At 63.4% G+C, this 55,401-nt stretch carries 57 protein-coding genes and 4 pseudogenes (2 of these 61 running past the window's edge); 37 read left to right on the top strand and 24 right to left on the bottom strand.

The genetic code is table 11. The features are described from left to right. Both H0S73_RS23150 and H0S73_RS23145 read right to left on the bottom strand, forming a co-directional pair. Window positions 1–244, bottom strand: partial view of a hypothetical protein gene (locus H0S73_RS23150; protein WP_181054579.1) — the 5' portion only. The gene continues 170 nt to the left of window position 1, outside the view; only the first 244 of its 414 coding nucleotides appear in the window; the start codon lies at window positions 242–244; the stop codon falls past the left edge of the window. Further along, on the bottom strand, window positions 241–729 hold the full coding sequence (locus H0S73_RS23145; RefSeq protein WP_181054578.1) for a YsnF/AvaK domain-containing protein: 489 nt from the start codon (window positions 727–729) through the stop codon (window positions 241–243). The genes H0S73_RS23150 and H0S73_RS23145 overlap by 4 nt, the downstream gene beginning before the upstream one ends. Window positions 730–906: 177 nt before the next feature. Here H0S73_RS23145 and H0S73_RS23140 point away from each other — a divergent pair, with 177 nt between their 5' ends. From H0S73_RS23140 to H0S73_RS23110, 8 genes are all read left to right on the top strand, one after another. Next, window positions 907–1,266, top strand: a complete 360-nt coding sequence (locus H0S73_RS23140; RefSeq protein ID WP_181054577.1) for a PepSY domain-containing protein — start codon at window positions 907–909, stop codon at window positions 1,264–1,266. An 80-nt stretch (window positions 1,267–1,346) separates the two neighbouring features. Then, window positions 1,347–2,387, top strand: coding sequence for a YsnF/AvaK domain-containing protein (locus H0S73_RS23135; protein WP_246389374.1), 1,041 nt, complete (start codon window positions 1,347–1,349; stop codon window positions 2,385–2,387). A gap of 47 nt (window positions 2,388–2,434) precedes the next feature. Continuing rightward, complete coding sequence (locus H0S73_RS25940) at window positions 2,435–2,551, top strand: YidB family protein (RefSeq protein ID WP_343058489.1); 117 nt, start codon at window positions 2,435–2,437, stop codon at window positions 2,549–2,551. Between the two features lie 106 nt (window positions 2,552–2,657). Further along, window positions 2,658–2,954, top strand: coding sequence for a hypothetical protein (locus H0S73_RS23130; RefSeq protein WP_181054576.1), 297 nt, complete (start codon window positions 2,658–2,660; stop codon window positions 2,952–2,954). Window positions 2,955–3,544: 590 nt separating this feature from the next. Continuing rightward, window positions 3,545–4,033, top strand: a complete 489-nt coding sequence (locus H0S73_RS23125; RefSeq protein WP_181054575.1) for an Hsp20 family protein — start codon at window positions 3,545–3,547, stop codon at window positions 4,031–4,033. Window positions 4,034–4,106: 73 nt separating this feature from the next. After that, window positions 4,107–4,373 (top strand): hypothetical protein, encoded by a 267-nt coding sequence (locus H0S73_RS23120; protein WP_181054574.1) that lies wholly within the window; start codon window positions 4,107–4,109, stop codon window positions 4,371–4,373. Between the two features lie 749 nt (window positions 4,374–5,122). Further along, window positions 5,123–6,028 (top strand): DnaJ C-terminal domain-containing protein, encoded by a 906-nt coding sequence (locus tag H0S73_RS23115; RefSeq protein WP_181054573.1) that lies wholly within the window; start codon window positions 5,123–5,125, stop codon window positions 6,026–6,028. Next, window positions 6,029–6,313, top strand: a complete 285-nt coding sequence (locus H0S73_RS23110; protein WP_181054572.1) for a MerR family transcriptional regulator — start codon at window positions 6,029–6,031, stop codon at window positions 6,311–6,313. It begins immediately after the preceding gene. A gap of 75 nt (window positions 6,314–6,388) precedes the next feature. Here H0S73_RS23110 and H0S73_RS23105 read toward each other — a convergent pair. The 8 genes and pseudogenes from H0S73_RS23105 to H0S73_RS23070 all read right to left on the bottom strand — a co-directional run. After that, a pseudogene (locus tag H0S73_RS23105) lies at window positions 6,389–6,517 on the bottom strand (class I fructose-bisphosphate aldolase); the annotation flags it as partial. 305 nt (window positions 6,518–6,822) lie between these two features. Continuing rightward, window positions 6,823–7,848: pseudogene (locus tag H0S73_RS23100) on the bottom strand (class I fructose-bisphosphate aldolase). Window positions 7,849–7,967: 119 nt separating this feature from the next. After that, a complete protein-coding gene (locus H0S73_RS23095) occupies window positions 7,968–10,163 on the bottom strand; it encodes an amylo-alpha-1,6-glucosidase (protein ID WP_181054571.1) in 2,196 nt (731 codons plus the stop codon). A 44-nt stretch (window positions 10,164–10,207) separates the two neighbouring features. Beyond that, window positions 10,208–11,302 (bottom strand): glycosyltransferase family 4 protein, encoded by a 1,095-nt coding sequence (locus tag H0S73_RS23090; protein WP_181054570.1) that lies wholly within the window; start codon window positions 11,300–11,302, stop codon window positions 10,208–10,210. A gap of 169 nt (window positions 11,303–11,471) precedes the next feature. Beyond that, window positions 11,472–11,819, bottom strand: a complete 348-nt coding sequence (locus tag H0S73_RS23085; RefSeq protein WP_181054569.1) for a hypothetical protein — start codon at window positions 11,817–11,819, stop codon at window positions 11,472–11,474. An 18-nt stretch (window positions 11,820–11,837) separates the two neighbouring features. Further along, entirely contained in the window at window positions 11,838–12,593 is a 756-nt protein-coding gene (locus tag H0S73_RS23080) for a Bax inhibitor-1/YccA family protein (protein ID WP_181054568.1), read from the bottom strand. Between the two features lie 529 nt (window positions 12,594–13,122). Beyond that, window positions 13,123–13,500 (bottom strand): hypothetical protein, encoded by a 378-nt coding sequence (locus H0S73_RS23075; RefSeq protein ID WP_181054567.1) that lies wholly within the window; start codon window positions 13,498–13,500, stop codon window positions 13,123–13,125. A gap of 206 nt (window positions 13,501–13,706) precedes the next feature. Beyond that, window positions 13,707–14,405 (bottom strand): annotated as a pseudogene (locus H0S73_RS23070) (SDR family oxidoreductase). A 356-nt stretch (window positions 14,406–14,761) separates the two neighbouring features. Between H0S73_RS23070 and H0S73_RS23065 the strand changes: the two are divergent. Continuing rightward, the gene (locus tag H0S73_RS23065; RefSeq protein ID WP_181054566.1) at window positions 14,762–15,277 is read left to right on the top strand and encodes a hypothetical protein; all 516 of its coding nucleotides are present in this window, start codon (window positions 14,762–14,764) and stop codon (window positions 15,275–15,277) included. Window positions 15,278–16,129: 852 nt separating this feature from the next. Here H0S73_RS23065 and clpB read toward each other — a convergent pair. Beyond that, window positions 16,130–18,736 (bottom strand): ATP-dependent chaperone ClpB, encoded by a 2,607-nt coding sequence (clpB, locus tag H0S73_RS23060; RefSeq protein WP_181054565.1) that lies wholly within the window; start codon window positions 18,734–18,736, stop codon window positions 16,130–16,132. Window positions 18,737–19,073: 337 nt separating this feature from the next. Here clpB and H0S73_RS23055 point away from each other — a divergent pair, with 337 nt between their 5' ends. From H0S73_RS23055 to groL, 6 genes are all read left to right on the top strand, one after another. Further along, a complete protein-coding gene (locus H0S73_RS23055; protein ID WP_246389372.1) occupies window positions 19,074–19,475 on the top strand; it encodes an Hsp20/alpha crystallin family protein in 402 nt (133 codons plus the stop codon). 10 nt (window positions 19,476–19,485) lie between these two features. Beyond that, complete coding sequence (lon, locus tag H0S73_RS23050) at window positions 19,486–21,915, top strand: endopeptidase La (protein ID WP_181054564.1); 2,430 nt, start codon at window positions 19,486–19,488, stop codon at window positions 21,913–21,915. 25 nt (window positions 21,916–21,940) lie between these two features. Beyond that, entirely contained in the window at window positions 21,941–22,576 is a 636-nt protein-coding gene (locus H0S73_RS23045; protein WP_181054563.1) for a MarC family protein, read from the top strand. A gap of 87 nt (window positions 22,577–22,663) precedes the next feature. After that, window positions 22,664–23,119 carry a thioredoxin TrxC gene (gene trxC / locus H0S73_RS23040; RefSeq protein WP_181054562.1) on the top strand — a complete coding sequence of 152 codons (456 nt, stop codon included), beginning with the start codon at window positions 22,664–22,666 and terminating at the stop codon, window positions 23,117–23,119. Between the two features lie 142 nt (window positions 23,120–23,261). Then, entirely contained in the window at window positions 23,262–23,576 is a 315-nt protein-coding gene (locus H0S73_RS23035; protein WP_181054561.1) for a co-chaperone GroES, read from the top strand. Window positions 23,577–23,620: 44 nt separating this feature from the next. Further along, on the top strand, window positions 23,621–25,258 hold the full coding sequence (gene groL, locus H0S73_RS23030) for a chaperonin GroEL (protein ID WP_181054560.1): 1,638 nt from the start codon (window positions 23,621–23,623) through the stop codon (window positions 25,256–25,258). A gap of 168 nt (window positions 25,259–25,426) precedes the next feature. Here groL and H0S73_RS23025 read toward each other — a convergent pair whose 3' ends face one another. Continuing rightward, a complete protein-coding gene (locus H0S73_RS23025) occupies window positions 25,427–25,651 on the bottom strand; it encodes a hypothetical protein (protein WP_343058480.1) in 225 nt (74 codons plus the stop codon). Window positions 25,652–26,190: 539 nt separating this feature from the next. Between H0S73_RS23025 and H0S73_RS23020 the strand changes: the two genes are divergently transcribed. The 9 genes and pseudogenes from H0S73_RS23020 to H0S73_RS26415 all read left to right on the top strand — a co-directional run bounded on the left by H0S73_RS23020 (window position 26,191) and on the right by H0S73_RS26415 (window position 30,611). Next, the gene (locus H0S73_RS23020) at window positions 26,191–26,694 is read left to right on the top strand and encodes an Hsp20 family protein (protein ID WP_181054559.1); all 504 of its coding nucleotides are present in this window, start codon (window positions 26,191–26,193) and stop codon (window positions 26,692–26,694) included. 92 nt (window positions 26,695–26,786) lie between these two features. Beyond that, the gene (locus tag H0S73_RS23015; protein ID WP_181054541.1) at window positions 26,787–27,299 is read left to right on the top strand and encodes an Hsp20/alpha crystallin family protein; all 513 of its coding nucleotides are present in this window, start codon (window positions 26,787–26,789) and stop codon (window positions 27,297–27,299) included. Between the two features lie 73 nt (window positions 27,300–27,372). Continuing rightward, window positions 27,373–27,759, top strand: coding sequence for a hypothetical protein (locus H0S73_RS23010; protein ID WP_181054558.1), 387 nt, complete (start codon window positions 27,373–27,375; stop codon window positions 27,757–27,759). 22 nt (window positions 27,760–27,781) lie between these two features. After that, window positions 27,782–28,081 (top strand): annotated as a pseudogene (locus H0S73_RS23005) (NADH dehydrogenase ubiquinone Fe-S protein 4); the annotation flags it as partial. A 110-nt stretch (window positions 28,082–28,191) separates the two neighbouring features. Then, a complete protein-coding gene (locus tag H0S73_RS23000) occupies window positions 28,192–28,512 on the top strand; it encodes a hypothetical protein (RefSeq protein WP_181054716.1) in 321 nt (106 codons plus the stop codon). A gap of 9 nt (window positions 28,513–28,521) precedes the next feature. Beyond that, window positions 28,522–28,866, top strand: a complete 345-nt coding sequence (gene rpoZ, locus H0S73_RS22995) for a DNA-directed RNA polymerase subunit omega (protein ID WP_181054557.1) — start codon at window positions 28,522–28,524, stop codon at window positions 28,864–28,866. Window positions 28,867–28,891: 25 nt separating this feature from the next. Beyond that, a complete protein-coding gene (locus tag H0S73_RS22990) occupies window positions 28,892–29,257 on the top strand; it encodes an SPW repeat protein (protein WP_181054556.1) in 366 nt (121 codons plus the stop codon). Between the two features lie 538 nt (window positions 29,258–29,795). Continuing rightward, entirely contained in the window at window positions 29,796–30,185 is a 390-nt protein-coding gene (locus H0S73_RS22985; RefSeq protein ID WP_181054555.1) for an SPW repeat domain-containing protein, read from the top strand. After that, window positions 30,186–30,611: a DUF2267 domain-containing protein gene (locus tag H0S73_RS26415; protein ID WP_181054554.1), complete on the top strand. Its 426-nt coding sequence runs from the start codon at window positions 30,186–30,188 to the stop codon at window positions 30,609–30,611. It begins immediately after the preceding gene. An 88-nt stretch (window positions 30,612–30,699) separates the two neighbouring features. Here the strand turns inward: H0S73_RS26415 and H0S73_RS22975 are convergent, their stop codons facing one another. The 5 genes from H0S73_RS22975 to H0S73_RS22955 all read right to left on the bottom strand — a co-directional run bounded on the left by H0S73_RS22975 (window position 30,700) and on the right by H0S73_RS22955 (window position 35,275). Beyond that, window positions 30,700–31,512 carry a universal stress protein gene (locus H0S73_RS22975; protein ID WP_181054553.1) on the bottom strand — a complete coding sequence of 271 codons (813 nt, stop codon included), beginning with the start codon at window positions 31,510–31,512 and terminating at the stop codon, window positions 30,700–30,702. 390 nt (window positions 31,513–31,902) lie between these two features. Then, window positions 31,903–32,544 (bottom strand): RNA polymerase sigma factor, encoded by a 642-nt coding sequence (locus H0S73_RS22970; protein ID WP_181054552.1) that lies wholly within the window; start codon window positions 32,542–32,544, stop codon window positions 31,903–31,905. Window positions 32,545–32,809: 265 nt separating this feature from the next. Beyond that, window positions 32,810–32,953, bottom strand: coding sequence for a hypothetical protein (locus H0S73_RS22965; protein ID WP_181054551.1), 144 nt, complete (start codon window positions 32,951–32,953; stop codon window positions 32,810–32,812). A 319-nt stretch (window positions 32,954–33,272) separates the two neighbouring features. Beyond that, the gene (locus H0S73_RS22960) at window positions 33,273–34,262 is read right to left on the bottom strand and encodes an alpha/beta hydrolase (RefSeq protein WP_181054550.1); all 990 of its coding nucleotides are present in this window, start codon (window positions 34,260–34,262) and stop codon (window positions 33,273–33,275) included. A gap of 116 nt (window positions 34,263–34,378) precedes the next feature. Further along, window positions 34,379–35,275: an MBL fold metallo-hydrolase gene (locus H0S73_RS22955; RefSeq protein WP_181054549.1), complete on the bottom strand. Its 897-nt coding sequence runs from the start codon at window positions 35,273–35,275 to the stop codon at window positions 34,379–34,381. A 103-nt stretch (window positions 35,276–35,378) separates the two neighbouring features. Here H0S73_RS22955 and H0S73_RS22950 point away from each other — a divergent pair, with 103 nt between their 5' ends. Next, entirely contained in the window at window positions 35,379–36,341 is a 963-nt protein-coding gene (locus tag H0S73_RS22950) for a LysR family transcriptional regulator (protein WP_181054548.1), read from the top strand. A 436-nt stretch (window positions 36,342–36,777) separates the two neighbouring features. On the opposite strand, the gene H0S73_RS22945 is transcribed toward H0S73_RS22950, so the two are convergent. Next, window positions 36,778–38,445, bottom strand: coding sequence for an FAD-dependent monooxygenase (locus H0S73_RS22945; protein ID WP_181054547.1), 1,668 nt, complete (start codon window positions 38,443–38,445; stop codon window positions 36,778–36,780). Between the two features lie 566 nt (window positions 38,446–39,011). Beyond that, on the bottom strand, window positions 39,012–39,293 hold the full coding sequence (locus tag H0S73_RS22940; RefSeq protein WP_181054546.1) for a hypothetical protein: 282 nt from the start codon (window positions 39,291–39,293) through the stop codon (window positions 39,012–39,014). 188 nt (window positions 39,294–39,481) lie between these two features. Here H0S73_RS22940 and H0S73_RS26410 point away from each other — a divergent pair, with 188 nt between their 5' ends. Next, window positions 39,482–39,940: a trypsin-like serine protease gene (locus H0S73_RS26410; protein ID WP_425488240.1), complete on the top strand. Its 459-nt coding sequence runs from the start codon at window positions 39,482–39,484 to the stop codon at window positions 39,938–39,940. A 576-nt stretch (window positions 39,941–40,516) separates the two neighbouring features. Here H0S73_RS26410 and H0S73_RS22930 read toward each other — a convergent pair. Both H0S73_RS22930 and H0S73_RS22925 read right to left on the bottom strand, forming a co-directional pair. Then, the gene (locus H0S73_RS22930) at window positions 40,517–40,747 is read right to left on the bottom strand and encodes a hypothetical protein (RefSeq protein ID WP_181054544.1); all 231 of its coding nucleotides are present in this window, start codon (window positions 40,745–40,747) and stop codon (window positions 40,517–40,519) included. Window positions 40,748–40,780: 33 nt separating this feature from the next. Continuing rightward, entirely contained in the window at window positions 40,781–41,023 is a 243-nt protein-coding gene (locus H0S73_RS22925) for a hypothetical protein (RefSeq protein ID WP_181054543.1), read from the bottom strand. A gap of 210 nt (window positions 41,024–41,233) precedes the next feature. On the opposite strand from H0S73_RS22925, the gene H0S73_RS22920 reads away from it, so the two are divergent. The 11 genes from H0S73_RS22920 to H0S73_RS22865 all read left to right on the top strand — a co-directional run bounded on the left by H0S73_RS22920 (window position 41,234) and on the right by H0S73_RS22865 (window position 53,021). Beyond that, a complete protein-coding gene (locus H0S73_RS22920) occupies window positions 41,234–41,737 on the top strand; it encodes an Hsp20 family protein (RefSeq protein WP_181054542.1) in 504 nt (167 codons plus the stop codon). 92 nt (window positions 41,738–41,829) lie between these two features. Continuing rightward, window positions 41,830–42,342 (top strand): Hsp20/alpha crystallin family protein, encoded by a 513-nt coding sequence (locus H0S73_RS22915; RefSeq protein WP_181054541.1) that lies wholly within the window; start codon window positions 41,830–41,832, stop codon window positions 42,340–42,342. 76 nt (window positions 42,343–42,418) lie between these two features. Further along, on the top strand, window positions 42,419–43,024 hold the full coding sequence (locus H0S73_RS22910) for a hypothetical protein (RefSeq protein ID WP_181054540.1): 606 nt from the start codon (window positions 42,419–42,421) through the stop codon (window positions 43,022–43,024). A gap of 342 nt (window positions 43,025–43,366) precedes the next feature. After that, window positions 43,367–43,735 (top strand): SPW repeat protein, encoded by a 369-nt coding sequence (locus H0S73_RS22900; RefSeq protein WP_181054538.1) that lies wholly within the window; start codon window positions 43,367–43,369, stop codon window positions 43,733–43,735. Between the two features lie 61 nt (window positions 43,736–43,796). Further along, window positions 43,797–45,641: an ATP-dependent zinc metalloprotease FtsH gene (ftsH, locus tag H0S73_RS22895; RefSeq protein ID WP_181054537.1), complete on the top strand. Its 1,845-nt coding sequence runs from the start codon at window positions 43,797–43,799 to the stop codon at window positions 45,639–45,641. Between the two features lie 6 nt (window positions 45,642–45,647). Continuing rightward, entirely contained in the window at window positions 45,648–46,358 is a 711-nt protein-coding gene (locus tag H0S73_RS22890; RefSeq protein WP_181054536.1) for a Crp/Fnr family transcriptional regulator, read from the top strand. Window positions 46,359–46,693: 335 nt separating this feature from the next. Continuing rightward, window positions 46,694–46,936, top strand: coding sequence for a DUF6894 family protein (locus H0S73_RS22885; protein ID WP_181054535.1), 243 nt, complete (start codon window positions 46,694–46,696; stop codon window positions 46,934–46,936). A gap of 433 nt (window positions 46,937–47,369) precedes the next feature. Then, window positions 47,370–48,875, top strand: a complete 1,506-nt coding sequence (locus tag H0S73_RS22880; protein WP_181054534.1) for an ATPase domain-containing protein — start codon at window positions 47,370–47,372, stop codon at window positions 48,873–48,875. Window positions 48,876–48,918: 43 nt separating this feature from the next. Further along, window positions 48,919–49,998: a sensor histidine kinase gene (locus H0S73_RS22875; RefSeq protein WP_343058476.1), complete on the top strand. Its 1,080-nt coding sequence runs from the start codon at window positions 48,919–48,921 to the stop codon at window positions 49,996–49,998. 133 nt (window positions 49,999–50,131) lie between these two features. Then, the gene (gene glgX, locus H0S73_RS22870) at window positions 50,132–52,393 is read left to right on the top strand and encodes a glycogen debranching protein GlgX (RefSeq protein ID WP_181054532.1); all 2,262 of its coding nucleotides are present in this window, start codon (window positions 50,132–50,134) and stop codon (window positions 52,391–52,393) included. A 178-nt stretch (window positions 52,394–52,571) separates the two neighbouring features. Then, window positions 52,572–53,021: an Hsp20 family protein gene (locus H0S73_RS22865; RefSeq protein WP_343058475.1), complete on the top strand. Its 450-nt coding sequence runs from the start codon at window positions 52,572–52,574 to the stop codon at window positions 53,019–53,021. 236 nt (window positions 53,022–53,257) lie between these two features. Here the strand turns inward: H0S73_RS22865 and H0S73_RS22860 are convergent, their stop codons facing one another. The 3 genes from H0S73_RS22860 to H0S73_RS22850 all read right to left on the bottom strand — a co-directional run. After that, window positions 53,258–54,106 carry an IS3 family transposase gene (locus H0S73_RS22860; RefSeq protein WP_343058488.1) on the bottom strand — a complete coding sequence of 283 codons (849 nt, stop codon included), beginning with the start codon at window positions 54,104–54,106 and terminating at the stop codon, window positions 53,258–53,260. Continuing rightward, complete coding sequence (locus H0S73_RS22855) at window positions 54,055–54,405, bottom strand: transposase (protein ID WP_181054531.1); 351 nt, start codon at window positions 54,403–54,405, stop codon at window positions 54,055–54,057. Before H0S73_RS22855 ends, H0S73_RS22860 begins: the two co-directional genes overlap by 52 nt. Window positions 54,406–54,588: 183 nt before the next feature. Then, window positions 54,589–55,401, bottom strand: partial view of a YihY/virulence factor BrkB family protein gene (locus H0S73_RS22850; RefSeq protein ID WP_181054530.1) — the 3' portion only. The gene runs 366 nt beyond the window's last position; only the last 813 of its 1,179 coding nucleotides appear in the window; its start codon lies off the right edge, out of view; it ends in the stop codon at window positions 54,589–54,591.

Raw genomic sequence — 55,401 nt, 5'->3', positions numbered from 1 at the left:
AAGGCAGGAACAGGTGGCGCAAGGACGCCCATAGCTTGGCGCTTGCCTCAGGAAAAGGCAGCGGGCGCACACTCTCGGAGGGTTGCAGGCTGCGCTCGCCATTCCCTTCTGTGAGGCGGACGCGGTCTTGCGCGATGCCGTCGGCCGCAAGGCGGCCGGCGGCCTCCTCGGCATCGGCGCGGCGGCGGAAAAAGGCCGTGACGGGTCTTCGAGTGGAGGGTCCTGTCACGGGACCGGAGCTCATGACCTCGCTTCCTTGTCGGGGTCTGACGCATCGGGGGCGAGCCGCTCCACGACTGCGCGCTGCTTGCGCAGGGTGACCGGCACCTCGACGGTCTCAGCGGCAACACGGCGCCGGATGTGCAACTCCTCCTTAAGCACGAGGCGCTTCTCGACCACGAGCACCTCCTCCAGCACCGGGACGATGGTCACGTCGCCCTCTGTTCGGACCTCTGGGGCCATCTCGACCGTCCTGCCGATGGGCACCCGAGTGACCTCCACGTCCTCGCGCTGCACGTCCGCGTGAGCGAGTTCCTCAACGGTGTCGGTGATCGTCCGCACGCGCACACGTCCGGGGACGACCTGCCGCTTGCTGATGGTGGCGGTCTCCTCAACCAGCGGGATGACGTCCTCGGCTACGGTGCGTGCGCTGCCCTTCAGAACATCATCAAGGACAGGCATCGGCTCGTGGTCATCCGTCGTGTTCGGGTTCGGGACTGGGTCAGCCATCGATCCTCTCAGGGTAAGCGACAACCAACGGATGCCCGGAATGGGAGTTCCCGGCGCCAAAGAGGCTCATGAAGCGGCTCCCCGCAGGAACAGCTTCCGTCCGCAAGCCTAGCGTTAGGAACCGTTGCTGTGGTCGCACATTGAGCTCCTACGTGTTTGACACATAGGAGAAGCACCTTGAGACGCCTCGGCTTCGCAACACTCGCCGTTCTGTCCACCCTCGCCACGGCTGCCGTTGCCCAATCGACGAATACCCAAGGCACCGGATCCTCAACCGCACAACCGACAAACAGCGGTGCGTCCAATCCGGCCGTCACCCACAAGCCTGCGGACAGCCCGCAGTCCACCGGCACGGTCGAGCCTGGCTCCAACAGCTTCACGGAAGAACAGGCGCGCTCCCGTATCGAGGCGCAGGGCTTCAGGAACGTCGCGGAGCTGCGCAAGGACGATCAGGGCATCTGGCGCGGCAAGGCGGAGCGGGACGGCAAGTCCGTCAGCGTAGCCGTCGACTACAAGGGCACCGTACAGGCCCAGTAAGCCGGACGTGACTTCTACAACTCATCTAACAACCGGGACGCTGCCGAACGGTGGCCCCCAACCGAGGAAGTGAACCGATCATGACCAGCAAGACCATCACGGCGTTCTTCGACAATTACGAGGATGCGTCCGAGGCTGTTCGCCGACTGGAATCCGCCGGGATCCCGCATCGCGACATCAGCCTTGTCGCCAGCAACGAGGGCGACCGCTACTCGTCGCACGCCACTCGCACCTTCGACGGCACGAACCATCATGACGACGTCAGCGACGGCGCCGGCACAGGTGCTACGGTCGGCACACTGGCGGGCGGCGGCGCAGGCCTTCTGGCCGGCCTCGGCATGCTGGCGATCCCGGGTCTCGGCCCCGTTGTCGCGGCAGGGTGGCTGGTGTCCACGCTTGTGGGCGCCGGCGCCGGTGCAGCCGTGGGCGGCATCGCGGGAGCTTTGGTCGATGCGGGTGTGGATGAGAACGATGCGCATGCCTACGCCGAGGGCATCCGCCGGGGTGGCGCCCTGGTGACTGTCCGTGCCTCTGAGGCCGACGTGGACCGGATCGTCGACATCCTCGATGATGAGGGTACCGTGGACTTCGACGAGCGCGAGAACACCTGGCGGTCCGAAGGCTGGACGGGCGCCAGCACCACGACCGGCAGCAGCACCGGAGCCGGCCTGACGGGTCGCGCCTCCACCACCTCCGATCGTGCGGACGAGGTTATCCCCGTTGCCGAGGAGGAACTGCATGTCGGCAAGCGCGAGGTGAACCGCGGCCGCGTGCGCCTGCATTCGCGTGTGGTCGAGCGTCCGGTGCAGGAGCAAGTTACCCTGCGCGAGGAGCGCGTTGCTGTGGAGCGCCGTCCGGTGTCCGGCACCACGCAGGCTGGCACTCTTGCCGGTGATCCGTTCCAGGAACGCACCATCGAGGTCGAGGAGCGGGCTGAAGAGGCGGTTGTCTCGAAGGAAGCGCGCGTGGTCGAAGAAGTGGTGGTCCGCAAAGAAGCCGAGCAGCGGACCGAGACCATCTCCGACACTGTCCGTAAGACCGAGGTCGATGTGGAGGATGAGCGTGGCAACACTGTCTCGCGCACTGGAACCACGGGCAACCCGAGCGATCGAGATCGCTGACAACATGAGGAAGCCCGGCTCAGCCGGGCTTCCCTCCCCGTTCCGGGCTGCCGCGCCAGCAACTCCTATCCGAACTGTCGGAGGAACTGCCCGACGCGGTCGACCAGTTTACGCCCCACGGTCGCCTACCGACGGAGCAGGAGGTCTCCGGCCACTGGGTCTGAGCGGCCAGATCAGCCGCAAGGGCTGAAGTATCCAAGCCCTTGCGGTCAGAGGAACGCGGGCTTGCGGCCAACGTTGATCCGTAGCCCCTGTGGCCGAGAGAGGAACATGATGCTCAACAGGCTCTACGCTTCGATGATCGTGACGCTGGCTGGAGTAAGCGCTGCCCTCGCCCAGGCCACACCGCCTGCCACGTCCGGCTCGCCCGGCGCGCCCGCAACAACCGGTGGCGGCGGCGTCTCCTGGTTGTGGATTATCATCGGCTTGGCGATCATTGCCGGTCTCGTCTGGTATTTCATGCGCGGGCGGTCACGGACCACTACGACAGCCGCGACCGGTACCTCAGCCACCTCTGGGACGGCCACGGGCCGCACCAACGTGTACGACAACGACAGGCGCAAGTAGACGGCACCCCGGCCTCACCTCGCGTCCTCCGCTACTACTGTCGAGGACGTGAGATTGGAATGTTGGTTTCTGGATGGCCATGCCCCTGATCCAGCGCCATCGCAAGGATGCGGTTCTTTGCGCTGGAGATCCTGTAGCGGTGGCTTGCCCTTTGAAGCATGGTAGCGACCCCGGGCTGGCCCTGCCGCTCCAGCTCGGCGGCAACCGATGCTAGTTCGGACGCAAGGATCTCGTCTTTGCGGGCGAATTCCTCCAAGGCGTGCTTGGGGGACAGACCATCCTGACCGCTACCTGATGCTCCTCGAGCGCGATTCCCAGATATATGCGCGCACCGACCAAACTCCCCCAGAAGGCCCGGCCAACCTGGGACGATCCAGCCCCAGCCGCATCGCGGTCGAGCCGCGAAACATGTCTGAGGGCTCGCAGGATTTAGGACGGCTGACCGCGCTGTGTTGGCGGGCTCGACGGGCTTGACGACGTAAAATCCCATTCCCAAATCGTTGGTCGCCAAGGCTCAGATGAGCTTGGCACACGGGCGCCGGCGGTGTCTGGCGCTCTCGGATCCATGTTGCTCTCAAGAGGATGTGGCTATGAGAACCTTCGACATTTCCCCCCTGTACCGTTCCACGGTCGGCTTCGACCGCCTGTTCGACATGCTCGACCAGACCGCCCGGGTCGAGCCCATGACCAACTGGCCGCCTTACAACATCGAGAAGGCTGGTGATGACCATTACCGGATCATCATGGCGGTAGCAGGCTTCTCCCCTGACGAGATCGAGCTCACCCAGCACGAGAGCACTCTGTTGGTGACCGGACACAAGGGTGCCGAGGACGACAAGCAGTACCTGCATCGCGGCATCGCCACCCGCGCCTTCAAGCAGACGTTCAACCTCGCCGACCACGTGAAGGTGACGGGGGCGAGCCTAGTGAACGGGCTGCTCACGGTCGATCTCGTGCGCGAGGTGCCCGAGGCCCTGAAGCCCCGCCGGATCGAGATCGCCACAAACACTCAGCCTGTGATGGCGCAAGACAACGCAAAGCAAATCGAGCACGAACCGCAGAAGACCAAGGCCGCGTAAGCGAGCCAGCCGCACATAGCCTCGGGCGCCCCCTGCCCGAGGCCGGACCGTTTGCAGAACTCAGGAGGGATCAATGCAACAAACGTTCAGAGACGACATCGCGAGCGAGCTGACGTGTCCCCATCACAGGCCCAGTCACTCTTTCACGCATCCGCACCAGGTGCTCGGGCATGCCCTCCTGTCGCGAGGCGAGAAGCGGGCCTTGCTTGCCGAATGGGCGTCGGATGCCTGTTCGGTCGAAGGCCGACCCGGATGGCGGCAGATCCCCGGGTCAGGCGCCGTTGTCGTGATCGACGACATCCTCGATGCCCTCCGGGCGCTGGACTACAGCCACAGTTGACGGGGTATGAGATGAGAGCCGAGGCCTCCGTCCCTCCGTCCAAGGTGCCATCATCTGGTTGCCTTAGCTCTATGCCAACGCTCGTCGCCGCGAAGTCCGTGACCTGCCCGACCTAGATCGCGACCTGGTGCCCCCCGCGTCAGTGTTCGCGTCACCCGACGATGTGGTGCGTCATCCCCGTGAACGATGGTGGGCCCCGGTCATCTTCGAGTATGTCGGAGGCGCCGATGAGAAGCCCGCAGCAGCTCGGTCACTTCGGCACTTGGCGACGGACACCCTGTCAGGCGGTGTGGTCTGGCTCCATGACTGGGTGGAGGACGATCTTGCGTCTCCCTGGAGCTACTGGATTGGTGGCGTCCCCACGACCAAACATCGGACGTCTGCAACGGGTCTTGGTCGTGTAAAAACGCTTTGGCAGGAGACGGATTGCGAGTGCCCACACGCTACAGCCCGTCAAAATCATCAACAAGCGCGAGCTGGCTGCTGATCGACAGCATGAGGCTCCTATCGCCTCTGAGGCGCTCATTGGACAGCCTGCCTGACCCGACACCGAGTCACCCCGACTGCAAACTGACGCTTCGCGGACGAAGGAAGCGACAGAGCACGAGCAGGAATCCGCTTGGAAGATGGATGGTCAGGCTTCTTCGCGTGGACGGATCCGGACCGGCGCATCCGCGTTTTGCACCTGCGTCAGGTACGCGTGGCGCGTTTGCTAGGACATGTAACGCTCGGTTGAATGGAGGGAGGTCGTGGCCGAGTCCCCTTACGAATTGCTTGGCGTGAAGCCCAATGCGTCTGCAGAAGAGATCCAAAAGGCCTACCGGAAACTGGCCAAAAAGTACCACCCGGATCTGAACCCCGGAGACCGGACGGCCGAGGACCGCTTCAAGGCAGTTTCAGCCGCCTACGACCTGCTCAGCGACCCTGAAAAGCGCGCTCGTTTCGACCGGGGTGAGATCGACGCGTCGGGCGCCGAGCGGCCACGGCGGCGGTACTACCGCGACTTCGCGGCGGAGGACGCGGGGCCGTCCTACACCTCCGACGCCGGCTTCGCGGATTTCATGGATCAGGACATCCTGTCGGAACTGCTTCGCCGCGGCGCACGAACCCGCTTCGCGAGGCCAGGGCAGGACATTCGCTTTCGCTTGGCCATCGACTTCCTCGAAGCGGTGAACGGCGCGCGCAAGACCGTAGTCCTACCCGATGGCCAGTCACTCGACATCGTCATTCCGGCCGGCGTTCGCGACGGCCAGGTGGTGCGCCTCGCCGGCAAGGGAGAGCCGGGCATTGGTGGCGGTCCGCCCGGCGACGCCTTGATCGAGATGCATGTCGGTCCGCACCGGCTCTTCACGCGCCAGGACGACGACATCCGCCTCGAAGTGCCGGTTTCCCTCCGCGAAGCCGTCCTCGGAGGCCGCATTCAAATCCCGACGCCGACCGGGCCCGTCATGGTCACCGTTCCGAAAGGCAGCAACACGGGCCGCATCCTGCGGCTGAAGGGCAAGGGCGTGCCACGGCCCGACGGGACGCGAGGCGACCTACACGCCATCCTGAAGGTCGTCCTGCCCGACCGTCCGGATCCGGAGCTTGAAGCGTTTGCGGAGCGGTGGGCTGCCGGATCGTCCTACAATCCGCGGGATCACATGGAGGCGTAGATGCTGACCCTAGATGAGTTCCAGCTGCGCCTGGACGTCGACGCCAGAACCGTTCAGGTGTGGGTCGACGAAGGGTGGCTCCTGCCTCAGCGGGGGCAAGGAGGCTTGGCTTTTTCCGAGCTGGACGTGGCGCGGGCCCGGCTCATCCGAGACCTCAAAGACGGGATCGGGGTCAACCACGAAGGCATAGGGATCGTTCTGAACCTCATCGACCAGGTTCATGGCCTGCGCAGCATTCTGCGGGAGCTCCTCCTTGCTGGAACCGCCCGACCACCTGGGGCATAGGCCCGGCACTTGGTAAGCGAAGGGACCGGTCTGCCCGAGGGGGATCGCCTCCGACTTCACGCTTCTCCGGCGGCCCGGCGAAGCTAGACCGTTCGCCCGAGCATGATGGGCGACCGCACGCTGGTCCGCGGCAATGTTCTCCGTCTTGCCGGACCAAACCTTCCGGGGAGCGGCCTCTAGGCCGCGGCCAGAGGAGAAGGTCAATCATGTGGACCTTGAGCAGTGTGTCGCCGGCATCACCGAGCGGCTGGCGGGAAGTCTCGTCCTTCCGGAGCAACGTCGGCATTGCACCGCCGCCATGCTCATGAGGGACGGCGTTCTGAAATCGCGGTGAGCTTCATGCCGCCTCCTTCCGGTCCTTGAGTTTGATGTTCTGACAAGTCTTCTCCCGCTGCTCGTTGCAGGGCTGGAGGTAGAACTTGCCGCAGTATTTGCACTGGACTGGGCGCTGCTCCATGATCATGCGGCCTCCTTGCCTGTGAACTCAATGCTCGCCCAACGGCCCGAGATCACGCTGCCGTTTCCTCCAGCTCGCGCCTCCACTGGCCTGCCGCAGCCAGACTGTTCATCCGGGCGCGGTGGGAGAAGGCGCGCTGGGCCGCCTCGACGTTCTCGGCCCTGCCAGACCAAGCCTTCTGGGGCGCGGCTTGGAGTGCGCGGCCGTAGGAGAAGGTCAGCCGCCACGGCGCCCCGCCGATCCGGTTCATGGCGTCGAGGTGGGCGGTCGCCTCCTCGTCCGACTGGCCGCCTGAGAGGAAGGCGATGCCCGGCACGGCGGCGGGCACGCAGCGCCTGAGCACCATGAGGGTTTTTTCGGCTACCTCATCCACGGAAGCCTTCCGCGGCGACTCCTTGCCGGCGATCACCATGTTGGGCTTCAGCACCATGCCTTCGAGCACGACCCGCTGCTCGTACAGCTCCTGAAACACGGTTTTCAGCACGAACTCCGTCACGGTGGCGCAGCGGTCGATGTCGTGCGCCCCGTCCATCAGGACCTCAGGCTCGACGATCGGCACCACGTCCTGCTCCTGGCAGCGCGCCGCGTAGCGCGCCAGGGCATGGGCGTTGGCCCTCACGGCCGTCCAACTCGGGGCCCCCTCGCCGACGTCGATCACAGCTCGCCATTTTGCAAACCGGGCGCCGAGCCCGGCATATTCCTTGAGGCGCTCGCGCAAGCCGTCGAGGCCCTCCGTGATCGTCTCGCCGGGACAGAAGGGCAGCGGCTTGGCGCCGAGATCGACCTTGATGCCGGGAATCGCGCCCGCCTGCTCGATCAGCTTCACCAGCGGCGTCCCGTCGTTCGCGGCCTACCGGATCGTCTCGTCGTAGAGGATGACGCCTGAGATGTAGCTCTTCATCGCATCCGACGAGCGGAAGAGCAGTTCGCGGTAGTCGCGCCGGTTGTCGGGGGTCGACTCGACACCGATGGCATCGAAACGCTTCTTGATCGTCCCCGAGCTTTCGTCCGCTGCCAGGATGCCCTTTCCGGGCCGCACCATGGCCGCGGCAGTTTGTGTCAAATGATCAAGATTCATTCGTTTTCTCCCTTAATGAACGACCTTACCGATGAGGTTCCGAAGGCTCTGAACGGGCGGGATCACTGTCTTTTTGGAGCTGTTGCCTACGGGACCTCGCTTTAGTCACCGCGTCGGTCTCAGGCGGCAATCTCGACCCGCACGTCACCGGTCCTACTGAGAACATGCGTCGCCACCTCGCCTCCGGCGCGCCGCACCGCGAGGTCGAGGCGGCATCCGTCGACTGCAACGTTGCGCAAGACGAGCTCATCGAGGAAGTCCGGTAGGACCGGCCGGTCGAGCCGGACCGTCCTCGCCTGCGGGTCGAAGCCGAGGCCGAGGCACGCCTGGACCAAGCTTAAGGGCGTTGCGGCCGCCCACGCCTGGGGCGCGCAGGCGACGGGGTAGAACGTCGGTCCCTGGCCGCGCCGGCGCGGGAACCCGCAGAAGAGTTCGGGCAGTCGCCGGAGCTCGATGTAGACGGAGGCGTGGAACAGGCCGTCGAAGATCCGGGCCGCCTCCCGCTTGAAGCCGTAGCGGGCGAGCCCCAGCCCGATCAGCGCGTTGTCATGCGGCCAGACCGAGCCGTTATGGTACGACATCGGGTTGTACCGCGGCTCCGTCGACGCGACCGTCCTTACGCCCCACCCCGAAAACGAGGACGCCTCCATGAGCGTTTCTGCAATCCGTGCTGCCCGCTCGGGCGGCGCAATGCCGGCGAAGAGTGCGTGTCCTGCATTGGACGACCGGACACGGCAGGGCCGCTTGCCACCATCCAGCGCCAGTGCGTAGGTGCCGAGATCCTCACACCAGAACGCCTGGTCGAACCGCCGCTTCATCTGCTCGGCTTCCGCCTCAAGCAAAGCCGCCCGCTCCGGCATGCCCAAGCCGGATGCGACGAGCGCGGCGGCGCGCTTGGCGGCGTAAACGTATGCTTGGACCTCACACAGTGCGATCGGACCCTGGGCCATGCTGCCGTCAGCGTGGAACATGGAGTCGTGGCTGTCCTTCCAGCCCTGGTTGATGAGCCCTTCTTGCGTCCGGCGCCCGTATTCGACGAAGCCGTCGCCGTCGCGATCACCGTAAACGTCGATCCAGCGCAGGGCGGCCTCGATATTGGGCCAGAGCCGCTCCAGGGTGGCAACGTCCCTCGTCCGCTCCAGGTAGGCGCCGCCCAGCATGATGAAGAGCGGCGTCGAGTCGACGCTGCCGTAGTAGCGCCGGAACGGCACCTCGCCGAGTTCGGCCATCTCGCCGTATCGCACCTCATGCAAGATCTTGCCGGGCTCGGCATCCGCCGCCGGGTCTTCGGAAGTCGCCTGGTTGGCGGCCAGGAAGCGGAGGACGCCGCGGGCCAGCGCAGGATCCATCCACAGCGTCTGGTAGGCCGTGATCAGAGCGTCGCGCCCGAAGGCGGCGCTGAACCATGGCGTGCCGGCATAAGGGTAAGGTCCCTCGGGCGTATCCGTCACCAACATATACAGGTCGGAAACGGAGCGTCGTATGGCTTCGTTAAAGATCTCGTTCGAAGTCGCGATGGAGGCGGCACGCGATGAGGACTGGCGCAACGCGCGTCGCGCCTCGACCATCGACGACAGATAATGCTCGCGCGGGCGCCGCAGGGGCACGGCGTCGTCGCATCGGACCTCGACGAAGATTACTGATCGCTGCCGAGGTGCGACCTCGATGTCGAACACGGCGCGTCCCGACTCCAGGCGTTCAGGAGCCGGATCGAAGCGAAGACGTGTTGTTCTGGTCTGGTCATCGAGGCCGCTGTAAGTGAGCGTGACGCACCCAGAGCCGACGTCCGCCGGATGGAATGTTCCCCGGCGCATACGGCGCGTGCCGCGGACTTCGAAGAGGTCCGCGAAGTCAGCCTCGAAACGCAGTTCCAGCGTGAGGCGCTGTGGCCGGTCGCCAAAATTGCGCACAAGCAAGCGCTCGAAACAGGTCGACTTCCAAAGGAACTTGGACCGCCTGACATGGATCACGTCGTGTTCCAAGAGGAGCCGGCCCGTCCCGTCATGCAAATCCGGGTTGGTGAGATCGCAGGTGAGCACGGCGTTGTCGTCGCGCAGCGTCGACGACAGGAGGATCGGCTGGGCCCCGTTGATCCGCAGATCCAGATGCGAAAGGTGACGGGTGTCGCGGTGGAACAGCCCGTCCGGGCTCCCCTCCCCGGACAACACGTCGCCGTTCCGGTCGAACACCCCGAAGGTATCCCCGTGCTTCAGGGTCCGCGGGCGCCGCTCCTGCAGCGAGGATTGCGACGCAACGGCGAATTGGCCCAAGCGGACGTCGGTTGGGTCATCAGGCACATCGACATGCAGGTTCATGTCGTCGTCCTCCACCAAGAAAGTGAACCAAAGCAACGCTGATCTTACGCGACCGCATGCAAGCCGGACCCGGTTCCGTTGGCACGGCGCAGGTGGGCCGCATCGCGGCGCACGCCAGGCAGGCTTCTGTAGATGTCGAGGTAGTCGGCCGCCATCCGTTCGACCGTGAAGCGCCGTTCGAAGCAGCGTCGCACCTCGGCCCTCTCCAAGACCTTGAGCGTGTGGACGGCGCCTACAGCTTCCTCGACGGTGTCGACGATGAAGCCGGAGCGCCCCTGCTCGATCACCTCTGGCACCGATCCACACCTGAACGCAATCACGGGGGTGCCGCAGGCCATCGCCTCGATCATCACGAGACCAAAGGGCTCGGGCCAGTCGACCGGGAAAAGCAGGGCGGCGGCATTGCCGAGGAAATCGGCTTTCTCGCTCTCGTTGATTTCGCCGATGAACTCCACGTTCGGATGGGCGTCGACCATGGGCTTGATGACCTCGTCCCAATAGGCCTTATCAGCGTTGTCGATTTTCGCCGCCATCCGGAGGGGCATTCCGGCCTCGGCGGCAATCGTGATCGCCCGGTCGGGGCGCTTCTCCGGCGAGATCCGCCCCAGGAAGGCGAGATAGCCACCGGTGCCTCGGGGCCGGAAGGGCAAAAGATCCCGGGGGAGGCCGTGGTAGACGGTCCCGACCCAGTTGGCCTGCCCGATCGGCTTGCGCTGATCGTCCGAGATGGAGACGAGCGGAATGTCCGGGAACATCCTGTAGAACGGGGCGAGGTCGACGAGGTCGAGCCGTCCATGGGTGGTCGTGACGGTCCTGTCCGCGAACTCGCGAATGAGCGGGAAGTGCAGCAGGTCGATGTGGAAGTGGATGACATCGAATTCATCCGCCCTCTGCCTCACCTCCTCCAGCATCATGATGTGATACGGCAACGGATCCTTGACCGATGGATTGAGGCGCAGCGCCAGATCGCAGCAGCGGACAAGCTTGGCTTTGGTAATCGAATCGCCTGAAGCAAACAGGGTAACATCGTGCCCCTGACGGACCAGCTCTTCGGTGAGATAGGAGACGATCCGTTCGGTTCCCCCATAGAGCTTCGGCGGAACCCGTTCATACAATGGAGCCACTTGGGCAATCTTCATCGGCAAGACCTCCTCTGAGAGCGAAGAATCGACAATGAGATACGCGCGGCCGGGGAAAGTCGGCCCACACGGCACAGAGCGGTTTCGAGATAGGAAACGCGCTCAAGCTTGCAAGGGCCGGGACGGCAGTGAAGACATTGCCGGCCCGGCAGGTTTTTCATCCGGTGGCTTATGCAGCCTCGTCCCGGAGGTCCGTCGCGCAGGCGGTTGCCTTGAACGAGGGTCCTGGAACGACGGCGAGCGGCGGGCGGTCCTCCGACGTGCCAGCGGTCGCGGCTCGCCGCGCTGCATCGATCTGGCCGTAGACGCGGAGCCACTCGAAACCGGGCTTGTAACGCAGATCCATGAGCGGGCGCAGTTCAGGCTGGGCCAGGTCCATCACGGTCGCGTCGCGCCAGCGCCTTTTCGTCGGCTGTCTGCGGCAGAATGGCCAAAGCCGCCTTACCTCCTCCTCGACCTGCAGCACGATTCTGCCACCCATGGTGCGACGAAGGTCGAAACGTCCGGTGAGGGACATCGCTTCCTCTCCTTTCCGTTATTCGTCCCGCTGGCCCAAGAGGGACAGCAGAAGCTGGAAGAGGTTGAGGAAGTCGAGGTAAAGGCTCAGCGCTCCGAACACCTTGCTCGTCAACGCGGCGTCGCCATGGGCGAGGCCAGCGACATACTCCTCCTTGATCCGCTGCGTGTCCCAGGCGGTCAGTCCCGCGAACACGAGCACGCCGATCACCGTGATCGTGAACTGCAGGGCGGAGCTTGCCAGGAACAGGTTGACCAACGAGGCCAGGATCAGCCCGACCAAGCCCATGAGGAGGAAGGAGCCCCATCCGGAGAGGTTGCTGCGGGTGGTGTAGCCCCACAGGCTCAAGGCGCCGAACGCCGCCGCCGTGATGAAGAAGACGCGTGTGATGCTCTCGCCGGTATAGGCCTGGAGCAAAGCCGCAAGGCCGACACCCTGGAGGGCCGTGATGCCCCAGTAGATCCCTTGGAGCCCTGCCGGAGACAGGCTCCGTGCGCCGAACGATGCGATCATGACCAGACCCAAGGGAGCGAGCAAGGCGACCCAACCGAGCGGGGTCAACTCGCGCGGGCCGGAGTAGAAGAGATCGCCCAAGGGCGTGTTCGCCACAGCGTAAGCGACGGCGCCACTCAGGGTGAGCCCGAGCATCAGGTAGTTGTAGACGCCGATCATATGCGCCCGCAGGCCGGCGTCGAACTCAACCCGCGACCGCGTGAAAGTGCCTGACCCAAATCCGTATGGCGCCAGGCGAGAATTGTCACTCCACCAAGACATGACAAACCTCTTCTAACTGTTGCCGATTAGGTTCAGCGATGACTTGAGGGGCCCCTCACCGTCTCGTCCGGAAACCTTGCGGTCCTAGCAAGGACAAGACGGTACGGACTGCCTCCTCAGAGTACATCGGCCAACCTGATAGAACAGGCTTGGCGCTCTAGATTTGGGAGCGCCAACCGAAGCTATCAAGACTTCAATCCCCCTCAGGTTCCAAGCGCATCGGCAGCTCCGTGTTTGCCCCCTTGCTCGCAGAAACGCGACTCTCGCACGCCGTTTGAGCGGCTCCGGGAACGGGAGCTTGCCCGTAGGCGATCCGGTCCTGTGCGGGGCAGGCGCCGTCGCCTGCTGGAGAGCTGAAAGCTTTCAGAAGACGGGCTGACGGCTCCAGACAGCCGTGCGTGCGACCGTCACCTGGGCGGCCGAGTCCGCACGGCACGAGCCCGATCCGTTGGAGCTAAAGCCCGCCGGCCTGCTTGAGGCTGCGCCGTCCGGACGCTCTTGCGCCTCGCCACGCAGGGATTGATGCGCGTCACCATTCAAGCGACGTCCAGATCGAGAAGTGGCGATACGTTCTCTCCGTGATATCGAAGTAATCCCGGATGTCCTGTGCATCCTTCGGATCCGGAACGGTCCTGACAAACTCTGCGAAAGCATCGCGCAGGGCATCAGCGGATGGATGTCCCGCTCCTATCCCATATGCGCAGAGATCGAGAGCCAGCCCTACCTGTTCGGCTCGTTGCGGGGAAAGCTTTTCAAGGGCCGGCGTGACGAACCGGTGCGGGCGTACTTTCCACTGTTCGGCCAGTTGCTCTTTGACGATCTGTCCGTCCCGTCTCCATCGGACGCATCCGAGTCGCTCCAGAGCCGCAATGAATCGATCACTTGCCGTGGCGGTATGTGCCGTCATGTGAGGTGTCTCCATTCGAGCGGTTCGTGAGTTGCTGTTGGAAACCTTTGGCCGCGGATCCTCGCGTTCCTGATCGTGAAGCACCAGGAAACAGCCATGAGGATAATCGACCGATCCAGCTAATGCCGGACAGACCGCAAAGTTCTGTCCGGCAAACCGGATCAGCTATGCGATGCAGAAGGCCTTGCGCTCGCCGGGCCCAGGGCTCATCCGTTGTCCTCGAAGCCAGGATAGAGAGTCATCCCACCGTCGACAAAGAGGGTGGTGCTGGTCTCATAGTCGCTTTCATCCGTCGCCAGCCACAGCACGGCTTTGGCAACCTCCTCCGGCTCACCAATGCGGCCATAGGGGCTGAGCCGCAGCAGCTTTTGCAGCGCCTCCTCCGTTTCCCAGGCAGGCCGATTGATCGGGGTGCGGATTGCGCCTGGTGCGATGCCGTTCACCCGGATCCCCTCTCGCGCCGTCTCCTGCGCAAGGCTCTTCATCATGAGCATCACCCCACCTTTCGAGGCTGCGTCGTTGGCGTGGCCGGCCCAGGGGATGACCTAGTGGACAGACGACATGCAGATAATCTTGCCACGCGCCCTGGATAAGTCAGGGCGTTTCTCCTGGGAGAGGAACTGCCGCACCGCAGCCCTGCAGCACAGGAATTGCCCCGTCAGATTCACATCGATCACCTTGCGCCAATCGACGAGGGCCATCTCGGCGAAGGGGGCGTCTCTCTGCAGCTCGGCGTTGGCCACGAGGATATCGAGGCGGCCGAAGCGCTGGATCACCCTGTCAAACGTTTGCTGGACGGCATCTTCGTCGGACACGTCGGCTTCTAAAGCGACGGCGTCGCCGCCGTGGGACAGCACTTCGTCCGCAAGCCGCTCGGCGGCTTCACGTTCTGAGCGGTAGTTGATGGCTACCCTGGCCCCCGCGCGGCCAGCGCCTTGACAACGCTGGCGTCGATCCCGGACGATCCTTCTGTGACAAGCGCATACTGGCCTGCCAAACTCATCAAGCCTTCCTTTCTGCTGCGATCACGATCTCGCCCCTTGTTCACGACCGAGTTTCCGCCGCACAGATAGAGAGGCCCTTCAATCGGAACAGGGCGCAAGAGACAGAAGCGTGACGGCTGCTTGGTTCGGTTCCGCTGTGCAACTAAATCCCGTCGCCAGATGTTCAATATGGTCTGTATCCAGTCGCTTCCGCCAGGCGCAAACTGGGGTCCCGCGCTTTGCTCTGGCGATCGCAATCGATGGGAATGAGGCAAGCCATGGTCGACAGCTCTCAGCAGAACTCTGCTACAATTCTGCAAGATGCCTACCGTCTGCTGTCACTTGTCGCGGGCGACCCAGTCATTCTTGCCATGGGCACTCCCCAAGACCCCTTGATGAGACTCCGCGGCGAGTTCCTGATGGGCGAAGTTGCTCGTCTCCTGGTCAGCACGGCGGCTATGAGCCGGATCCGAAATGAGCAGCTGAAAAAGCGGCGGGATGAACCCGCACAACCCGGACTTCACTCAGGAGATGAAGACGAGTGCGGGACGCTCTGGCCAGATATTATGGAGCAGGTTGAGATTCCCCTCACCTTCCAAGAAGCCTGTGACAGGATCATTCACGCCAATGAAATTGTGCCCGAGGCAGCCGGAGGCCCAACCGAAACGCCCATTTCATCCAATATAATCCTGAAAGGCCGCTTGGAAGGCAGGCCATGGGCTGCCCATATCGACGTCGTCGCATATGTGCGAGCCTGTGCGAAGAGCATCGAAGAACCGAATGATCTCGATTGAATGCCCGCGAGCGGGCATTCAATCGATCAGTGACCTGATGATACTCAATCGAGACTGACCTCTGCGTCGTCTAACCCATCAGCAACCGGTACATATATCCGGGATGATCTCTTTCGGGTCTCGGTTCAAGAGCCGCTCATATTTCTTCGAAATGTCAGCCCGTTGCCGAAGGCTAGGTTTTTGGACTTGCTCCCTGTTCACCTGGTTCAAATCCTGTCGATCCATGGCGGTTTCTGCTTGGGAAACAAGCGTTTGCTCCTGCCGCGCGAGGACTGGCTGAATAGCTCCAACGATCAGGAGCAACGCTGCAAGGAGATGCCATCGCATAGGAGTTCTCCTATGATATGAAATAGCCTCGAAGTCATGTTTACATTCATCGTCGATGACTGAACCATGCCGGGTCGTCATCCAGGATGGGCTTTAGCGGCCCCGGGGCGCTCACCCATGAGCCGCATGCCAACCTGCACTTTCCGTCGATGACACGGGCATGCCTGCCAACGGGCATGACGGGTTGTAGGAATGCTCCTGCTGCCATAACGCCTGAGAGAGAGACGCCGAATAATCTTTGGCGGCCGGTGGCGCGGCAGCCCGCTTGCGGAACCACGTTGACCTGTTTCGTCCGACCTCACCGCACGATGTGCCTGCGGGTATCGGAGAGATGTCAGGAAGCTCAAAGCCAGTGGGAGCGACAACACCGTCAACCCTCCGGAGATGACGCTTCCCAGCACGAACGGTGTCAGCATCCTACGCATCCCGGACCTCTCCATCTGTGTGGCCGGTCCAAGCCGGCCACACGCTGAGCAGGATATGGACGAGTTGTTACGCCACACTCGTAGTTTGCCCGTCCAAACCCTACGCCGCAGCCCGCTCCGTCTGTCCGTGAGAGACGTTGCCGATTACAAGGCCGGTAGGACCAACCCTGACCGGCACGGTCTCGCCGTCCTTGACCTCGCCTGCGAGAATGGCTTCGGCCAGCGGATCCTGAACGTTCTTCTGGATCACGCGCTTCAGGGGCCGCGCGCCATAGGCCGGATCGTAGCCCTTGTCGGCCAGCCACTCGCGGGCATCGCTGTCGAGCTCGATGGTGATCTTGCGATCGGCGAGCAGCTTCTGCAGGCGGCGCATCTGGATGTCGACGATGGCGCCCATCTCCGAACGCTTCAGCCGGTGGAACAGGATGATCTCGTCCACGCGGTTGAGGAATTCGGGACGGAAGTGCGAGCGCACCACGCCCATGACCTCGTCGCGCACGGCATCGGTATCCTGACCCTCGGGCTGGTTCACCAGATATTCGGCGCCCAGGTTCGAGGTCATGATGATGAGCGTGTTGCGGAAGTCCACGGTGCAGCCCTGGCCGTCCGTGAGGCGTCCGTCGTCGAGCACCTGCAGCAGGACGTTGAACACGTCCGGATGCGCCTTCTCGATCTCGTCGAACAGCACGACCTGATAGGGTCTGCGGCGCACGGCTTCGGTGAGAGCACCGCCCTCTTCGTAGCCCACATAGCCGGGAGGCGCGCCGATGAGGCGGGCGACCGAGTGCTTCTCCATGTATTCCGACATGTCGATGCGCACGAGCGCGGTCTCATCGTCGAACAGGAACGCCGCGAGCGCTTTCGTCAGCTCGGTCTTGCCGACGCCCGTGGGGCCGAGGAACATGAACGAGCCGATCGGCCGGTTCGGATCCTGCAGGCCCGCGCGGGCACGGCGCACGGCGGTCGACACGGCTTCCACCGCTTCGCGCTGGCCGACGACGCGCTTCGCCAGATCCTGCTCCATGTGCAGGAGCTTCTCGCGCTCGCCTTCGAGCATCTTGTCGACGGGCACGCCGGTCCAGCGCGACACCACCTGCGCCACGTGATCGGGCGTCACGGCCTCTTCCATCAGGCCGCCGCCATCGGCTTTCGCCTCCACGTCGGCGAGCTGCTTCTCGAGCCCGGGAATGACCCCGTAGGAGAGCTCGCCGGCCTTCGCCCAGTCGCCGTTGCGCTGTGCGGACGCCAGCTGGTTGCGCGCCTCCTCGAGCTTCTTCTTCAGGTCGGCCGCGGTGCCGAGCTTGTCCTTCTCGGCCTTCCAGCGCGCCGTGATGGCGGCCGACTGCTCCTCGAGCTCCGCCAGCTCCTTGGTGAGGCGCTCCAGGCGGTCCTTGGAGGCGGTGTCCGTCTCCTTCTTCAATGCCTCCTGCTCGATCTTGAGACGCACGATCTCGCGGTCGATGTTGTCGAGCTCTTCCGGCTTCGAATCGACCTGCATGCGCAGGCGCGAGGAGGCTTCGTCGACGAGGTCGATGGCCTTGTCGGGCAGGAAGCGGTCGGTGATGTAGCGGTTCGAGAGCGTGGCTGCCGCCACGAGCGCGCTGTCGGTGATGCGCACCCCGTGATGCTGCTCGTACTTCTCCTTCAGGCCGCGCAGGATCGATACGGTGTCCTCCACCGTGGGCTCGCTCACGAAGACCGGCTGGAACCGGCGGGCGAGCGCCGCGTCCTTCTCCACGTGCTTGCGGTACTCGTCGAGCGTGGTCGCGCCGACGCAGGGCAGCTCGCCGCGCGCGAGCGCGGGCTTCAGGAGGTTCGACGCGTCCATGGCCCCGTCGGCCTTGCCGGCGCCGACCAGCGTGTGCATCTCGTCGATGAACAGGATGATGCCGCCTTCGGCGGAGGTCACCTCCTGCAGCACGGCCTTCAGCCGCTCCTCGAACTCGCCACGATATTTCGCGCCGGCGATCAGCGCGCCCATGTCGAGGGCCAGCAGCTGCTTGTCCTTCAGGGATTCCGGCACGTCGCCGTTGACGATGCGCAGGGCGAGGCCCTCGACGATGGCGGTCTTGCCGACGCCGGGCTCGCCGATCAGCACCGGGTTGTTCTTGGTGCGGCGCGAGAGAACCTGGATCGTGCGGCGGATTTCCTCGTCGCGGCCGATCACCGGATCGAGCTTGCCGTCGCGGGCGGCCTCGGTGAGATCGCGCGCATATTTCTTCAGCGCATCATAGGCGTTTTCCGCCGTCGCGTTGTCGGCGGTGCGGCCCTTGCGCAGGGCGTTGATGGCGGTGTTCAGGCCCTGGGCGGTCACGCCGGCCTGGGCCAGAATCCTGCCCGCTTCCGTGTCCTTTTCGACGGCGAGCGCCAGCAGCATCCGCTCGACGGTGACGTAGGAATCGCCCGCCTTCTCGGCGGCTTTCTCGGCGGTGTCGAAGAAGCGCATGAGCTCGCGGTTGGCCTGCGGCTGCGAGGCCGAGCCGGACACCTTCGGCTGCTTGGCGAGCCATTGCTCGACCGCCGCATGCGCGTCGCGGGAGCGGCCGCCGGCGCGGTCGATGAGACCGGCGCAGAGGCCTTCCGGATCGTCGAGCAGAACCTTCAGAACGTGGCCGGGAGCGAGCTGCGGGTGGCCTTCCCGCATGGCTAGATTTTGCGCCGCCTGCACGAAGCCGCGCGCGCGCTCGGTGTATTTCTCGAAATTCATCGTTGTCTCCATCAGACCTTACGCCCTCTCTGAGGCGCGCTAGAACCGAGGAAGATGTCCTTCGGCCGACCTGGCGGACGAAGGACGCCGGCGCTTGCAGGAGCCGCCGGCGCCTACGATCTGGTTTCAGGGTCAATTTTTTGCAAGACCGGCTTCGCGATTTCCATTGGGAATTTTTCGGTCGTTTCCAACACCGGCCAAGATTGGTTCGGGATTAAGAAACCAGACCGGGTCATATGCATTATAGCAACGCCCAAGCGGAGCGGGCCGTCTGCGGCATCTCTTGAAATCGTTCAGGCATAGGGACAGCTAGCTGTTTCAGTGGAGGCGGACGACGATGCGTGACCCGGCGAACTGGATGCTTTCCGAAGCCATTGACGCTTTGGCGCGAGCCGAGCGGATGCAAAGGCAACTGTTTCAGCTCCAACGCTCGCAAGCCCGGGCGCCGGCGTGGGAGCCTCCCCTCGACATGATCGAGACCGATCATGAGGTCCTTATCCTGATCGCCCTGCCAGGCGTCGAGCCCGATCAGGTCGAGGCGATCGTCCGCGACGGCACCCTGATGGTGGCTGGCCGGCGCGTGTTGCCCCCCGAGCTGCGGACGGCACGCATCCATCGTCTGGAATTGCCGCAGGGCCAGTTCGAGCGACATGTCCCGTTGCCGCCCGGGCGCTACAGGGCCGTGCACCGGTTCGCGCGGAACGGGTGTATCGTCTTCAGTCTCGAGAAAGACGTGTAGGGGTTGCGCCATGATCCTGTTCGGAGTCGCCGACGGTCCCAACCAGCCAAACAACCATTCACCGGAGCCTCGGGAGGAGTTTACGCCGGTTCCGCTGCCGCCGGACGCCACTATCATCGTACCGGTGCGCAACACTGTTCTATTTCCGGGCATGATCGCGCCGATCGTCATCGGTCGGCCAGCCTCGATCGCGGCCGCCCAGCAGGCCGTGCGGGAGGAGAGGCCCATCGGCATCCTGATGCAGCGGGACGCCCAGGTTGCGGAGCCCGGCCCCGCTGAGATGCACGCTGTCGGGACTCTCGCTAACATCGTCCGCTACATGACGGCTCCGGACGGAACGCACCATATCATTTGCCAAGGCGTCCAGCGGATCCGGATCCTCGACTTCGTGAATGAGAAGCCGTTTCTGGCCGCACGTGTGCTCCACTTGCCGGAGCCTGAAGCCCAGAGTCCCGAGATCGAGGCCCGCTTTCTCCATCTGCAGAGCCAGGCGATCGAGGCGCTCCAGCTCCTCCCGCAGGCGCCGCAGGAGCTGATCGCGGCCGTGCAGGGGGCGACTTCGCCCGCCCAGCTCGCCGACCTTGCGGCGACTTACATGGACATCAAGCCCGAGGAAAAGCAGGAGATCCTGGAGACGCTCGACCTCCTGCCCCGGATGGACAAGGTCTCGCGCCTGCTGGCCCAGCGGATCGAGGTCCTGCGCCTGACCCAGGAGATCGGCCGCCAGACCAAGGCCGCCCTAGACGAGCGCCAGCGCGAGGCCGTGCTGCGCGAGCAGATGGCGGCGATCCAGCGCCAGCTCGGCGAAGGAGACGGGCGAGCCCAGGAAGTTCAGGAACTCACCGAGAAGATCGCCACGGCAAACATGCCGCCGGAGGTTGAGGAGCAGGCCCGCAAGGAGCTGCGGCGCTATGAGCGCATGCCCGAAGGCGCGACCGAGGCCGGAATGCTCCGGACCTATCTCGACTGGCTCGTCGAGCTGCCCTGGAGCCTGCCTGAGGAGCAACCCATCGATATCGCGGAGGCCCGCCGCATCCTCGACGAGGACCACTTCGGGCTCGAGAAGATCAAACAGCGCATCGTCGAATATCTCGCCGTGCGCAAGCTCGCTCCCAACGGCAAGGCCCCGATCCTGTGCTTCGCCGGCCCCCCTGGCCTCGGCAAGACGTCGCTCGGGCAGTCGATCGCCGGCGCCATGGGGCGGCCCTTCGTTCGGGTGAGCCTCGGCGGCGTCCACGACGAGGCGGAGATCCGCGGCCACAGGCGGACCTATGTGGGCGCCCTGCCCGGCAACATCATCCAGGCGGTCAGGAAGGCCGGCGCGCGCAACTGCGTGATGATGCTGGACGAGATCGACAAGATGGGACGCGGCATCCAGGGCGACCCTTCGGCTGCGATGCTGGAGGTGCTCGACCCCGAGCAGAACGCCACCTTCCGCGACAACTACCTGGCCGTTCCCTTCGACCTCTCGCGCGTGGTGTTCATCGCCACCGCCAACATGCTCGACACCATCCCAGGGCCGTTGCGCGATCGGATGGAGATCATCACCCTCGCCGGCTACACCGAGGACGAGAAGCTGCAGATCGCCCGGCGCTACCTGGTCAAGCGCCAGTTGGAAGCGAACGGGCTCCGGCCGGAGCAGGCCGAGATCAGCGACGAGGCCCTGAGCGGGATCATCCGGGATTACACCCGCGAGGCCGGCGTCCGGAGCCTGGAGCGCGAGATCGGCAGGGCGCTGCGTCACGCCGCTGTCCGGATCGCGGAGGGCAGCGCGGAGCATGTGAGCATCGGAGCCGAGGACCTCACCGCGATCCTGGGCCCGGCACGGTTCGAGGACGAGATCGCCATGCGCACCAGCGTGCCGGGCGTGGCCACCGGATTGGCTTGGACGCCGGTGGGCGGCGACATCCTGTTCATCGAAGCCACCCGGACGCCCGGCAAGGGCGGGCTGATCCTGACGGGGCAGCTCGGCGACGTCATGCGCGAGAGCGCACAGACGGCCCTGAGCCTCGTCAAGTCCAAGGCCGCAACGTTCGGGATCCGGTCGGAGGTCTTCGAGAGGAGCGACATCCACATTCACGTTCCCGCCGGCGCCACGCCCAAGGACGGGCCAAGCGCGGGCGTGGCCATGTTCACCGCCCTTGTCTCGCTGCTCTCCGACCGGACGGTTCGAAGCGATACGGCGATGACGGGCGAGATCAGCCTGAGGGGGCTCGTGCTGCCGGTAGGCGGTATCAAGGAGAAGGTCACAGCCGCGGCGCGGGCCGGCCTGACCCGGGTGATGCTCCCGGCGCGCAACCGCCGCGACTTCGACGATATTCCCGAAGAGGTGCGTGCCCGTCTTGAGTTCGTATGGCTCGAACGGGTCGACGACGCCCTGCTGGCGGCGCTGGAAGGCGAACCGCTGCGGGCGGTGGACGGTGGAACGCAAGCGGCCTGATGCCCTGTCACCAAGTTGGTCTCAGATGCTGGACACTGCCGTATCCGCGTTCGTGCTGCTGTTCGTCACGATCGGTCCCATAGAAACGGCGGCCGTATTCGGGGTGCTGACCGCCGGGATCCACCGGCCAGAACGGCGGCGGCTGGCATGGCAGGCGGTGGTGATCGCCGGGCTGGTGCTGCTGCTCTTTGCGCTCCTGGGGACCCAACTGCTCGATTTTCTGCATGTCTCTCTGGCGGCGTTCCGGATTGCCGGCGGGGTCCTGCTCCTGCTTCTGGCAGTCGATCTCGTGTTCGCGCACCCGACAGGCCTGTCGTCCATCACGGCGAGCGAGGAGCATGAAGCTCAACGCCCCGGAGACATCGCCGTGTTCCCGCTCGCCATCCCGCTGATCGCCGGTCCCGGCAGCATGACCGCGGTCGTGCTGCTGATGGGACAGGCCGGGACGGATCTCGCCCGGGCTACGATCCTGGCCATGTTGGCGGCCTGCCTTGGAGCCACCTATCTCGCGCTTATTCTCGTGGAGCCGCTCGGGCGTCTGCTCGGGGTGACAGGCACCAACGTCGTCGCGCGCATATCAGGGGTTCTGTTGGCGGCCGTCGCGGTGCAGTTCGTCCTCGACGGCCTGCGGGAGGCTAACCTGTTCGCTGCGCCTCCATAGGAGCCCCAATGCTCTGTCGACGTCTCCTTCGAGGGCGCAGGGTTGCACTTAACTATTCGCGCGTGAACACGAGTTGGAGTTTGTACCATGTCCGATACGTTCCACATCGTCTGTCCCACCTGTGACAGCGTCAACCGCCTGCCGCGGTCGAAGCCGGCGCAGGCGGCCAAATGCGGCCGCTGCGGCGCCGGTCTGTTCTCGGGGAAGCCTATTGGACTCGGCGGCGAACGGTTTAAGCGCCATGTCACCCGCAACGACATACCCGTCGTGGTCGATTTCTGGGCGCCTTGGTGCGGCCCCTGCCGCGCCATGGCCCCCATCTTTGAGCGGGCGGCGCAGGAGCTCGAGCCGGCAGCCCGGTTCGTCAAGGTCAACGTCGACAACGAGCCGGGTCTCTCGGCAGAGTTCGGTATCCAGGGCATTCCCGCACTGTTCGTGTTCAGAAACGGACAGGTCGCATCCCGACAGGCCGGAATGATGGATCCGGCCTCGCTGCGCCGGTGGATCGCAAGCGCGATCGAGCTCCAGCCTGGCAAGCGATAAGACCGAAGCTCCCGCCGGTCCGCGGCCGGCGGCTGCTCCCTTGACGGGATTTGGAGCATTCCTATCTCGAAGCTGCTTGGCACCCGTGACCCATGAGTGCCAAGCTAGGCTTTATTCGTGAATGAGATAGGAGGGTCTTTCGATGAAGTTCCGTCCCTTGCACGACCGCATCGTCGTCCGCCGGATCGAACCTGAGGAGCGGACGAAAGGCGGCATCATCATCCCAGACACCGCAAAGGAGAAGCCGCAGCAGGGTGAGGTCATCGCCGTTGGCCCCGGGGCCCGCGACGAGACCGGCAAGTTGGTCGCTCTCGACGTGAAGGCGGGCGATCGTGTTCTCTTCGGCAAATGGTCCGGCACGGAAGTGCGCATCGATGGCGAGGATCTCCTGATCATGAAGGAATCCGACGTCAGGGGCATTCTCGAGCAGGATGCCGTCGCCAAGAACGCCGCCTAACGGCTGGGAGTTGCTGACATCCGCCACAATAGGAGATGAATTCAATGGCTGCCAAAGACGTTAAGTTTTCTTCCGAAGCCCGCGAGAAGATGCTGCGCGGCGTCGATATTCTGGCCGATGCCGTGAAGGTCACGCTGGGTCCCAAGGGCCGCAACGTGGTGATCGAGAAGTCCTTCGGCGCGCCGCGCATCACGAAGGACGGCGTCACCGTCGCCAAGGAGATCGAGCTCTCCGACAAGTTCGAGAACATGGGCGCGCAGATGGTGCGCGAAGTGGCCTCGAAGACCAACGACATCGCCGGTGACGGCACCACCACGGCGACCGTTCTGGCGCAGGCCATCGTCCGCGAGGGCGCCAAGGCGGTGGCGGCCGGCATGAACCCGATGGACCTCAAGCGCGGCATCGACTTGGCCGTCGCCGAGGCCGTGAAGGACATCCAGTCCCGCGCCAAGAAGATCAAGTCCTCCGACGAGATCGCCCAGATCGGCACGATTTCCGCCAATGGCGACAACGAGATCGGCCGCATGCTGGCGGAGGCGATGCAGAAGGTTGGCAATGAAGGCGTGATCACGGTCGAGGAGGCCAAGACCGCCGAGACCGAGCTCGACGTCGTGGAAGGTATGCAGTTCGACCGCGGCTACCTCTCGCCGTACTTCGTTACCAACGCCGAGAAGATGATCGCGGAGCTCGAGGATCCCTACATCCTCATCCACGAGAAGAAGCTCTCCTCCCTGCAAGCCATGCTGCCGATCCTCGAGGCCGTGGTGCAGACCGGCAAGCCGCTCCTCATCATCGCGGAAGACATCGAGGGCGAGGCTCTCGCCACTCTCGTGGTCAACAAGCTGCGTGGCGGCCTGAAGGTCGCCGCCGTGAAGGCTCCGGGCTTCGGCGACCGCCGCAAGGCCATGCTCGAGGACATCGCCATCCTAACCGGTGGCACCGCCGTGTCCGAGGATCTCGGCATCAAGCTCGAGAACGTGACGCTCAACATGCTCGGCCGGGCCCGCCGCGTCCGCATCGAGAAGGAAAACACCACAATCGTCGACGGTGCCGGATCGAAGAAGGACATCGAGGCCCGCGTTTCGCAGATCAAGGCGCAGATCGAGGAGACCACCTCGGACTACGACCGCGAGAAGCTCCAGGAGCGTCTGGCCAAGCTCGCCGGCGGCGTCGCGGTGATCCGCGTCGGCGGCGCGACCGAGGTCGAGGTGAAGGAGAAGAAGGACCGCGTCGACGACGCCAGGCACGCGACGAAAGCCGCCGTGGAAGAGGGCATCGTTCCCGGCGGCGGCACGGCTCTGCTGCGTGCCAAGGCTGCCGTTCGGAAGCTGTCCTCTGACAATCCTGACGTGAGGGCGGGCATCAACATCGTGCTGCGCGCCCTTGAGGCTCCGATCCGCCAGATCGCCGAGAACGCCGGTGTCGAAGGCTCGATCGTTGTCGGCAAGATCACCGACAACGCGAGCTCGGACACCTTCGGCTTTGATGCGCAGACGGAAGAGTATCGCGATCTCGTCCAGGCTGGCATCATCGATCCCGCGAAGGTCGTCCGCACCGCACTCCAGGACGCTGCTTCGGTCGCCGGTCTCTTGATCACCACCGAGGCTATGGTCGCCGAACTGCCGAAGAAGGAATCCGCTCCGGCGATGCCGGGCGGTGGCATGGGCGGTATGGACTTCTAAACACTTGGATGTCCGGAGGCCCCCGCACGCTGGGGGCCTCCACGCTTGCGAGCCATGAGTTGAATCTTGATGCTCTCCTTGTGGTGAGCCAAGGCTTGGCTATACACACGGATGAAACGGCCAAAGAGGCCGGGACGAATTTCCGAGAACTCGCATTTTAAAAAGTCCTTACTGTCGTGTGAGGATGTCGAGGATGCGTTCCCGCTGAGCGTGAAAGTAGTCGAGGACCTGCTCCAGACCGTGAAGCACGGCCTGGGCCGTTTCGGTATCTGCCCCCTGCTCGGTCATCTGCTCGATCCGTGCGATCTGCCTGGTGACGAGCCGCTGGGTCTCGGTGATATTCCGCTCCAGTTGGGCGAGTTCTGGGTGCAGCTCGAACATGGCTTCGGGCACATCTCAAATCTCGTCGGCTATAAAAAGTTATGGGATCTCGCGCGGGTTCCCAACTGACACTGAATTTCCGATAAGCGCCTGTGTGGACGGCGCCTGGATGGCAAGGGGCTTCTGTTGTTTTGACGCTAGGGTCGGGTGTATCGGGGGCCATAGGCCCTCTGACGACGTCGGGCCGCGCCTGCGATGGATTTGCTTCCCAAATATCGTCAAGCTGCCAACAATAAGAGCGTGGCGTCATAGCTGAAGTTGGTCGCATGCTTGATCATGTGAGGCAAAGGATTAGCCAAAGTTCATAGCCGCGTTCTCGGCGGCGGTCCGTTCCGGCTTTGAGAGCGGGCTAGGAGCCTATGTGCTGGGCTTCGTCTTCAATCCTATGGAAGGTCTCATTTCTTTGCCCTCGCTTCCGCTCGTGGATCTTGACGGGCGGGAAGAGCGTTCCTACCTCGAGGAACGCCAAGGCTCATCAGGAGCTTGGCACCTTCGGCGCCGGCGGGCCGCCGGCGCTCTTGTGGTTACGTTGCTCAACGGAGGATGTAGCTATGAGGACAACGTTCGACCTTTCTCCTCTCTATCGCTCGTCGGTCGGCTACGACCGGCTGCTCGACATGCTCGATCAGGTCAACCGGGTCGAGCCCATGACCAACTGGCCGCCCTACAACATCGAGAAGACGGGCGACGACCAGTACCGCATCACCATGGCGGTCGCGGGCTTCTCACCCGACGAGATCGAGCTCGTTCAGCAGGAAAACACGCTCTCCGTGAACGGCCAGAAGCATCCTGAGCCGGAAGGCGTGCAGGTTCTCCATCGCGGCATCGCCACCCGCGCGTTCAAGCAGACCTTCAACCTGGCCGACCATGTGAAGGTCACGGGCGCGAGCCTCGAGAACGGCCTGCTGACGATCGAGCTGAAGCGCGAGGTTCCTGAGGAGCTCAAGCCCCACCGGATCGAGATCGTCTCCGGCACGGGCGCCAAGGCGCTGTCTCAGGACAACCAGCCGCAGCAGATCGAGCACGAGCCGAGCAAGCCAAGCAAGGCAGCTTAAGGCAGGCGCTTCACGACGGAGCGGAGCGGTGCCGGGACACCGGCACCGGACCCTTGCGCTCGCCTGAAACGGACCGATGAAAGGAGAAGACCATGAACATGCGTGATCTGATCCCGTGGGGCCGCACCGAACGGTCGATGGTCCCCGGCACGATGCGCGGTGAGGAGATGAGCCCCTTCATGACCCTTCACCGCGAGATGAACCGGCTGTTCGACGACGTGTTCAGCCGGTTCGAGGGCGGCATGCCGTCGCTTCTCGGGCGCATGCCGGCCTGGCCCAGCCTCGAGGCGACCGAGACCGACAAGGAGGTCCGGATCTCGGCCGAGCTGCCGGGCATGGACGAGAAGGACATCGAGGTCCTGGTCGACGATGATGTCCTGACCATCCGCGGCGAGAAGAAGGCCGAGACCGAGGACAAGGAGCGCCGCTTCAGCGAGCGCTACTACGGCCGCTTCGAGCGTGTCGTTCCCCTGCCCTTCGCGGTTGAGGAGGACAAGGTCGAGGCGTCGTTCAACAACGGCGTGCTCACCGTCACCCTGCCCAAGTCCGACAAGGCGCAGGAGAAGACCAAGCGCATCACCGTCAACGGGAAAGGCAAGAAGTAGTCGCATGGCACAGCACCCGGGCAGGCCGCACCGGCTGCCCGGGTGCCCGCCTTCGCTCACGTGAGGAGGGAATATGATGGAAACGATTGAAGCCAAACTCGATAGCAGTCCGGTTCCTGTTCCCCAGGTTAAGTCGCCCGGCGTCTCTGAGCGTTCGTTCGTGGATGCCCTAGTCGACCCGGTGAACATCTTCGCGAGCCCGCGGGAGGTCGTGGAGCATCCCTGGTTCAGCGACGAGGAGAAGCGCACCATCCTGCTGTCCTGGGCCCGTGACGAGCTCGTGATCGAGCAGGTCGCGAGCCGGATCATGCCTGACTTGCAGGTGAAATCCCGCATCGATGCCGTAATCGAGGCGCTTGCAAACTTCGATCCGGCAGCGGCAGGCGAGTATCACAGTGCGGCCCAATCCATTCGAAGCGACAAGAGCCGTCAGCCGGTCCGGCGGAGGATATCGCACTAGGAGGGAGGTGAAGGAGGGTACCATGCGTGAGCATGTTGTCGGACTTGGACACAATCGTCCGCCGGTCCTGCGCCTGACACGCGGACAGCCTTGGCCGGAAGATGCGCAGGCAACGATCTCCCGCCGGACCCGCTCGGTCACGACCTCTGGACGGGCCGGAACGGATCAGTGGATCCTGCGCTTCGAGCGGCGCCGGCCGCAGACCATTGAACCGCTCATGGGCTGGACGGCGGATGATGACACCCTGACCCAGGTCGAGCTCAAGTTCGCCTCGAAGGACGAAGCGATCGCCTACGCGGAACGAGAGGGTTTGGCCTATAGTGTCCAAGGGGAGCCGGTCGCCGCACCCGGGTGGAGCGCAAAGAGGCTCGCAAGCGGGCCGAGCAGCGCGAAGCGGCCGAACTCTATATGGCCGCCGCGGCACTGGGGTGGATGGACGCCCAGTATGGCGTCGCCGCCGTCGGGCGCAGACCGGACCTGGATCAAGCGCTCGTCGACCCGGCAAGCGTCTTTGCCTCGCCGGACGAGGTCGTTCACGATCCTAGTCTGTCCCCCGACGACAAGCGCGAGATCCTGCGCCGCTGGGCCTGGGACGAATGGCTGCAGGAGGTAGCGGCCGACGAGTCTCCCGCACCTGGCAAGCCGTCCCGCTACGACGAGGTGAAGGCTGCGCTCTTGATGCTTGATCGGCTCGCGAGCACGCAGCTGGTGTTCGCCGGGAACACCTCACCCTTCAACAAGTCAGCAGCATAGGAGGAATCCATGGCCCGTATTACGACGGTAGACTGCGAACGTGTGGTTCCGAACCGCTTCGAGCTGGTTCTTCTTGCGTCTTATCGAGCGCACGAGCTGTGGAATGGGGCCGAGCCGAAGGTCGCCGCTCTGGGCGAAAAGCCGACCGTGCTCGCATTGCGCGAGATCGCCGCGGAACGGATCGATCCTGCCAGTCTCCGGCAGCAACTCGTCAACCGCTTCATGCAGGCGGACATAGACCCGATCGAGTTTCACAAGCCGTCCATTCCGGAGCTTGCCCCAGCTTCTCCCTCCGGCGGGACCCCTGACGAACCGCTGGAAGGGAGCGCACCTGCACCGGTGCACTGTCAATGACTATGACAAAACGATGGAGGTCAACATGAAACTGAACCACTGGAATGAACTGACGATCCCCAACGTCATCAACGCTCTGTTGGGAGCTTTCCTTGCCGTGTCGCCATGGTTGCTCGGATTCTCGACTGCCGAGACGGCGACTTGGAGCGCGGGTCTGGTCGGCGCCCTCGCCTGCCTGATCGCCCTTGCAGATCTTGTACGCCCGCAGCAATGGCAGACCTGGGCCAGCCTTGTGGTGGGTCTCTGGGCAGCAGTAGCCCCCTGGGCGCTGGGCTTTGCTGGTGAGACGAACGCGGCATGGTGCCACCTCGCGGTGGGATTGACGACCGTCGTGGTGGCTGCCTTTGCGCTGTTTTGGATTTATAGCAACCCGGGAAAGCTCGCCCATTAAGGGCAGAGGAAAGAGCCTCTGAACCTGAAGTGGCATTCCAACCACGCAATGGAGGAATGATGATGAAACGACTCTTCAGAGCCGCTGCTCTCGCTCTATCGCTCGTTGCGGCTCTCGCAACGCCCACGGCGGCTTCAGCGCATTGGCGTCATACACCCTGGGGCTATCATGCGAGCTGGCATCCTGGTGCGGCAGCAGCTTTCGGCGCACTGACGGGGGTTGCTCTTGGAAGCGCCCTCGCGGCTAGCGCACGCCCCTACTACGCCGCAGTACCCGGACCGACCTACGTTGCAGGACCTTATCCGGTCTACCACCGGCCTGTCGTGGGGCGGAGATGCGTCACCGAACGCTGGAGTGAATGGGTACCCGGTTGGGGACGGGAGGTACATCGGCGCACCGTGTGCCACTAACCTGTAGTTCGTCCGAGGCAAGCGTCTGACGCACTCACCGACATTGGTGTAGGACGCAGGCGCTTGCCCTCGGATGCCGGCAAACTTTCGAAACGACTCGATCCCACTCTGGATCTTGGGAGGTAAGCATGGCTTCCATACACACGAAGAGCACAGGAAGAAACGTCAAGGGGGACTGGACGATTGTCGAGGCCGTCGATACCACCGTGGCCGCAATACTGATCCTGTCTCCTTGGCTGTTCCGCTACTCGGACACGGCGGCCGCAACGTTGAGTGCCGTCTTGGTCGGGGCCCTCGTTATCATAGCGACATTCATCCGCGACTCTGTGGCGTGGGCTTGGCATAGTCTTGCGACCCTCGTGCTTGGACTATGTGCCATCATCGCTCCTTGGGCACTTGAGTTCAGCATCATACCGAATGCGGTCGGGACGCATGTTTTGGCCGGGATGGCCATAGTGGCAATGGCGGCGATCAATCTCTGGATCCGGCATTTCGATCCGCCTGCAAGGGCAGCATGAATGGCAAAGCTGGTTCGCCTCGTGCTCCGCAGCACAAGGCGAACCCATTGCGAGTTCCGACGCGAAACCCAAGTGGCAGATCACGATAAACTGGCAAGCGAAGGAGGCAACCAGCGAGGAGGCGCCCACGACAGTGAGGTGGCCGGCCCGGACACACAGCGTTGCTCTCGTGCGTTGCGAGCCGTACTTCACGCGCTGCGCGACCGATCGACAGTTGATCAGGCCACGCATCCAGCGTCTCAACTCCCAGTGCTCATTCCCAGTCTCCACTACGAGGGCTATCTCCCGGCTGGCAATCCGGAGCCGCTTCGATCCCAAGCGGAATTTTTGGAACACGCCTCAAGGTGGGCTGGGATCATGCGCCGACACTGGCGTCCGTCATGCGGCATGTGCCGAATTTCGCGTGCTCCAGAGGCACTTGGATAAAGGTGAAATCGTCACGGCGAAACAAGTCGTGCCGGTGGAGATCAGCGAGTTCTTTGATGTGCCGCCATCTAGGCCCTGGCCCGCCAAATTAGTGCGACATCAGCACCGGCAGTGTCATCGCGTCGAGAATGCCGCGTGTGGCGCCTCCGAGGACAAATTCGCGGAGCCGTGAGTGCCCGTAGCCGCCCATCACCAGTAGATCGGCTTGGGCGTCAAAGGCATGAGACAACATCGTGCTTGCAATTTCCCCTGCGCTGGGAAGGCTGCGGAACGCGGAGGAGATGCCGTGGCGCGCCAAGTGTCGGACGATCCTGTCACCGGAGCGGTCGATCTCAACGCCGGCCTCGGCGACAGTGACGACTTCCGCCCGCTTGGCTCGCGCCAAGAACGGCATCGCATCGTTGAGAGCCCTGGCGGCCGTCGCGCTTCCGTCCCACGCGATCAGCACAGTCTCAAGTCTAAACGGAGCGATCGGCACGTACGGCACGATCAGCAGCGGCCGGCCGGTTTCGAACAGAGCCGTTTCGATCATAATCTCCCGGTCGTCGGGAGCATCAGGGTTCGGTTGCTCGAGGACTGTCAAATCGAAGTGCCGCGCCAGAGGACCAATCGCCCGGCCTGGCAGTCCGGCTGAAACCTCGACGGGCTCGGTCTCGACACTGATACCTTTGGCTGTTGCGGCAAATCGGTCAAGGATCCGTCGGGCCTCCGCTCGGGCGTCATCGAGCGCAGATGCCACCAGGGGAAGGGAGGCTTCCGGCCAGGCGACGCTGGCGGTGGGATCGTGCACGATCGTTGTCGCCGTGAGGTGCGCCTCGAACATTGAAGCCAGCGAGACCGCATATGGGCCAGCTGTTTTGGAGCTTTCGTCAAGCACAACGACGATACTCTTGATAGGCATCGAAAACTATCCTTCTGTCAGCGGTCTGAAATCGGACGCTGAGAACCGCTCGGCCCCTGCGACCGTTTCATCGCACGAATGCTCTGCGCGAGCTCCTGCGTTTGCGGCTCACCCTGCGCCTGTTTGGCCAAAGCGGCGGCCTGCACCAGGGCCTCGTTCCAGACAGCCCGTGCGGCGTCATGTCGGTCCAGAAGCTCCCGGATGTCGACCGGCGGGCCGGGACGGACCGGGATCCAACCGGGCGGGTCACTTGCCGGAAACGACTGAGGCTTGCTTCATCCACCAGGTCGACTGCCGCCGGTTCACGTTTGTCCTCTTGCATACCACTCTCCATTCCAATCTTCAGAGGAACTGCCTGTAGCTCCCCTGACGCGAGGAAAGTCCTCAGGTCTATTCGCGACGCGCTCCTGATGCTTCCTGCCCATCAAGGAGCGTCTGCCGGGCCTCTAAGAGGAGTTCTCGCGCCCCGGAAACCGAGGAGCTTGTCGCGAAGGCCGCCTGTTGGAGCGAGATGCCATGGCGGTCATGCATGAGCAGGATGCGGCGGCCCCGCTCAGGCAACGCGCCGGGCTGCCTCTCGACGGCAGGGGCGATCTCCTCCGGCGTGGATTTCGGATCGGGAATGGCCTCCTCCCAAGTTTCGAAATCCGCGGGCTGCCGCCATCCTGTCGCGGATGCCATGTCAGCAGCAGGGGCATCTAAGGATACAGGGGCCAACTCCCCGATCTGCCTCTCCTCGCCCACAAGCAAGTCGGCCGTCCGGTATAAGAGACCGAGGAGCCACGCCTCGAGGTCTAAATTGACGGGCTTATGCCGGCGCTCGTCCCACGCCTTGATCATCGTTTCCGCCATAAGATCTTCTGCGCTGAGGGATCCGGAGCCGAGATCGCCAACGCAGACGCGGTATGTGATCTCGTGCTGAGCAGCTGCTCGAAGCTCCTCAAGGTATGGCTCGACCAGGCTCCGGAACATATCCTTGTCGCCGGCGAGTGTCCGTTGCCATTGGTTGCTCAGGCCCTTGAGGTCAGACATTGGCAACTCCCTGCATACTTCCCTTCTGCACAGAGGATCCTCATGCCCCGATGCACGATCTCTTCGCTCGTCCCGCCACCGGGAGCTCACCAGGCGCGGGACCGATAATCCAAGGGTGATCTATACGGACACGCGGCGGCCGGCCTCCAACACCTCACCGGTCGACACACCCGAAGGGTCGTCTCCACTCGGACGGTCGGACGGGTCAGAGGCGTTGCCCGTTCCGGAATGGAGGCGCCCGATCGGGCGCCTCCATCGCGACGCCTCACTTCTTCATGTTGGGCTGATTGCTCGCGTCGGATGTCCGCTCACCGTGACTGTCCTTCCGGAACGTCAGCTTACCGGACACCCGCCTGAGCGTGTCAGCGATATCGTATTTGAGCTTGTTGGCCATTTCAGACATGTTCATGACAAACCCCATCAGGTTCGGCACGAAGTCGGTGCCAGCCTTACAACGCAGACCTTGGCTGCCGGATCCAAGTACTTCGCTCCTTCCTTCCAGAGCGCGTTTACGGGGCTTGGGGAAGAGGGCGCAAGCGGAAGGTTTTGACCCGCTGCACGAGCATCCCACAAACGTCCACCTAATTCAGAATTCGACTGGGCGGCGGCTTTGTCGCGTTCCACGCCACCGAAGACCTAGAGACATTGCCGATCCAAGGGTGTTTCTGACGACTGATGCTGGCCGACGGGCAACCGACTTGCCAGAACTTCCACACCGACGGCGCCTTTTAGGAGGCTCGATCGCCCCAGTCGTCATCCCGCCAGTTGGCGAAAGCGCGCTGCAGTTCGGCGGCAATCTCTCCGATCAGGATCGTCGTCTCAGGCATGATTCCACCCATCGTGAGAAAGCCGTGGATCTGGCCGGGAAAGTGCCGTCGCCGGACAGGCACCCCCGCCGCTTCCAACCGATCCGCATATGCGATGCCCTCGTCGCGGAGAGGATCATGGCCGCAGGTCACAACCAGCGCCGGAGGGAGATCAGCGTGGCTGGCGGCGCGCAGCGGCGAAGCGCGCCAGTCGGTCGCCAGGGCGGGATTGGGCAGATACTGGCCGGCGAACCATTCGAGCGCCGCGACGTTCAGTGTGGGACCCGTCTCAAATTCCGCTCTTGAAGCAGTCCGAGCGGCGAAATCCGTCGCCGGATAGATCAGGATCTGCCCGCAGGGCTGCGGCCGGCCCTCGTCGCGCAGGATCAGCGCCAGGACCGCCGCAATATTTGCCCCAGCACTGTCGCCTCCCACGGCGATCCGACGCGGGTCGATCAGAAGCTCATCCGCCGCCGCAGTCACGTGGTGATAAGCGACTTGGGCATCCTCAATGGCAGCGGGAAAGGGCCGCTCGGGCGCCAGGGCATAGTCCACGGCAACCACCGCGCAGCGCCCGGCATTGGCAATGCTACGGCAGGCATTGTCATGAGTCTCCAGATCTCCGGACACCCATCCGCCGGAGTGGAAGAATAGGAATACGGGCAGCACCTCTCGATCGGTCGTGCCCCAGGGCCGATAGAGCCGCATCGCCGGCCGGTCGGGGGTCGCCGGCAGATCTTGGACCCGCGCGACCTCCGGCGGCGCGGGGGCGAAGGCCCGGCGGCCATCGCGGAACGCGCGTCGAGCGTCCTCGGGCGTACCGGTCTCGGGCCCCGGGACCGGAGACGCGAGCAGCCCGTCGACCAAACGTTGCGCCGCAGGGTCGAGGGCCGATTTGAGCTTGCGGACCATTTACTCTCCCCTCATATAGCTCGGGCGTGCTTCCACGGGATCACGCAGTCCTCGTTGACCACTGGCCGACCGGATGTAAGGATGGTGCCGCCGTTTCGGCCATAGGCGCAAACGACTTACAGGTGCCATTCGCAAGCTCCTCGTTCGTGGATCCAGGTGAATTGCTCGCCGGAGCGGCGGACTCTGCCGACCGACGAGCCGCCAAGATGCGAGCCGAAGAACAGTACATTTCGGTCGGCGGCATAACTAAGAGCCCAAAGCCGGGATGTCCGAGCAAGCTCGGCGGTCTCGCAAAACACCGAGTTCCATTCCGGCCGCAAAACCTGCACCTGATTGTGAAGCACATCGCCCCCGAAGAAGGCCTCCTCCCCACCGCTCCTGATGGAAATGGAGAGATGGCCCGGACTATGTCCGGGCGTAGCATGGAAGGTCACGCTATCGATCGGCTCAAAGGGTCCCGGATCGATCTCATCCACGAGGCCTGCAGTGATGACCGGCGCGATGCTATCACCGAACACGCCAGCTGCCGGTCCTTTTTCGAACCGCGCCTGTCGCGCAGTTGTGCCTTCGACTCGGCCCCAAACATAGCGAGCCCTGGGAAATGTCGGCACCCAACGTCCACCCTCTTCCCTGGTATTCCAGCCCACGTGGTCGGTATGGAGATGGGTGCAGAAGACGTAATCCACCTCCTCTGGCGCCGCACCCGCTGCGACCAGCCGCTCCAAGTAATCTGTCATTAGGTTCGCGAACGCTGGAAAAGCACGCTGGCGGCCGTTGCCGATGCCTGTATCGATCAAGATTCGGCAGGTGCTGTCTTGCACCAGCCAGCTCTGGACTGGGACGCTGAGACGGTCCCGACGGGCGGCGCGCGTCGGCCTGATTACGGGCTCCGCCTCGGCACCGAGCACGCCATCGTCCCATGCGGGGATCAGGGCTGCAGGCGCGAACTCGAGAGTAATTTCCGGAATGCGGGTCACCCGCCAAGATCCGATCCTGTAGGTTTCTTCCTGCATAGCGAGCCTCACTGGATCACGGCGCTCCTCAGGAGCGCAGACCATTGCCTCTTCGTGCCATGCATATTATGAATGAATCTGCGCGATCAAATCGATATGATTTATGAGCTCTATCGATCACTTCAATCTCCGCTCCTTCGACCTCAACCTGCTCATCGCCTTCGATGCGTTGATGCAGGAACGCAGCGTCACGCTCGCCGCCCGGCGGCTGAAAGTCCGGCAACCGGCCATGAGCCACACGCTCGCCACGCTGCGGGTCATCTTCAACGATGAGCTTTTGGTGCGGGTGAAGCAGACGATGGAGCCGACCCAGCGGGCCCTTGAGCTTCACAAGCCGATCCGCGACCTGCTCGCGCAGGCGCAGGACGTGCTGCGTGGCAGCCGCCCCTTCAGTCCCGCAACGGATGAACGGGTCTTCCGTGTCGGCCTGACTAACGGGCTTGAGGTCCTTCTGCTCCCCGAACTGGCGGCCCGGTTCCGGCAGCACGCCCCTCGGGTTTCCGTACTCGCACGGGCCGTCGAGCCTTCTGACGCGACGGAACTGATCGATTCCGGCGATCTCGACCTCGCGATAGGGTGCTACGACGCGCCCGTGTCCTGGCAAAGGCGCGAGCTGCTCTTCGAAGAGACGCTCACCTGCTGCTTCAACCCCGCGCTGCTGCACTGTCGTGTACCGATTGATGGGCAGACCTATATCGAGACGCCGCACGCCGTTGTCTCACTTAACGGCGAACTCTGGGGTTGCATGAAGCCGGCGCTGGAAGAGATCGATGCCCGTCTAAACATCGTTGCGTCGGGGCCGAATTTCTTGGCGACCTTGATGATCGCGCGTGAAGGGCCGCTGCTCACAACGCTGCCCAGCCGGATCGCGTCGTTTTATGCGCCAATCTTCGGCTTGGCAACCAGTCCGGTACCACTCCCTTTCAGACCCAATCCAATCGCGATGGTTTGGCCGACGCGCGCCGACCATGAGCCTGGAAGCGTTTGGCTGCGGAGTGAGATCCGTCAAGCCGGGTTCGTCAAGTACAGGCCAGGAGCGCCGTCTGCAGCGATTGCCGCCGAATGATCTCGCCTGTTCCCGGCTTGAACATATTAGCGATATCCTCTCTGAGATTGTTGGCCATCCCCGATATGTTCAAATTGACATCACACGGATCATCCACTTGGGGCAGGCCACCCCTTGACTCTGCAATCTCAAGCAAGACCAAATAAAGAACGTATCGACCCTCTCTAGGAGGCCAAGAAGAAGCTCATTGGCCAAGTCTGCAATATCGACTTTGCGCAGGTAGATCGCAAAGGTCAAAGTCCGATGCCAGCGCCAGGTTAGCGATGACATTTGGAGCTGCCGAGTTGAATTCACGATATGAACGACAATGCGCTAGCCGGGCTATTCCCATACAGGTTGCTGTGCGCACCAGAAGTCCAGCTATTACGCGGCGATAAGGTCGACAGTCTCGTCGATTCCGAAATCTCGTGGCCTTCAGAAGCGATGATGATTACGATCAGCAGCCTGAGGGGTCGAGCCCGTCGGCCGTAGGACACGGAAGGGCAGAGCCGGAGGGGAAAGCCTCCCCTCCATGATCTAACCTTTCGTGTTGCCGCAAACCCAGCTGGGCAGTCTCCTGCACCCGTTCGGGTTCGCCGAACCATCGCAATGCGGCCTCAGCTACTCCTTCGGCGTCAGAAGCAGTCTCGCCAGCCCACGCGACGAAGCCATCGGGGCGCACGAGCAATGCTCTCAAGCCAAGCCCATGTGTGACGGTACTTGAGACATAAGCGATTCGATTGCTCCAGCGGCTCCCGAGCACTTGCAGCGGCGTTTCACTGTCGAAGTCCAGCAGCAGGCCTTTTCCCAATCTCAAATGTTCGCCGAGCCTAGTGCCGTCGACTAACTCGAAGTCGGGAGCGCTACGGCCTACCAGCGGATGGCTGCCGCCCAGATCGTATTTGAGAGATACACCCCACACGCGCTCAGCGAAGTAGGTCGCGCCGTCGCGCGTCTCGATAAGATCACGAATGATGGATTCGAGCGCGCGTGTACTCCGGGTAGGCCGCATGAGCGCGACTTGGGCACGCGACCAATCGAGAACTTGCGCTCCTACTGGATGCCGTTCGCTCAGATAGGTATCGAGCAACCCGGCCGGCGCGTCACCGCGGATCGTCGAAGCCAGCTTCCAACCCAGGTTCATTGCGTCGCCGAGCCCGAGGTTGAGACCCTGACCGCCCAAGGGAGAATGGATGTGGGCTGCGTCTCCCGCGAGCAAGACCCGCCCTCTTCGGTACGCCATCGCCTGGTAGGCGCGGTCAGTCCAAGTAGTGGCGAGATGGAGGGCTGTAAGGATGACGTCCGTGCCAGCGACGCGGCGCAACACTGTCTGCACATGTTCCAGCGTAATCGGCCGGGACCGGTGGAACGCACCTCCGTCGAAATCGACCATCGCGATCGTTCCTGGCCTGGCGTAAGTGTACATTCCTGTTGGCGTATAGGTGCGTCCGGAGCGGAGCTTATTCGGGTTGGCTATTTCGACTTCAACGGAATAGCCGGTGAACTCGGGCTCGGTGCCGACGAAATCGAATTCTCCTAGCTTCCGCACCGTGCTGCGGCCTCCGTCGCAGCCGACGAGCCAGCGTCCGCGAAAGGTCTCGCCGCATGTACGAATGGTTACGTCCTCATCCGACTGGTCAAACTCCGTGACGCCTAGGCCGCGCCTAATCTCAACTCCCATCGCGCTTGCACGAGCGGCTAGGACCGACTCAACGGACTCCATGTCGACCGCCATGCTGGTGCCAGCCGGACTTGGTAGGCGATATTGCCACCGCGAGGTGTCGATGTTGCCATGATAGAACTCGATGCCGGCGAAGTGTCCCGCTGACCGGCGCGGCTGCTGCATCCAATGCGCTGTGGCCTTAGTGGCCCCCGAGAGATCCTTCGCGCGCTGCGCCGCAGCGATGTCCTCCAGCAATCCACGGCGGTAGAAGGCCTCGATGGTGGGGGCTGAAAGGCCGCGCATCCCGAAGGGAAGCCGCTTCAAAGGCGAGTGCGGATCCTTGCCTTGCTCCAGCACCAGCACCGAAAGGTTGGCGAGCCGCATCTCACAGGCGAGAAAGAGGCCTACAGGGCCAGCGCCAGCAATTACGACATCATACGGCTTCGAGTGTCGGATGTGCATGATCTACTCCTGTGTCGATGTTCGACCGGAGCGTTCCTCACCTTTGAGAACCACACGGACGAACAATTTGGACGCTCGAGGAGCATCCGATGTTCGTCGTGGGGGTCCCATGCACGAAGCCAAAGACCAGAGCTTTCGTTACCGAAAGGACTTGGGCTTACCAAACCAAGTCTGCCTTTTCCGACACGGCAACGATAGCATCGGGTAGATTTCTCTGCAACGGACATTGCGCCCTGGGCCGAACTGCTCCCGCAGAGGCGGGCGCTCCAGAATGGCCTCTTCATCCATGCCATCGGGAGGCAGATCCGCCGCTTGAGCGGACAGTGCATTCAACAGAGTTGACTGGCCGAGCACCAACACTAAAAGGCTCGCCCTTGCTACTTTGTTTAATTCGATCTTTCGCGTCTGGGCTCCTAGGTCCGACGGAACGCAGCCTCCCAGCCAAGGTTCCCTTTCATCGAGCGTCATCGGCCCTGCCGGGACGGTTCGGCGCGTTCTTCACGTCCCGGCTCGCCCGTGCCGGCGGGTGTTGCTCCGGCACCAACTCCCTGGAACCTACGCAGAGCTTATTCGGAGTGCTCTCGGCTGCCCTCGACTGAACTGTCTCTCCCGTTCCGGTTGATGCTGCCAGTCGCCTCGATGTCAGGAGCTTGGCCTGACAATACCATGGGGCCGTTCACGCCGAAGGTGACGATGCCGCCGCATTCGTCAGGAAGAAGCCCCGCCCGCATCTCCTGGGGCAGGCAGCGGGCCGGCACGTTCTGAGCGAAGTCCGGCACCGATGATCCGGACGCGGCAACACCTAGGACCGCCGCAATCAATGCACTGGGAAAAGCACGTTTGAGCATGTCGATCTCCGCTTCAGTTACAACGTCTTACTCTCATCCCAAAACAACAGGCTGCGCTTCGGGTTCCTGAAGCACGTGGACGCTTTGTTGCGATGGAATGCCTCCTTACCTCTTCTGCGACCGGAGCATCGGCCATTCGGTCGATCAGCTGAGACCAAGGTGCATCGTTTCGTAACTTGAGGTCGGTTATGGCCATGAGATGGTTCGCCATGCTTGCAGCCCGGGAGAGGCGCCGGATCGGTCGATATCTCGTAGCCTGGTTGATGGCTACGGCCCTCGCTTGGCCAATTGGCCGGGCTCACGCCGTTGAAGGAGATGTGCTGGCCCGAGCCAATGATCAACTCGCGCGTTCCACGGTCGCCGTCGGGACGCTGCTCGTGCCGGACGGTTCTGTCCGGCTAAGCCACTGCTCGAGCGTGCTCATCGCTCCCGATCTTGTACTGACCGCCGCGCACTGCATCAGAGACAACCCGGTCAGGGTCGTCGTATCCTTCTATGATGGGAGCAGGCGCCTTCCTTCGACGCACCGTATCGCCGCTGCCACCTGCCGTTCCTTTGAACCGGGCCGCTTCACCTCCCGCGACGTTGCAGATATGCTCACCGAGATCTCCCTCGCATCGCGGTCCTGCGCCTGGAAACACCGGTAGCAGGGCGGAGCCCGCTCCGCCTCGCCCATAACGTGCGGTCGCTGCCACAGACCCTGCGGCTGGCAGGCGTGGGTCTTTCCGGCCGCGCGGTCGGCACCCTCAAGACTGCCGTCTTGAAGCCACTCGCCATATCCGAGGCAGGGCTGATCATTGCACGCACGGTCGGAGCTCGCGTGTGTCTTGGAGACTCGGGCGGGCCTGTCGTTGTGCCGAGCAAGAACGGCCCTCTGCCGCGGGGGGTGGCGTGTGCCGTCATCACACCTCAGGCCCCGTGCGGCAGCATCCTCATGATCGCTCCCGCCGCAACCGCAAGCCCACAGGTGTAGCGATCCGCAGGCCTGGACTGCCTGTGCTCACAACAAAGCCCAGAGCTTTGCACTCTGGGCTTCGGGCACTCAATCGGGAGAGCCCGCTTCGTGCCGTGTAGCTTCCGGTCCAGATCAACTAGGCAAAAACGTCCTGGTGGACCAATGCACCGAGCGGACCTCGTACCAATCCGGAAATCTACATAGAAATAACACAAGCCGTCAGACGTTGGTTCCGGGAACCAAGGGGCCGACGGATCGAAGGTCAAACTTAAGCCAATCCGAAATGCTGATTGGGCCGCCGTACTGCGAGGGCTTCGGATTGCGGCGGAAAATATGGCACCAGCTCGACATCTTCCAGCCGCACAGGGGCCGCATGGAGGTGCGAGAGAAGCTCTGCACCTTGCCGCAGCAGAGCATCGCGGTCGCCCGTGTCTTGGAGAACGATCCCGGAGACATCATCGGCACCGCGGAGCTTCACAAAGAAGTATCCGGTGGTCATGGCGTTATCCCTTTCCCTTACGCAAAGATCTCCCTAGAGCTTTGGGACCGCGGGCAGATCGTCCTCGTCGGCCTGGAGCAGTTCGACCAAGCGAGCGATCCGTCCCGACGGGATGCGCCTGCCCTCGGTCAGCATGGCCTCGTCGTTCTCGAGCCAAGCCCTGGCCTCTGCCAGTTCCGTCCGGCTGGTTCCCATGTTCAGGATCTCGGTCACCACGCCGTCGCTGGAGCGCCCGATAAGCGCCCTCACCCCGTCCCGTGTCAGCCTGTCGGTCATATTCGATCTCCTGTCTGATGGGGATCGGTGCCGATGTGGGTTGGGGAACGGGTTTCAACAAGACCATCCGGGACGGTCTAGGGGATCTTGACGGGCGGGAAGAGCGTTCCTACCTCGAGGAACGCCAAGGCTCATCAGGAGCTTGGCACCTTCGGCGCCGGCGGGCCGCCGGCGCTCTTGTGGTTACGTTGCTCAACGGAGGATGTAGCTATGAGGACAACGTTCGACCTTTCTCCTCTCTATCGCTCGTCGGTCGGCTACGACCGGCTGCTCGACATGCTCGATCAGGTCAACCGGGTCGAGCCCATGACCAACTGGCCGCCCTACAACATCGAGAAGACGGGCGACGACCAGTACCGCATCACCATGGCGGTCGCGGGCTTCTCACCCGACGAGATCGAGCTCGTTCAGCAGGAAAACACGCTCTTCGTGAACGGCCAGAAGCATCCTGAGCCGGAAGGCGTGCAGGTTCTCCATCGCGGCATCGCCACCCGCGCGTTCAAGCAGACCTTCAACCTGGCCGACCATGTGAAGGTCACGGGCGCGAGCCTCGAGAACGGCCTGCTGACGATCGAGCTGAAGCGCGAGGTTCCTGAGGAGCTCAAGCCCCACCGGATCGAGATCGTCTCCGGCACGGGCGCCAAGGCGCTGTCTCAGGACAACCAGCCGCAGCAGATCGAGCACGAGCCGAGCAAGCCAAGCAAGGCAGCTTAAGGCAGGCGCTTCACGACGGAGCGGAGCGGTGCCGGGACACCGGCACCGGACCCTTGCGCTCGCCTGAAACGGACCGATGAAAGGAGAAGACCATGAACATGCGTGATCTGATCCCGTGGGGCCGCACCGAACGGTCGATGGTCCCCGGCACGATGCGCGGTGAGGAGATGAGCCCCTTCATGACCCTTCACCGCGAGATGAACCGGCTGTTCGACGACGTGTTCAGCCGGTTCGAGGGCGGCATGCCGTCGCTTCTCGGGCGCATGCCGGCCTGGCCCAGCCTCGAGGCGACCGAGACCGACAAGGAGGTCCGGATCTCGGCCGAGCTGCCGGGCATGGACGAGAAGGACATCGAGGTCCTGGTCGACGATGATGTCCTGACCATCCGCGGCGAGAAGAAGGCCGAGACCGAGGACAAGGAGCGCCGCTTCAGCGAGCGCTACTACGGCCGCTTCGAGCGTGTCGTTCCCCTGCCCTTCGCGGTTGAGGAGGACAAGGTCGAGGCGTCGTTCAACAACGGCGTGCTCACCGTCACCCTGCCCAAGTCCGACAAGGCGCAGGAGAAGACCAAGCGCATCACCGTCAACGGGAAAGGCAAGAAGTAGTCGCATGGCACAGCACCCGGGCAGGCCGCACCGGCTGCCCGGGTGCCCGCCTTCGCTCACGTGAGGAGGGAATATGATGGAACAGACGATCGCCGTCGCGCGAACGGAAGGTGCTCAGCCGAAGCCAAGCCTTGACAGCTCGGGCGGCTCGGAGCCGTCGTTCATGGATGCCCTGGTCACTTCTGGAAGCGTGTTTCGCACCCCGGACGAGATTGTCGAGGATTACCGTGTCCAGAGCGAGGAGATGTCGGATGCTGGGGGCACTCCTTCTTCTCCTGTGCATGCCGATAGCGCGCATGACGAGGCGTTGGATAAAGCGGTCGGAGCGGTCATTTGGCTGACGTCCTTGCATACCGCATGCGGTAAAAGCGACATGTCGGGCTACCCCGACCTTGAGCGCGCGTTCGTCAATCCGGCTGCCGTGTTCTCATCGCCCGATGACGTCGTCCGGCACCCCCTGCTCTCGCCGCACTGCAAGCGCGAGATCCTGCGGCGCTGGGCATGGGACGCGTATCTGATCGAGATCGCACAAGCCGAAGGCATGCCGGAGGGCCCCCCGTCCCGCCTGGAGGACGTGAACGCAGCCCTGCTCCGGCTGGGACAACCGTGGCATCCGGACCCAGCTGCACCGGCCGCTCTCGTCTTTCGGTTCGATCAGGCTGAATCACTGCTTGCCGCGTAAGGGAGGTGGTGAGCGGACTATTCCGAACCGGTTCGAGCTCGCGCTCGTTGCGGCGGAGCGTGCTCACCAGCCGCATTGGGGAGCCGAGATGCGAATCCGGTGCCGGGAGGAGCCGGTGACGGTCCTCGCGTTGAGGTGACCTCCCGCATCGGGATGGTCACGTCGACGGTATTGGATTGGAGGCCGATGGTCTGGCCATCCAGTTCCTACTCGCCGCGGGAATGCCGCGCGAAAAAGTTAGTGGTGAGTGACGCCGGATCGGAGCCTTCAAGGTCCGCTTCTGGCGTGCAGGCGCCAGGGCGCGCTGAGTGGGCCTTCGCTTCAGAGAAGGGAGGTTGGATTATGTCGAGACAGAAATATTGGAGTGCACCGACCGCGATTAACGCCGTCAATGCTTTATTCGGATCTTTCCTGTCCGTGTCGCCCCTGCTGATGGGCTTCCGCGAGGCGCCAGCCGCATTCTGGAACGCATGGTTCATTGGGCTGGCGATCCTCGTCTTCGCCGGGGCCGCCGCCGCGGAAGCACACGAGTGGGGCGAATGGGTCAGCGCCGTCCTCGGCGTTTGGACCGCCGCCGCGCCTTGGGTTCTCGGCTTCGCAGATTCTGTGGCAGCCACATGGATCCACTTGTTCGCCGGGCTGGCGGTCACGACCCTAGCGACGCTCGAGCTCTGGCTGCTGCACAGCGGCCGGGCTGCAAAAGCCCCCTAGCCATTTGCGGCCGTGAAGCTCGCACGCGCAGGACCACACCGATTGGATAGGGAGATCCTGAATGACTAAGCAAGCGAAATTCAACGTTTGGTATTGGATCGTGGCCATCATCGGAATTCTTGCGATCCAATCGATGTTCGCGACCGCACAGCAGGTCGCGCCGATTCCCTACAGCGAGTTCCAGGAGTTGCTGCGGAGCGGGAAGGTCGGGGCGATTGGCGTCTCCGACCGCTTTATCCAGGGCACGCTTAAGGAGCCGCTGCCCGGCGGGCAAACACGTTTTGCGACCACTCGCGTCGACCCCGACTTCGCCAAGGAGTTGCAGCAGTACGGCGTCACGTATACTGGCCAAATCGAAAGCACCCTGCTGCGTGACATCCTATCGTGGGTGGTGCCTGTTCTGCTCTTCGTCGGGCTCTGGACGTACTTGGCGAAACGCTTTGCGGACGGAGCCGGGCTCGGCGGCGGTCTCATGCAGATCGGCAAGAGCAAGGCCAAGGTCTACGTCGAGACCGATACCGGCGTGAAGTTCGACGACGTCGCCGGAGTCGACGAGGCTAAGGACGAACTACGGGAAATCGTCGAATTCCTCAAGAACCCCGAGCAGTACGGTCGGCTCGGTGGGAGGATGCCGAAGGGCGTCCTTCTCGTCGGCCCGCCCGGAACCGGCAAGACCCTTCTGGCCAAAGCTGTCGCGGGCGAGGCCAAGGTGCCCTTCTTTTCGATCTCTGGATCCGAGTTCGTCGAGATGTTCGTGGGCGTGGGCGCCGCCCGGGTGCGTGACCTCTTCCGACAGGCCCGCGAGAAAGCCCCGGCCATCATCTTCATCGATGAGCTCGATGCGCTCGGCCGCGCCCGCGGCATCGGCCCCTATGCGGGGGGACACGATGAGAAGGAGCAAACTCTGAATCAGCTCCTCGTCGAGCTCGATGGTTTCGACTCGCGCGCCGGCTTGGTGCTGCTCGGTGCGACCAACCGGCCCGAAATCCTCGACCCTGCCCTGCTGCGAGCCGGGCGGTTCGACCGGCAGGTCCTGGTCGACCGGCCAGACAAGAAGGGGCGCGTCGACATCCTGCGCGTCCATATGCGCGGGACCAAGCTCGCGCCGGACGTCGACGCCGACAAGGTCGCGGCGATTACCCCTGGCTTCACAGGCGCGGATCTGGCCAATCTGGTCAATGAAGCGGCGTTGCTTGCCACCCGCCGGAGGGCCGATGCGGTGACGATGGCCGACTTCAACAACGCGGTGGAGCGGATCGTCGCGGGGCTGGAGAAGCGCAACCGCCTGCTCAATCCCAAGGAGCGGGAGATCGTCGCTTACCACGAGATGGGGCACGCGCTCGTGGCCATGGCGCTTCCCGGCGTCGACCCGGTGCACAAGGTCTCGATCATCCCGCGCGGGGTCGGAGCGCTGGGCTACACGATCCAGCGGCCGACCGAGGACCGTTTCCTCATGACCCGCGAGGAGTTGGAGAACAAGATGGCCGTGCTGCTCGGCGGGCGTGCCGCGGAGCTCATCGTCTTCGGCCACCTGTCAACCGGCGCCGCCGACGACCTGGCGCGCGTCACCGATATCGCCCGTTCGATGGTGACGCGCTACGGTATGTCGGAGAAGCTGGGGCACGTCGCCTTGGAGAAGGACAGGCGCTCGTTCCTTGCCGGCGCGGACCTGCCGTCGCCTCAGGAGCGCGATTACGCCGACGAGACCGCGGCCGCCATCGATGCTGAGGTCCGCGCGATCGTGCACGCGGCGATGGACCGGACGCTAGGGCTTCTCCGCGAGCGGCGTGATCTGCTGGAGCGGACCGCCAGGCAACTGCTGGAAAAGGAGACCCTCGACGAGGCGGATCTCGCTCGTTTGATCGAGACCTCCGACGTCTCGCCCGCGGGGATTATGGCGGAGTAGTTCGCCATGGCGTCGAAAAAACCTCGCAATCAGATCCTCGCCGCGTTGCCCCAGGCTGAATGGCAGAAGCTTCGGTTAGGTTGCCAGTCCGTCGAGCTCGTCAACGGACAGGTATTGATCGAAGAGGGGGAGCCGTTCGCCAACGTGTATTTCCCTGAAAGCGGCATCATCTCGACCGTGAGCGTGTTCGAGACGGGCCAAGTGGCCGAGATGGCCGCGACGGGGCTCGAGGGCATGGTCAGCGTCGCGGCGATTTTGGGCGGCGGGCGCGCCTTCAACCGGTCACTCGTGCAGATGCCCGGATCCGCGCTCGCAATGGATATCCAGACCTTCCGCCGGATGCAGCGCGAGCTGCCGGTCTTCCGCAAACGCCTGCGTTCCTACGCGCGGGCCTTTCTTGGACAGACCATGCAGTCGGTTGCCTGCAATGGTGTCCACTCCGTCGAGGAACGCTGCGCGCGCTGGCTGCTGATGGCCCGGGACCGGAGCGACAGCGACGTCCTTCCGCTGACGCAGGAGTTCCTGGCACAGATGCTCGGCGTGAGCCGGCCGGCCGTCAACCTCGTGGCCCGAACCCTGCAGAGCGCAGGACTGATCCGGTACCGGCGGGGCGAGATTTCCATCCTTGATCGGCAGGGTTTGGAGGAGGTCGCCTGTGAGTGCTACGGCCTCATGCGCCAGCATTATGAGGAGTATCTCGCCGACGAGGTAACCTGATGGAGAGGAGGACGGCGTGCCGGCTCAGCCACAAAAAGGCTGGGCTTATGTAAAGTTCTTGATAGACGGCCCTTTCCCGGACGTGAAACAAACGTGGCCGTGAGGATTGTGACACATCGGCGAGTTTCCTCGCCGATGTGGAGGACGCCCCCGCACCAGGTTCGTGTATCGGGGGCCTACCTACCAGGACATGACAAACGGCAAGGTGCGTCCTCCCTAGCGGGATCGCGGGAAGGATCGAGCAGCAAATTCCGTTGGTAGGTGTTTGAGCCGGCGGCTTTCGGCGTAGCCCTCCTAGAGGGTTGCGTTCGGTACGCGAGGGATTCGGATTGTCGATGAAATATTATTTCGACCTAGCGAATCATACGGAGCGCATCATCGACGTCGACGGCGTCGAAGCCGACAGCGTTACGGACGCGCGTCTCCAAGCGGCGATGGCGGTCGCCGAAATTCAACGCGAAGAACCTGACGGCCTGGACCAATGGGCGGGCTGGCGACTGGAGGTGCTTGATGCTGCGGGACTGCTCGTCCTGGTGATTGATCTCGGACGCCGCCTTCTTCCCTCAATCAACGCATAAAGCTGCTTTTCACCTCCTCCCGCCATCAAACCGGACGTGCGCAGCGTCCGGCCGCGGCGTGTTATGGCATACAGGGATCGCCGCGAAGCGTTCGGGGTGTGCTAGTGGTCGTGGCCTAATCACCTTGGGCAACCTCATTATCGAGCCGCGACCGTAATGCCAGCTGATCCGCAGAGCCGCACAGATTGGAAGCAACGGCAACGGGCGAAATAAAGGACCTGCTGTGTAAAGTTGTTTACAGACCCACCCGCTGCCAAGGCTAAAAGGAGCCTTGGCGAGGCATGCCTCGTGAGGAGTAGGGCAAGGGCGAACATCAGTGGGCCTTAGCTGCGCCGGGTATGAAAACCCGGATCGGCTGCAGTCTGCCGGATGCGACTGAGTTCAACTCTGTCCATCGTCCGGACGCGCAACCGCCGATCGCTAAGAGGCAGCCATGCCGTCCATACCAGCAGATGATGCAGCTCTTGTCCCGAGTGGCGTCCCTGGGCTCGATGACATCCTTGCTGGAGGGTACGCGTCAAGCCGGGCGCACCTCGTGGAGGGCCGCCCCGGTTCGGGAAAGACGACCTTGGGGCTACAGTTTCTGCTGGATGGAGCTCGGCGGAAGGAGCGCTGTCTCTACATCACCTTGTCGGAAAGCAGGCGCGAACTTCTCACCGTTGCGGAACGCCATGGATGGTCGCTCGATGGCATCGACATCTATGAACTCGTCCCGCCCGAGCTGAGCTTCGATCCCAGACAGCAGCAAAGCCTCGTCTACTCGTCCGACCTGGAGCTCGGCGAAACGGTGCAAATGGTCATGGCCGAGGTCGAGAGGGTGAAGCCGGAGCGACTTGTATTCGACAGCCTCTCCGAAATCAGACTGCTGTCCCAAGGCGGTCTCCGCTACCGACGGCAAGTGCTCGCGTTGAAGAACTTCTTCCTCCTCCACGACGTGACGGCACTCGTCCTCGACGACCTGACTTCCGAACACGACGACCTTAACCTGCATAGCGTGAGCCATGCGGTCATCCGGCTTGATCAGTTGGCCCCCCTCTATGGCTCCGAGCGGCGGCGTATCCGAGTCATCAAAATGCGCGGGACGGCCTTCCGGGGCGGTTACCATGACTTCGTGATCCGCCGGGGCGGGCTGCATGTCTTTCCCCGCCTGATCGCCGCCGACCATCATCGTGAGTTCGAGCGGGAGGCGGCGAGCAGCGGCATCGCTGAACTCGACAACCTCCTGGGCGGCGGTCTCGATCCTGGAACCGGCACCCTAATGATTGGACCATCCGGAGTTGGTAAGTCCTCACTGGCTCTCGCCTTCGCGTTCGAGGCTCTCTCCCGAGGCGAGCGCGCGCTGGTAGTCAGCTTCGACGAGACCAAGCGCGTCCTCCTGACCCGCGCCGCCAGCATTGGCATGAACCTCGCTCCCTTTGTCAAGGCAGGAGGCTTGTCCATCGAGCAGGTGGATCCGGCAGATCTGTCTCCCGGGGAGTTCGCCGGCCGGATCCGCGACGCCGTCGAAACAGGTGTCCGGATCGTCGTCATCGACAGCCTCAGCGGCTACCTGAACGCGATGCCTGAAGAGCAGTTCATGCTCCTGCAGATGCATGAGCTGCTCACCTATCTCAACCAGCAAGGCGTCACCACGATCCTGGTCCTGGCCCAGAGCGGCATGGTGGGACAGATCGCATCGCCTCTCGACCTCACCTATCTCAGCGACACGGTGGTGCTGCTCCGCTTCTTCGAGGCCGGCGGGCGAATCCGCCGATCGATTGCGACGATCAAGAAGCGCACCGGCGCCCATGAGAACACCATCCGGGAACTGTCCATTGACGGACATGGCCTCCGCGTGGGCGAGCCGCTTGAGCAGTTCCGCGGTGTGCTGACCGGAGTACCTGCATTCGAAGGACCGGACAGCTCCCTCTTCAGCCGGCGGGGCGATGATGAAACGTGAGATCCCAGCCCTCATTTTGACGCCCGTAGGGCGGGATGTCACGGTGGCCGCAGGCATTCTGGACCAAGCCGGAATTGCCTCGACGATCTGTCCTGATCTTGGTGCTCTCACGCACGGGCTCGCGCAGGCAGGCTGCGCCGTGGTCGCGGAAGAGGCTCTCATGCACGCCGACCTCACGGCCCTCGCCGATTGGGTTGGCCGGCAGCCGCCGTGGTCGGATTTTCCGTTCATCCTCCTGACGCTGCGCGGCGGTTCGGCCAGCACCGACTTGATCGACCTTCTTGGGAACGTGACGGTGCTCGAGCGGCCCTTTCATCCGTCGGTGCTCGTGAACGCGGTTCGCTCTGCGATGCGCGCGAGGCGCCGGCAGCGCGAGGCGGAGGTGTACCTGGAAGAGCGGAAACGCTCGGAAGAGCACCAGGCTCTTCTGATCCGGGAATTGCACCACCGCGTGAAGAATACGCTGGCCACCGTCCTGGCGCTCCTTCGGGCGACCGCAGGTTCGGCGAAGACGGTGGATGACTTCAAGAAAGTGTTCGCGGACCGGATCCTCGCCCTTTCGAGAACGCACAGCCTCCTGATCGAGTCTTCGTGGCGGATGGCGGCAGTGGCCGACATCTTGCGCAGCGAACTCGCCCCATACGACGAGGATGCGTCCGAACGCATGCATCTCGCCGGGCCTGACGTCGAGCTGTCCGCCGATCTCGCCGTGCCGGTGGGCATGGCGGTTCATGAGCTCACCACCAACGCCGCGAAGTATGGGGCCCTCGCCGTTCCGGAAGGTCGCCTGCAAGTAGCGTGGGACATAAGCGAGTCCGATGGAGGCCGGACTCTGTCGCTTCGCTGGACGGAACGGCATGGACCTCCGGTCGAGCAGCCCAGCCGCACAGGGTTCGGGTCGAAGCTGATCCAGCAGGTCCTCAAACACCAATGCAGAGCGGTTCTCCGGTTTGACTTCGACCGCGATGGCCTCAGCTTCTTCATGGAGCTGCCGCTGCCGGCAACACCCGCGAACCCCGCTCCGGAAAAGTCTGCATCGGCCAATCCCGTTGCCCCGGCGCGGCCCTTGTTGGGCCAAGTGACGAGAGAGGCGGCGCCTGTTGCCGCACGCTGGGAGCCATGACGGTTCGTCGTGAGGCATGCCCGGTCTGGCGTTGGTCGCAATGCCGCCTTCCATCCGATCCGGTTCCAGCGGCCATGGGGCTCGCCTTGTGCGCCGGCGACGTTTCGGGTTCCAGCCCTTACCGGGTGCCTCCATGAGCCTGCACGACCAGAACCCCGGCACCAATCCGTACGCCCCCGCGCTGGGGGCACCGGCGCTGGGCCAGCCTTCCATCGTCCGGGAAGGGCTTCCTTTTCCTCTCGGAGCGACCTGGGACGGTCTGGGCGTCAACTTCGCCCTGTTCTCCGCCAACGCCACGAAGGTGGAGCTGTGCCTGTTCGATGAGAACGGTCAGCAGGAGGTGGAGCGAATCGAGCTTCCGGAATACACGGAGGAAGTCTGGCACGGCTACCTGCCTGACGCACGTCCCGGCACCACTTACGCGTACCGCGTGCACGGACCCTACGAGCCTGCGGCGGGTCACCGCTTCAACCCGAACAAGCTTCTGCTCGATCCCTATGCTAAGCAGATCGTCGGGGAACTCACCTGGGATCCCGCCCTGTTCGGGTACACGGTCGGCTCGCCCGACATGGACCTATCATTCGACACCCGTGATAGCGCGCCGTTCATGCCCAAGTGCCGGGTGGTCGATCCGGCCTTCACCTGGGGCACCGAGCGCCGCCCGCGCGTGCCGTGGGACGCCACGATCATCTACGAGGCACATCTGCGCGGCTACACGATGCGCCATCCGTCTGTTCCCCATCGGCTGCGGGGGACGTTCTCCGGCATGATGCACCGATCAGTCATCGACTATATCAAGCGCCTCGGGGTGACCGCGATTGAACTTCTCCCCGTTCACGCCTATGTCGATGACGCCCATCTTATCGACAAAGGGCTGCGGAATTACTGGGGCTACAACACGATCGGCTTCTTCGCGCCGCATCCGCGATATCTAGGGACGCCCTTCATCACCGAGTTCAAGGAAATGGTCGCCCACTTCCATGAGGCCGGACTGGAGGTGGTCCTGGACGTGGTCTACAATCACACGGCGGAAGGCAATGAACTCGGGCCGACTCTGTCGTTCAAGGGCATCGACAACGCCTCCTACTACCGGCTCGCGCCTGACCCGCGCTACTACATCAACGACACAGGCACCGGGAACACAGTCAACCTCAGCCATCCACGCGTGCTGCAAATGGTCACCGACTCCCTGCGCTATTGGGCGCAGGAGATGCACGTCGACGGCTTTCGTTTCGATCTAGCGACGATCCTGGCCCGGGAAGCCTATGGCTTTGACGAGGGCGGCGGCTTCCTCGATTCCTGCCGCCAGGACCCCGTGCTGAGCCAGGTCAAGCTCATCGCGGAGCCATGGGATCTCGGACCGGGTGGTTACCAGGTCGGCCGTTTCCCGCCCGGCTGGTCGGAATGGAACGACCGCTACCGCGACGCGATCCGGGCCTATTGGCGTGGCGACGAAGGTTGCCTCCCGGAACTCGGCGCCCGAATCACGGCGTCAGGGGATCTCTTCAACCGGCGCGGTCGGAAGCCGTTCGCTTCGGTCAACTTCATCACCGCCCACGACGGCTTCACGCTCAATGATCTCGTGTCCTACGAGCACAAGCACAACGAGGCTAATGGCGAGCGCAACCGCGACGGACACGCGCACAACCTATCCGCCAACTATGGGGTGGAGGGACCGAGTTCCGATCCTGCCATCCGTGCGCTCCGGCTGCGGCAGATGCGCAACATGCTCGCCACGCTGCTGTTCTCGCAAGGCACGCCGATGATCCTGGCCGGCGATGAGTTCGGCCGCACCCAGCAAGGCAACAACAACGCCTACTGCCAGGACAACGAGGTCAGCTGGATCGATTGGACGGCCGTGGACGAGGATGGACGGGCGTTGCTGTCGTTCACCCGACGTTTGATCGAGCTGCGACACGCCTTGCCCATGCTGCGCCGCGGACGGTTCCTGTCGGGCGTATACAACGAGCAGCTCGGCATCAAGGATGTCACGTGGCTCACTCCGGCGGGCAAAGAGATGATCCCCGCCGACTGGGAAAATCCGCTGGCCCGGGCGCTCGGCATTCTCCTGGACGGTCGCGCGCAACCTACAGGGATCAGGCGGCGAGGAACTGAGGTCACTCTCTTCCTCGCGCTGAACGCGTATCATGACCGGGTCAAGTTTACGCTGCCGCAAGTCGCCGGCGGCAGCCGGTGGAAGTGTCTGATCGATACCGACCGGGTCGACGGCTCCAATTCCGCGATCCTATCGGCTGGCGCAGAGTTCGAGGCGTCCGGCCGGTCCCTCCTTCTCTTCGAACTCGCATTAGAAGCGCCGTCTCCTGTCCCATCGGACCATGCGGCCGGCAGCACGGACGACCGTCCCTCCGGAAGCGTTGTCACCCCTGCCCGGTAGCGTGAACATGCCGGACTCGAGTCTTCAGGCGCCAATCGCAGCCCCCTTGAAAAGCCAACGGCATCACCTAAATCGGACATTGCCAAGGCTTATCAATAGCTTGGCTCGGGCGCCGGCGGGTGCCCGGCGCGCTCGTACCCATGTTGCTCAATGGAGGATATGGCGATGAGAACTGGTTTTGACCCTTCCCCCCCTGTATCGGTCTACCGTCGGTTTCGACCGGCTGTTTGATCTGCTCGATCAGTCTCCGCAGACGGAGCCGACTAACAGTTGGCCGCCCTACAATATCGAGAAGGTCGATGGCGACCACTATCGCATTGTGATGGCGGTGGCCGGCTTCGCGCCCAACGAGATCGAGATCGTCCAGAAGGAAAACACGTTGCTTGTCTCCGGCCAGAAGCATCCCGAGGACAAGACGGTGGAGGTCCTGCACAAGGGCATCCCGACCCGCGCCTTCACGCAGACCTTCGATTTGGCGGACTACGTTCAGGTCAAGGGAGCAAAGCTCGATAACGGTTTGCTGTCGGTCGACCTCGTGCGTGAGGTTCCCGAGGAGATGAAACCCCGCCGCATCGAGATCGCCAATGGCGGCGGCCGGAAGACCATCGAGCACGGGACGACAGCCTAAGTCCAAAGAGCGGCTTCGCTGCCGCCGCGACGGGACCTGGTTCGCCTCGTCAGGACCGAGGCTTCCGGCTTCGACGGGCGGACAGCGCCCGCATGCGTCAATGCGTGAGCCTTCGCTTCGGGAAATGGAGGTTGGCTATGTACGGACTGAAGCATAGGAGTGAACTGAGCGCGACTGTCAATCGGCTTCCAAGTTTGACCCTCGATTTGGAGTGCGCCCCTCAGAGTGGGCAGTGATCATGCCGCAGGATTGACCGTGTGCCGGACATGTTGATCCTCAAACTGCTTCGGGCTCAGATAGCCGAGGGCTGAATGGAGCCGTCGGCTGTTATAGATCTCCTCGATAAAGCGCGGAAGGTCCTCGGCGACATCCTCAAAGGTCTCGTAGGCCATCGGGTAGACCGCCTCTGCCTTGAGTGTCTTCATGAAGCTCTCCGCCTTGGCGTTGTCGTATGGATTGCCGCGTCGGCCCATGGAGCCGATCAGACCGGCGGCATCCAGAGCCTTGCGATAGATTTCGGCTGCATATTGCGATCCGCGGTCGGAGTGATGAATGCAGCCCGGTGGAGGGTGCCGCTCGGCGATGGCAGCTTTGAGTGCCGCCACCGTCAGGCGCGCGTCAATCGACCGGCTGAGCGCATAACCTACCACTCGGCGGGACCAAGCATCGAGAATGATCGCCACATAGACGAAGCCGGCCGTGATGGCGACATAGGTGATGTCTGCCACCCAGAGCTGATTGGGGCCGTCGACCACCCGATCAGCAGCCCGGTTCGGGAAGATCGGACCATCATGATTGCTGTCCGTGGTGGCCACGAAGCGGCGCCGCATCCGTGGCTGGAGATCGTGCTCGCGCATCAGGCGGCGGATCTTCTTATGGTTCACCACCATGCCGGCCTGCCGCAGGGCCGCGCCCACACGCCGGTAGCCATAACGTTCGAACTCATCGCAGATGGCGGCGATCGCCTCGACAATGGCGGTGTCGTCGGCAGGAGCCGTCGGCTCATCGTAGTAAGTGGAGCGAGGCAGGCCCATCAGTCGGCATCCCTCTGAGACGGAGAGACCACGGGGCCGGTGATGGCGGATGTAGGCGCGCTTCTCGGCCGGGGTGTGTGCTTCAGAGCCCCCTTTAGAAAGTCCAATTCGAGAGCCTGCTTGCCGACCAGCCGCTCGAGGGCAGCAATCCGCGCCTCGTACTCCTGGAGCAGTTCAGCCGCAGCCGTATCCTCATCGAGGGCGCCAGCCTCGTATTTCCGGACCCAGATCCGGATCAGGTTGCGCGACAGGTCGTGGCGCTTGGCCAGGCCGTGCAGGGTCTCGCCGGCAAGGTAGTCCTGCGCAACCTGGCGTTTGAAGTCGATGCTGTGGGTGCGGTGCTTTGCCATGGGCTTCAGTCTCCTAAAGCCCGGCAGCCCCGGTCAATTCCTCAGAGCCGATCTGTCCATCTCGTGGGGCGCACTCCAGATCCCCCGTCTCAGAGGGTCAACATTGCACGCCGAAACACAGGCGACGCCTGGGAGATGTTTGCGGTGCATCGGCTCGCATGAGGACAGATCGCGCGCCCGCCTCTACGCCTTCGCGGCTCCGACGGTATCGGCCATCGTGGCGCCGCGGCGTCCGAGCGGCTGCGCCGGACCTACCGTCGTATCCTGCGCCGTCTGGTGCTCCATCTCGGCGTTGATCTCGGCGCCCAGCAGCACGACGATGCTCGATAACCAGATCCAGGTCATGAAGCCGATCACCGCGCCTAGCGAGCCGTAGGTCTCGTTGTAGCTGCCAAAGTTCGAGACGTACCATGAGAACAGCATCGAGCCGGCGAGCCACAGCACCGCGGCCACGACGCCGCCGGGCGTCACCCACTTCCACTCGGCCTTGTCACGGCTCGGGCCGTAGCGGTAGAGCACCGCCAGCCCCGCCACCACCGCGGCCAGCAGGATCGGCCAGCGGGCGACCGACAGAAGCCACTCCACCCCACTGCCCAGACCGACGAAGTCGAGGACGATCGGCACCACGACGATGGCCGCCAAGGCGAGGAGGATGAAGCCGATGGCCGCGAGCGTGAAGGCCAGCGACTGGAGGTTCAGCCGGACGAAGCTGCGCTTCTCCTCCTCGTCGTAGACGATGTTGAGCGCATCGAAGATCGCCTTCATGCCCGCATTCGCGCTCCACAGCGAGATCGCCAGCCCGATGACGAAGCTGAGACCCAGCGTGCCACCGCCTTTGGAAGCGATGCGCTTGACCTGATCGCCGATGATCTCGGTCGCCCCGCCCGGCAGCACGCCCGAGAGCGCGTTGAGGTGGTCCTGGATCGTGGCGGGGTCGGCGAAGAGGCCGTAGATGGACACGAGCGCCGCGAGGGCCGGGAAGATGGCCAGCAGGGC

The sequence above is a fragment of the Microvirga mediterraneensis genome (genome assembly GCF_013520865.1).
In the GTDB taxonomy this organism is placed as follows: Bacteria; Pseudomonadota; Alphaproteobacteria; order Rhizobiales; family Beijerinckiaceae; genus Microvirga; species Microvirga mediterraneensis.
This window is presented reverse-complemented; position numbering and strand designations above follow the sequence as displayed.

What these genes read in the sequence shown, in the direction of transcription:
- H0S73_RS22915 (WP_181054541.1), top strand. Translation starts at nt 41,830, where the DNA reads ATGAACATGCGTGATCTGATCCCGTGGGGCCGCACCGAACGGTCGATG.
- H0S73_RS22985 (WP_181054555.1), top strand. Translation starts at nt 29,796, where the DNA reads ATGGCTTCCATACACACGAAGAGCACAGGAAGAAACGTCAAGGGGGAC.
- H0S73_RS22890 (WP_181054536.1), top strand. Translation starts at nt 45,648, where the DNA reads ATGGCGTCGAAAAAACCTCGCAATCAGATCCTCGCCGCGTTGCCCCAG.
- H0S73_RS22975 (WP_181054553.1), bottom strand. Translation starts at nt 31,512, where the DNA reads ATGCCTATCAAGAGTATCGTCGTTGTGCTTGACGAAAGCTCCAAAACA.
- H0S73_RS22920 (WP_181054542.1), top strand. Translation starts at nt 41,234, where the DNA reads ATGAGGACAACGTTCGACCTTTCTCCTCTCTATCGCTCGTCGGTCGGC.
- H0S73_RS22880 (WP_181054534.1), top strand. Translation starts at nt 47,370, where the DNA reads ATGCCGTCCATACCAGCAGATGATGCAGCTCTTGTCCCGAGTGGCGTC.
- H0S73_RS23130 (WP_181054576.1), top strand. Translation starts at nt 2,658, where the DNA reads ATGATGCTCAACAGGCTCTACGCTTCGATGATCGTGACGCTGGCTGGA.
- H0S73_RS22950 (WP_181054548.1), top strand. Translation starts at nt 35,379, where the DNA reads ATGAGCTCTATCGATCACTTCAATCTCCGCTCCTTCGACCTCAACCTG.
- ftsH (WP_181054537.1), top strand. Translation starts at nt 43,797, where the DNA reads ATGACTAAGCAAGCGAAATTCAACGTTTGGTATTGGATCGTGGCCATC.
- H0S73_RS23120 (WP_181054574.1), top strand. Translation starts at nt 4,107, where the DNA reads ATGCAACAAACGTTCAGAGACGACATCGCGAGCGAGCTGACGTGTCCC.
- H0S73_RS22965 (WP_181054551.1), bottom strand. Translation starts at nt 32,953, where the DNA reads ATGAACATGTCTGAAATGGCCAACAAGCTCAAATACGATATCGCTGAC.
- lon (WP_181054564.1), top strand. Translation starts at nt 19,486, where the DNA reads ATGATCCTGTTCGGAGTCGCCGACGGTCCCAACCAGCCAAACAACCAT.
- H0S73_RS23075 (WP_181054567.1), bottom strand. Translation starts at nt 13,500, where the DNA reads ATGACGGCACATACCGCCACGGCAAGTGATCGATTCATTGCGGCTCTG.
- H0S73_RS23110 (WP_181054572.1), top strand. Translation starts at nt 6,029, where the DNA reads ATGCTGACCCTAGATGAGTTCCAGCTGCGCCTGGACGTCGACGCCAGA.
- H0S73_RS22925 (WP_181054543.1), bottom strand. Translation starts at nt 41,023, where the DNA reads ATGACCGACAGGCTGACACGGGACGGGGTGAGGGCGCTTATCGGGCGC.
- H0S73_RS23055 (WP_246389372.1), top strand. Translation starts at nt 19,074, where the DNA reads ATGCGTGACCCGGCGAACTGGATGCTTTCCGAAGCCATTGACGCTTTG.
- H0S73_RS23125 (WP_181054575.1), top strand. Translation starts at nt 3,545, where the DNA reads ATGAGAACCTTCGACATTTCCCCCCTGTACCGTTCCACGGTCGGCTTC.
- H0S73_RS23015 (WP_181054541.1), top strand. Translation starts at nt 26,787, where the DNA reads ATGAACATGCGTGATCTGATCCCGTGGGGCCGCACCGAACGGTCGATG.
- trxC (WP_181054562.1), top strand. Translation starts at nt 22,664, where the DNA reads ATGTCCGATACGTTCCACATCGTCTGTCCCACCTGTGACAGCGTCAAC.
- H0S73_RS23085 (WP_181054569.1), bottom strand. Translation starts at nt 11,819, where the DNA reads ATGTCCCTCACCGGACGTTTCGACCTTCGTCGCACCATGGGTGGCAGA.
- H0S73_RS26415 (WP_181054554.1), top strand. Translation starts at nt 30,186, where the DNA reads ATGGCAAAGCTGGTTCGCCTCGTGCTCCGCAGCACAAGGCGAACCCAT.
- H0S73_RS22885 (WP_181054535.1), top strand. Translation starts at nt 46,694, where the DNA reads ATGAAATATTATTTCGACCTAGCGAATCATACGGAGCGCATCATCGAC.
- H0S73_RS22990 (WP_181054556.1), top strand. Translation starts at nt 28,892, where the DNA reads ATGAAACTGAACCACTGGAATGAACTGACGATCCCCAACGTCATCAAC.
- rpoZ (WP_181054557.1), top strand. Translation starts at nt 28,522, where the DNA reads ATGGCCCGTATTACGACGGTAGACTGCGAACGTGTGGTTCCGAACCGC.
- H0S73_RS23045 (WP_181054563.1), top strand. Translation starts at nt 21,941, where the DNA reads ATGCTGGACACTGCCGTATCCGCGTTCGTGCTGCTGTTCGTCACGATC.
- H0S73_RS22930 (WP_181054544.1), bottom strand. Translation starts at nt 40,747, where the DNA reads ATGACCACCGGATACTTCTTTGTGAAGCTCCGCGGTGCCGATGATGTC.
- H0S73_RS22945 (WP_181054547.1), bottom strand. Translation starts at nt 38,445, where the DNA reads ATGCACATCCGACACTCGAAGCCGTATGATGTCGTAATTGCTGGCGCT.
- H0S73_RS22955 (WP_181054549.1), bottom strand. Translation starts at nt 35,275, where the DNA reads ATGCAGGAAGAAACCTACAGGATCGGATCTTGGCGGGTGACCCGCATT.
- clpB (WP_181054565.1), bottom strand. Translation starts at nt 18,736, where the DNA reads ATGAATTTCGAGAAATACACCGAGCGCGCGCGCGGCTTCGTGCAGGCG.
- H0S73_RS22970 (WP_181054552.1), bottom strand. Translation starts at nt 32,544, where the DNA reads ATGTCTGACCTCAAGGGCCTGAGCAACCAATGGCAACGGACACTCGCC.
- H0S73_RS23065 (WP_181054566.1), top strand. Translation starts at nt 14,762, where the DNA reads ATGGTCGACAGCTCTCAGCAGAACTCTGCTACAATTCTGCAAGATGCC.
- H0S73_RS22960 (WP_181054550.1), bottom strand. Translation starts at nt 34,262, where the DNA reads ATGGTCCGCAAGCTCAAATCGGCCCTCGACCCTGCGGCGCAACGTTTG.
- H0S73_RS22855 (WP_181054531.1), bottom strand. Translation starts at nt 54,405, where the DNA reads ATGGCAAAGCACCGCACCCACAGCATCGACTTCAAACGCCAGGTTGCG.
- H0S73_RS23095 (WP_181054571.1), bottom strand. Translation starts at nt 10,163, where the DNA reads ATGAACCTGCATGTCGATGTGCCTGATGACCCAACCGACGTCCGCTTG.
- H0S73_RS26410 (WP_425488240.1), top strand. Translation starts at nt 39,482, where the DNA reads ATGGCCATGAGATGGTTCGCCATGCTTGCAGCCCGGGAGAGGCGCCGG.
- H0S73_RS22900 (WP_181054538.1), top strand. Translation starts at nt 43,367, where the DNA reads ATGTCGAGACAGAAATATTGGAGTGCACCGACCGCGATTAACGCCGTC.
- H0S73_RS23035 (WP_181054561.1), top strand. Translation starts at nt 23,262, where the DNA reads ATGAAGTTCCGTCCCTTGCACGACCGCATCGTCGTCCGCCGGATCGAA.
- H0S73_RS23000 (WP_181054716.1), top strand. Translation starts at nt 28,192, where the DNA reads ATGGACGCCCAGTATGGCGTCGCCGCCGTCGGGCGCAGACCGGACCTG.
- H0S73_RS23010 (WP_181054558.1), top strand. Translation starts at nt 27,373, where the DNA reads ATGATGGAAACGATTGAAGCCAAACTCGATAGCAGTCCGGTTCCTGTT.
- H0S73_RS23020 (WP_181054559.1), top strand. Translation starts at nt 26,191, where the DNA reads ATGAGGACAACGTTCGACCTTTCTCCTCTCTATCGCTCGTCGGTCGGC.
- H0S73_RS23135 (WP_246389374.1), top strand. Translation starts at nt 1,347, where the DNA reads ATGACCAGCAAGACCATCACGGCGTTCTTCGACAATTACGAGGATGCG.
- H0S73_RS23080 (WP_181054568.1), bottom strand. Translation starts at nt 12,593, where the DNA reads ATGTCTTGGTGGAGTGACAATTCTCGCCTGGCGCCATACGGATTTGGG.
- glgX (WP_181054532.1), top strand. Translation starts at nt 50,132, where the DNA reads ATGAGCCTGCACGACCAGAACCCCGGCACCAATCCGTACGCCCCCGCG.
- H0S73_RS22910 (WP_181054540.1), top strand. Translation starts at nt 42,419, where the DNA reads ATGGAACAGACGATCGCCGTCGCGCGAACGGAAGGTGCTCAGCCGAAG.
- groL (WP_181054560.1), top strand. Translation starts at nt 23,621, where the DNA reads ATGGCTGCCAAAGACGTTAAGTTTTCTTCCGAAGCCCGCGAGAAGATG.
- H0S73_RS23090 (WP_181054570.1), bottom strand. Translation starts at nt 11,302, where the DNA reads ATGAAGATTGCCCAAGTGGCTCCATTGTATGAACGGGTTCCGCCGAAG.
- H0S73_RS22940 (WP_181054546.1), bottom strand. Translation starts at nt 39,293, where the DNA reads ATGCTCAAACGTGCTTTTCCCAGTGCATTGATTGCGGCGGTCCTAGGT.
- H0S73_RS23145 (WP_181054578.1), bottom strand. Translation starts at nt 729, where the DNA reads ATGGCTGACCCAGTCCCGAACCCGAACACGACGGATGACCACGAGCCG.